The sequence below is a fragment of the Bradyrhizobium sp. cf659 genome, assembly GCF_900113725.1.
GTDB lineage: Bacteria > Pseudomonadota > Alphaproteobacteria > Rhizobiales > Xanthobacteraceae > Bradyrhizobium.
On record NZ_FOQJ01000010.1, the window covers coordinates 111,285 to 168,955 of the forward strand.

Here is a 57,671-nt window from a genome sequence, read left to right on the forward strand (position 1 = left end):
CATCTCGTCGGGCATTTGCGTGCGCGTGAACGCGAGCAATTGCCGCCCGAACGATTGGCCCTGATGGCTGGGTGCGACGAAGAGCTGGTCGAGATAGAGCTTTGGCAGATGCAGCGCCAGCATCGCGGCAATCGTGCCGCCATCGTCGGCGACGAACAGGCTCCAGCCGTCCTCGATCTCGCGCCGGATGCGCGCCCGCAGGTTCGCGAGCAGGAAATTGCTCGCCTCGGCAAGCCCGGTCGAGACCCAGCTCTCCATCCAGACGCGGGCGATCTCGTCATATTCGTCCGCGCTTGCAGGGCGAATGACGAGATGCGACATCGGAAGTCAGGCCCTGTGGCCGCGCACGGATTGCCGTGTCCGCACCTTGCCGGCCGACAGGCACACCACCTCGGAAATCTGGAGCAGCTGCCGCGCCAGCGGGCTGGTCTTGCGCCAGACCATGCCGATGGTGCGCGAGGGCTGCGGGTCGCGAAAGCGCGTCAGCGAGACCGAGGCCGATCGCGTCTCCACCGGCACCGCCATCTCCGGGATCAAGGTGACGCCGATGCCGGCGCTGACCATCTGGACCAGCGTCGACAGCGAATTCGCATCCAGCATCTCGCGCGGCGGCGCCGATTGCATGTTGCAGAACGACAGCGCCTGGTCGCGGAAGCAGTGTCCTTCCTCGAGCAGCAGGAGCCGCATCTCCCGCATCATCTCCCGCGAGGGTGCGGGCGTTCCCTCATCCGCGCCCGGCCGTACCAGCAGGAATTTTTCCTCGAACAGGGCGACCTCGGTGAGCGAGGATTCGGACACCGGCAGCGCGACGATGGCGGTGTCGAGCCGGCCTTCGACCAGTTCCTGGATCAGCCGCGGCGTCATCGTCTCGCGCACGCGGATGTCGAGTTCCGGATGCATGCGCGTGAGATTCTTGGTGATCTTGGGCAGCAGGTAGGGCGCGATCGTCGGGATCATGCCGATGCGCAGGCGGCCGGCGAAGCGGTCCTGCGACGCCCGTGCGAAATCGCCGAGCTCGTCGACCGAGCGCAGGATGTCACGGACGCGCGGCGCGAGCTCTTCGCCGAACCGCGTCAGCGCGACCTGCCGGGCGGTACGCTCCAGCAGCAGGCCGCCGAGCGCCTCCTCCAGTTCCTTGATCTGCATCGAGAGGGCCGGCTGCGAGATCGAGCTCGCCTCCGCCGCGCGCCCGAAATGCCCGTGACGCGCCAGCGCGTCGAAATACCGGAGCTGGCGCATCGTCACGTTGACCATCAGAAAATCCTATCGCAGCGATCACTAAAGTCAACTTCCCCTGATGGAATGCGGGGCTTAGAGTGGTTCTACCTGGTCAAAGGCGCGAGTTCGACGCCACCAGAGGAGGTATTCATGGACGACTCTTCAAAGTGCCCGTTTTCGGGTGGAAAACGTGCGCCGGCAAACCGCGACTGGTGGCCGACCCAGCTCAGCATCGAGATGCTGCACAAGAATTCCGGCCTGTCCGACCCGATGGGCAAGGAATTCGACTACGCCAAGGAATTCAAGACCCTCGACCTGAACGCGGTCATCAAGGACCTGACCGCCTTGATGACGGACTCGCAGGAGTGGTGGCCCGCCGACTTCGGTCATTATGGCGGCCTGATGATCCGCATGGCCTGGCACAGCGCGGGCACCTACCGCATCAACGACGGGCGCGGTGGCGCCGGCGCCGGTCAGCAGCGCTTCGCGCCGCTCAACAGCTGGCCTGACAACGCCAACCTCGACAAGGCGCGCCGGCTGCTCTGGCCGATCAAGCAGAAATACGGCCGCAAGATCTCCTGGGCCGATTTGATGGTGCTCGCCGGCAACGTCGCGCTGGAGTCGATGGGCTTCAAGACCTTTGGTTTCGCCGGCGGCCGCGCCGACGTGTGGGAGCCGGAAGAGCTCTATTGGGGTCCGGAAGGCACCTGGCTGGGCGATGAGCGCTACAGCGGCGAGCGCCAGCTCGCCGAGCCGCTCGGCGCGGTGCAGATGGGCCTCATCTACGTCAATCCGGAAGGCCCGAACGGCAAGCCGGACCCGATCGCCGCGGCCAAGGACATCCGCGAAACCTTCTTCCGCATGGCGATGAACGACGAGGAAACCGTCGCGCTGATCGCCGGCGGTCATACCTTCGGCAAGACCCATGGTGCGGGCGATCCGTCGCTGGTCGGACCGGAGCCGGAAGCGGGTGCGCTCGAGGAGCAGGGCCTCGGCTGGAAGAGCAAGCACGCTTCGGGCCTGGCGGGCGATTCCATCACCAGCGGTCTCGAGGTGACATGGACGACGACGCCGACGAAGTGGAGCAACAACTTCTTCGAGAACCTGTTCAAGTACGAATGGGAGCTGACGAAGAGCCCGGGCGGTGCGAACCAGTGGACGGCCAAGGGCGCCGACGCGATCATTCCGGATGCCTTCGACAAGTCGAAGAAGCATCGGCCGACCATGCTCACCACCGACCTCTCGCTGCGCCTCGATCCGGCCTATGAGAAGATCTCGCGGCGCTTCCTGGAGAACCCGGATCAGTTCGCGGACGCCTTTGCCCGTGCCTGGTTCAAGCTCACCCATCGCGACATGGGTCCGATCCAGCGCTATCTCGGCCCGCTGGTGCCGAAGGAGACGCTGATCTGGCAGGATCCGATCCCGGCCGTGAATCACGAGCTGGTCAGCGATCAGGACATCGCTGCGCTGAAGACGAAGATCCTGGCCTCGGGCCTCTCGGTGCCGGAGCTGGTCTCGACGGCGTGGGCGTCGGCATCGACGTTCCGCGGCTCGGACAAGCGCGGCGGCGCCAACGGCGCGCGCATCCGACTTGCTCCGCAGAAGGACTGGGAGGTGAACCAGCCGGCTCAGCTCTCGAAGGTCCTCGGCAAGCTCGAAGCGATCCAGAAGGAGTTCAACGCCTCGGCCGGCGCGAAGAAGGTCTCGCTCGCCGACCTGATCGTCCTCGGCGGCACCGCCGCGGTCGAGAAGGCTGCGAAGGACGCCGGCGTCGACGTCAAGGTCGCGTTCACGCCGGGCCGCATGGATGCCTCGCAGGAGCAGACCGACGCGGCGTCCTTCGCGCCGCTGGAGCCGCGGGTCGATGGCTTCCGCAACTACGTCAGCAAGAAGCATCAGTTCCTGCAGCAGGAAGAAGCGCTCGTCGATCGCGCGCAGCTTCTGAAGCTCACCGGACCTGAGTTGACCGTGCTGGTCGGTGGTCTGCGCGTGCTCGGTGCCAATGCGAACGGTTCGAAGCACGGCGTCCTCACCGCGAAGGCGGGAACGCTGAGCAACGACTTCTTCGTCAACCTGCTCGACATGAGCGCGCAGTGGACGCCGGCGGCCGACGGCACCTATGAGGCTCGCGACCGCAAGACCAACGCGGTGAAGTGGACCGGCACGCGCGCCGATCTGATCTTCGGCGCGCACTCGCAGCTCCGCGCCTACGCCGAGGTCTATGCCACGTCGGACTCCAAGGAGCAGTTCGTCAAGGACTTCGCCAAGGCCTGGACCAAGGTGATGAACCTCGACCGGTTCGACATCGCGGCGTGAGGTGCTCGACCTCTCCCGCTTGCGGGAGAGGTCGCGCATATCGCCCGAACAAGCGGCAAACAAAAAGGGCGGCCTTTCGGCCGCCCTTCGTGTTTCTGATGGTACGAGAACTACTCGCCGGCCGCTTCGCGCGGGGCCTTCTCGCCCTCGGCGGCCTTGTCCTTGGCCTCGAGGTCCTCGCCGGTGGTCTGGTCGACCACCTTCATCGACAGCCGGGTCTTGCCGCGGTCGTCGAAGCCGAGCAGCTTGACCTTGACCTTGTCGCCTTCCTTGACGACGTCGGAGGTCTTCTGCACGCGCGCCGAAGCGAGCTGGCTGATGTGGACGAGGCCGTCCTTGGAGCCGAAGAAGTTCACGAAGGCGCCGAACTCCATCACCTTGACGACGGTGCCGTCATAGATCTGGCCGACTTCCGGCTCGGATGCGATCGACTTGATCCACTTGATCGCGGCCTTCATCGCCTCGCCGTCGCTGGAGGCGACCTTCACGGTGCCGTCGTCCTCGATGTTGACCTTGGCGCCGGTCTTCTCGACGATCTCGCGGATCACCTTGCCGCCGGTGCCGATCACTTCGCGGATCTTGTCGGTCGGGATCTTGAAGGTCTCGATGCGCGGCGCGTATTCGCCGAGCTCGGCGCGGGCGTTGGTGAGCGCCTTGGCCATCTCGCCGAGGATGTGGATACGCCCATCCTTGGCCTGGCCGAGCGCGACCTTCATGATCTCCTCGGTGATGCCCTCGATCTTGATGTCCATCTGGAGCGAGGTGATGCCCGATTCCGTGCCGGCGACCTTGAAGTCCATGTCGCCGAGATGATCCTCGTCACCGAGGATGTCGGAGAGAACCGCAAAGCGCTTGTCTTCGAGGATCAGGCCCATCGCGATGCCCGCGGTCGGCCGCTTCAACGGCACGCCGGCGTCCATCAGCGCGAGCGAAGCGCCGCAGACCGAAGCCATCGACGAGGAGCCGTTGGATTCGGTGATCTCGGAGACCACGCGGATCGTGTACGGGAACTCGTGATGCGGCGGCAGCACCGGGTGGATCGCGCGCCAGGCGAGCTTGCCGTGGCCGATCTCGCGGCGCTTGGTGCCGCCGAGGCGGCCGGTCTCACCGACCGAGTAGGGAGGGAAGTTGTAGTGCAGCAGGAACGTCTCTTTGTACGTTCCCGACAGCGCGTCGATGTACTGTTCGTCCTCGCCGGTGCCGAGCGTGGTCACGACCATCGCCTGGGTCTCGCCGCGGGTGAACAGCGCCGAGCCGTGAGCGCGCGGCAGCACGCCGACTTCGGCGATGATGTTGCGCACGGTCTTGGAGTCGCGGCCGTCGATGCGCTTTCCGGTGTCGAGGATGTTCCAGCGAACGATCTTGGCCTCGAGCTCCTTGAACACGCCGGCGATGCGCAGCTTGTCGTATTTCGGCTCCTGCCCTTCGGGGAAATAATGGGCGATCACCTTTTCCTTGACCTTGCCGACCGCGGCGTAGCGATCCTGCTTGACCGGAATGGCGTAGGCGGCGCGCAGTTCCTGCTCGACGAGGCCGAGCATTTCCTTCTCGAGCGCGGCATTGTCGATGACGGTGACTTCGCGCGGCTCCTTGGCGGCCTTCTCGGCGAGCTCGATGATCGCGTTGATCACCGGCTGGAAGTGGCGGTGACCGAACATCACCGCGCCGAGCATGATGTCTTCGTTCAGTTCCTTGGCTTCCGATTCCACCATCAGCACGGCGTCGGCCGTGCCGGCGACGACGAGGTCGAGCTGGGTGTCGACCATCTCGTCGAGCGTCGGGTTGAGCACGTATTCGTCATTGACGAAGCCGACGCGCGCGGCGCCGATCGGACCCTTGAAGGGAGCGCCGGACAGGGTCAGCGCAGCGGACGATGCCACCAGCGCGACGATATCAGGGTCGTTCTCCATGTCGTGCGACAGCACGGTGGCGATCACCTGGGTCTCGTTGCGCCAGCCATCGACGAACAGCGGGCGGATCGGACGGTCGATCAGGCGGGAGACCAGCGTCTCCTTCTCGGTCGGACGGCCCTCGCGCTTGAAATAGCCGCCGGGAATGCGGCCCGCAGCGTAGGTCTTCTCCTGGTAGTCGACGGTCAGCGGCAGGAAGTCGACGCCTTCGCGCGGCGCCTTGGCCGCGACGACGGTGGCGAGCACCACGGTCTCGCCATAGGTGGCGACGACGGCGCCGTCGGCTTGGCGGGCGATTTTGCCGGTTTCGAGCTTGAGAGGGCGTCCGCCCCAGTCGATCTCGACTGAATGCTTATTGAACATAGAGGTCTTCTTTCATGGGTTCTCGAAACAAGGGCCGCTTCGAAAAACAAAAACCATGCGCAAGATTGCGGGACGCTGATCGGAGCGGATGATCAGCGTCCTGCGATCCTGCCATGGTTTTTGGATTTCGGATGGCGTCCATCCTTTCGGGTCATACGGGCGCCTTGCCCGTTGTGCCCAGCCGCCGGATTGCTGCTGGACTGTCAGTCGGCACGAACGCGAACACCGAACCGCGGTCCTCGCTGATCATACCCGGATGCTGGCCGTCAACGGCTCGCACCCGACGCGCACGCAGCCTCGATCAAAAACCTTTAAACAAACGCTTTCGTTCGAAACCACGCGAAAACGCGCGCCAGTGGCGCGCGCAGGAACACTTAACGACGAATGTTGTGCTTCTCGAGCAGCGCCTTGTACCGCGCCTCGTCCCTCTTCTTGAGGTAGTCGAGGAGCGAGCGACGGGTCGAGACCAGCTTCAAGAGGCCGCGACGCGAATGGTTGTCCTTCACGTGGGTCTTGAAATGGCTGGTGAGGTTGTTGATGCGTTCCGACAGGATCGCGACCTGAACCTCGGGCGAGCCGGTATCGCCGGCCTTGGTGGCATTCGTCTTGATGACTTCCGCTTTGCGTTCTGCGGCAATCGACATCGTCAATTTCTCTCGTTGCGACCGGGGCTGGCAGTCAGGCCGGTCAGGTTGAACACACGCTTGGGGATGATTTCGCCATTGCCGACTTCGGCAAGCGCCAAAAGGCGGCCTGCCACCGTGACATAGACTGTGCCGCTACAAGTGGGCGCATCCCGTCCGCGCAACAAAACGGCCTGGCCCCGATGGAGCCTTGCCGCATCAGCCCGAGTGACGGCCAGTGCCGGGATGTCGTCCAGCGCGGTCTCAACGGGCAAAAGCGCGTCGGCGAGGCTACCCTCGCCGGACGCGGCTCTATCGCACAAAGCCTCCAACTGATCCAGCGGAATCATGTCGTTTTCACCAAATGGGCCGACCAGCGTCCGCCGCAGCGCGCAGATATGGCCGTAAGTGCCCAGAATCCGGCCCATGTCGCGGGCGAGGGCGCGGACATAGGTGCCCTTGCCGCACTCGGCCTCGAACACGGCCCGGTCATTATCCGGTTGATTCAAAAGGGTTAATTGGTGAATCTCGACCGGGCGGGGAGCCAGTTCCACGATCTCGCCGTCGCGGGCAAGGTCATAGGCGCGCTCGCCCTGGACCTTGATCGCGGAATAGCGCGGCGGGATCTGCTCGATCACCCCGGTGAAGCGGGGCAAGAGCGCCAGGATGGCCTCCCGGGTCGGGCGCTGGTCGGAGGTCGCGGTGACCCGACCCTCGATGTCGTCGGTGTCGCGCTCCTCGCCCCAGCACACGGTGAACTGGTAGCGCTTGCGGCCGTCCATGACGAAGGGAACCGTCTTGGTGGCTTCGCCGAGCGCAATCGGCAGGCCGCCGGACGCGAGCGGATCGAGCGTGCCGGCGTGGCCGGCGCGCTTGGCATTGAACAGGCGCTTGAGCACCGCGACGGCCTGCGTCGAGGTCATGCCGATCGGCTTGTCGAGCACGACCCAGCCGTGGACGTCGCGGCGGTCGCGGCGAGGCTGGTTGCCCTTCTGCTGCTTGGCGCGGGGATCGTTGTTGACGCGGCGCGGCTCCTGGTGCGGCTGAGAATCGCCGCTCATGTCCGCAAAATTATTTTTCTGCACGTCGCGCTGATCGGCCTCTTCACCGCCGATCGTGCCGTGAGCCGGGTCCATCGTCATTGCTCTTCTTCCCGATCCGAATCCGGATCCTGTTCCAGGTCCTTCTGCACCGCAGGTGTTCGCAAAAGCTTCTCGATCCGTTCCGCTTCGTCGAATCGCTCGTCGACACGGAAGCGAAGGTCAGGTGCAAATTTCAGGTTAACGCGCCGCGCGACTTCGCCGCGCAGGAATTTCTTGTTGCGCTCGAGCGCAGCGATGACGACCTCGGTGTCGCGGCCACCGAGCGGCATCACGTAGATTGTCGCGAGCTTCAGGTCGGGCGACATCCGCACCTCCGGCACGGTGATGATGTGACCTTCGAGGTCCGCATCATGCACATTGCCTTGCGCCAGAATCTCGGCCATCGCATGGCGAACCTGTTCGCCGACGCGCAACTGGCGTTGCGAGCCTCCGCCTGGCGCGGAACTCTTCTTTTGATGGTGGCGGGGCATGGTCTGGAAATCACCTCGTCGTGCCCGTGTTTGGGACACGTGCATTGTCATTTGTCCTGTTGAAACGAAGCGGCGTGGATGGCCGGAAAAAATCCGGCCATCTCACTCCCGCTATATCAGTTCAAAAAGATCCGGGCGCTTCGGTAAGATTTGGACTTACAGGGAGCGCTGGATCGTCTCCACGCGATAACACTCGATCACGTCACCGGCACGCATGTCGTGATAGTTCTCGAAGGCCATGCCGCATTCCTGGCCGGACTGGACTTCCTTCACTTCGTCCTTGAAGCGCTTCAGCGTCGACAGCTTGCCTTCGTGCACGACGACGTTGTCGCGGATCAGGCGCACATTGGCGCCGCGTTCCACGGTGCCGTCGGTGACGCGGCAGCCGGCGACCTTGCCGACCTTGGAGATGTTGAAGATCTCCAGGATCGCGGCGTTGCCGAGCATGGTTTCGCGCAAGGTCGGCGCGAGCAGACCGCTCATCGCCTTCTTCACGTCGTCCACGAGGTCGTAGATGATGTTGTAGTAGCGGATCTCGATGCCGTTGCGCTTGGCGGCCGCAGCGGCCTCCTTGTTGGCACGAACCGAGAAGCCGATGATCGCGGCGTTGAAGCCTTCCGCGAGCGTCACGTCCGACTCCGAAATACCGCCGACGCCGGCATGCAGGATGCGGGCGGCGACTTCGTCGGTGCCGAGCTTCTCCAGCGAGCCGAGGATCGCTTCCAGCGAGCCCTGCACGTCGGCCTTGATGATCAGCGGGAATTCCTTGCGGCCCGCCGTCTTCAGCTGCGACATCATCTGCTCGAGCGAGCCGCGCATGCCGGAGATCGAGGCTGCCGCGTTCTCGCGCTTCTGGTGCGCGCGGTAGCTCGTGACCTGGCGGGCACGGGCTTCGTTCTCGACGACGGCGAGGCGATCGCCGGCTTCCGGCGGACCGTTGAAGCCGAGCACCTCGACCGGCACCGACGGACCTGCTTCCTGCACCGTCTCGCCCTGATCCGAGATCAGCGCGCGGACGCGGCCCATCTCGGCGCCGGCAACGATGATGTCGCCGACACGGAGCGTGCCGCGCTGGACCAGCACGGTCGCGACCGGACCACGGCCGCGGTCGAGCTTGGCCTCGATCACGGTGCCTTCGGCCGGGCGTTCCGAATTGGTCTTCAGGTCGAGGATGTCGGCCTGGAGCGCGATCATCTCGAGCAGCTTGTCGAGATTGGTCTTGTTCTTGGCGGACACCTCGACGTCGACGACGTCGCCGCCGAAGGATTCCACCTGCACTTCGTGCTGGAGCAGCTCGGTGCGCACGCGCTCGGGCTTGGCATCGGGCTTGTCGATCTTGTTGATGGCAACGATGATCGGCACCCGCGCCGCCTTGGCGTGGTTGATGGCTTCGACGGTCTGCGGCATCACGCCGTCATCGGCCGCGACCACCAGCACGACGATGTCGGTGACCTTGGCGCCGCGGGCGCGCATCGCGGTGAACGCGGCGTGGCCGGGCGTGTCGATGAAGGTGATCTTCTTGCCGCTTTCGGGCGACACCACCTGATAGGCGCCGATATGCTGGGTGATGCCGCCGGCTTCGCCGGAGACGACGTTGGCGTGACGGAGCGCGTCGAGCAGCGAGGTCTTGCCGTGGTCGACGTGACCCATCACGGTCACCACAGGCGAACGCGTCTCGGTGTCGGTGGAATCGTCGACCTGGTCGAACAGACCCTCTTCGACGTCCGACGCGGCGACGCGCTTGACGGTGTGACCGAGCTCTTCGGCGATCAGCTGTGCGGTGTCGGCGTCGATCACGTCGGTGATCTTGTGCATCGCGCCCTGCTTCATCAGCATGCGGATGACGTCGACCGCGCGCTCGGCCATGCGATTGGCGAGCTCCTGGATCGTGATCGCTTCCGGAATGACCACCTCGCGGATGAGCTTTTCCTTCGGCTCGTTCGAGGCATGGCCCTTCAGGCGCTGGGTGCGGCGGCGGAACGAGGCGATCGAGCGCTCGCGCACCTCGTCGGCGTTGAGCGCGGTGACGACGGTGAGGCGGCCGCGCTCTTTCTGCGGGCCGGGCTTGTGAGTGGTCTTGGGCGGGGGCGCGGGACGCGCGGCGCCGCCGGGACCGCGACGGATCTGGCGCGGCGCCTCGTCCTCATCCGGTTCGGCTGCAACTGCGGGGCCGCGACCGGCCGGTGCACCCGGACGCTGTGCGGTCGTCGTTGCAGGACGCGCCGTCGTTGTTCCCGGGCGGGTCGTCGTGGTTCCGGGCCGGGCCACGGGGGCGCCGGGCCGCGGCGCAGGCGCGGCCGGTGCCGCGGTTGCGGGACGCGCGGCCGATGCCGGCTGCTCGCCTTCGCCGAAACGCTTCTTGGCCTCGGTCTCGGCCTTCCGCTTGGCTTCGTCCTCGTGGCGATGGCGCTCGTCCTCGGCCTTGCGGCGGGCTTCGGCGGCTTCGCGCTCGGCGCGTTCGGCGGCCTCGCGGACCGCGCGGCGCTGGGCCTCTTCCTCGGCCTGGCGGCGTTCCTCGACTTCGCGCAGCTTGGCATCGGCCAGCGCGCTGGCACGGGCCGAACGCTCGTCCTCGGTCAGGGTGCGCAGGACCACGCCGGAACCGGCGTTGCGCGGCTGGGCGGGCGGAGCGGGGCGCGACGGAGCGGGCGCGGCCGGTGCCGGCTTTGCAACAACCGTGGGAGCCTGCGGCTCGGGGCTGCCGTCGATACGGCGCTTGCCGCGCTTCTCGACCACGACCTGCTTGCTGCGGCCATGGCTGAAGCTCTGGCGCACAGTGCCCGTTTCGACGCGCGGCTTGAGCGATAGCGTCTTGCTCGGAACGCTCAGCTTCTTGTCGTCAGGGGTCTTGGTATCAACCATTCAGCAGTCCTAATCCTGATCTTGTTGTCGTTGTGCGTTGCCGCACCGCCATATCGGTTCGTCGTTGTCTCTCAGAAATCCTGGCCGGGCATTTCGGCAGTCTTGTCATCGTCCGCCATCCGGTATCGGACCAGCATCTGGCTACGTGACAGGAATGACCTGCTCGCCGGGCCCGCGAGCAGGGCAGCATGTATCACATTTGACCGGGTCAGTGCCAAATCCAATTCTATCGATTTCAGTACCGTCACGACGGGAATTTGCGGCTTGGCGCCGCGATTCCCGGCATTTTGACGCGCCAGCATGTCCAATTTGCGGATTCCGTCCGCGGCCCCGTCGCTGGCGTGGATCAGGACCTCGACCGTGCCTTCGCGCAGGGCGCTCTCGACCTTGCCGAAGCCGGCCACGATCTGGCCCGCCTTGGCGGCGATCCCAAGGGCTTCCGTCACGCTCCGGACCAGGAGCGCCTCGATGTCGGCGGGAAGCGTCTGAGGGGTGCGCAGCTCGCGCTTGAAGGCCTTGCTAAATTGGTGACGCCGCACGGCTTCCGCAACCACCTCGCGCGAGGCGGTGATCCACATGCCGCGTCCGGGCAGCTTGCGCTTGAGATCGGGAACTATGTGCCCTTCCGGCGAGACGACGAAACGGATCAGCTCGTCGATCGGCCGGACCTCGCGGCTGACCGCGCACATCCGCATGGTCGCGGACCTTTCGGTCCGCGGCCCATGGTCGAGATCGTGGTCAGTATCTGCGAGCATCCGAGGGACATTCTCCTTCGCCCTTAAGCCGGCTGATCTTCGGTCGCCTCAGCCTCTTCAGCGGGCTTGGCGAGATCGGCCTCGGTGATCCAGCCGGCCTTGACGCGGGCCTGCATGATTATCGCTTCGGCATCGTCACGGGAGATGTCGATACCGTCGAGCGCACCCGGATATTTGGTGGATTCGCCACCTTCCTTGCGCTCGGTCCAGCCGACCAGATCGTCGGTGGCGCAGCCGGCGAGGTCGTCGACGGTCTTGATGTCGTTCTCGCCGAACTTCACCAGCATCTTCGAGGTGACGCCGGGCACGTCCTTGAGAGCGTCCTCGACGCCGAGTTCCACGCGCTTGGCCTCGAGCTCGGCTTCCTGCTGCTCGAGATATTCGCGGGCGCGGTTCTGGAGCTCCTGCGCGGTCTCCTCGTCAAAACCCTCGATGCCGGCGAGCTCCTTGATGTCGACCATCGCGAGTTCTTCGACCGAGGTGAAGCCTTCGGACGCCAGCAGCTGGCCGACCACCTCGTCGACGTTGAGCGATTCCATGAAGACGCGGGTGGAGTTCTCGAAGTCGGCCTGACGGCGCTCCGATTCCTCCTGCTCGGTCAGGATGTCGATATCCCATCCGGTGAGCTGCGAGGCCAGACGCACGTTCTGGCCGCGGCGGCCGATCGCCAGCGAGAGCTGGTTGTTGGTATCGGGCACGACGACCTCGATGCGCTCGCGGTCTTCGTCGATGACGACCTTGGAGACTTCGGCCGGCGCCAGCGCGTTGACCACGAAGGTCGCGATGTCGGGCGACCAGGGAATGATGTCGATCTTCTCGCCCTGCAATTCGTTCACCACCGCCTGCACGCGCGAGCCGCGCATGCCGACGCAGGCGCCGACCGGATCGACCGAGGAATCGCGGGAAATCACGCCGATTTTCGCGCGCGAGCCGGGATCGCGGGCAACCGCCTTGATCTCGACGATGCCGTCGTAGATCTCGGGCACTTCCTGCGCGAACAGCTTCGCCATGAACTGCGGATGGGTGCGGGAAAGGAAGATCTGCGGGCCGCGGGTCTCGCGGCGGACGTCGAAGATATAGGCGCGGACGCGGTCGCCGTTGCGGAAGACTTCGCGCGGCAGCATCTCGTCGCGGCGGATGATGGCCTCGCCACGGCCGAGATCGACGATCACGCTGCCATATTCGACGCGCTTGACGACGCCATTGACGATGTCGCCGATGCGGTCCTTGAACTCCTGATACTGCCGGTCGCGCTCGGCCTCGCGCACCTTCTGCACGATCACCTGCTTGGCCGACTGCGCGGCGATGCGGCCATATTCCAGCGGCGGCAGGGTGTCGGCGATGGTGTCGCCGACCTGGGCGCCGGGATTGGCGCGCTGCGCATCCACCAGCGAAATCTGGTTGGAGTGGTTTTCGACCTTCTCGACCACCAGCATGTGGCGCGACAGCCGCAGCTCGCCCTTCTTCGGGTCGATCTCGGCGTGAACGTCAGTCTCGCTGCCGTAGCGGGCCCGCGCCGCCTTGGCGATGGCGTCCTCCATCGCGGCGATGACGATGCCGCGGTCGATCGATTTCTCGCGCGCGACGGCATCGGCGATCTGGAGCAATTCAAGTCGATTGGCGCTGACTGCCATGGCTAGTCTCCTTCGTCAGGCTCGATCTCGCCGCGCCGCGCGCGTTCGGCGGCCAGGCGATGCTTCTTCGTATTGGTCGGTGCCGGCTTCTTCGTCGGCTTGGTGTTCTTGGTGGTTTTTTCGCTGATTTTCGCGTGAGGCGCAGCCGGCGGCTCCAGGCCGAGATTGCGGCGCAGCTCGCGCGCCGCGGCCTTGCCACGGCGCATCGATTCCGCGATCAGCTCATCGGTCAGCACCAGCCGGGCCTCGCTGATATCCTCCATCGTCAGGAGAACGTCGCGTTCCTCGCCCGCCTTGACGTCGTCGCGATGCAGATGCACGCGGTCGCCTTCGACAGGGCCGATCATGCCGCGGAACCGCTTCCGCCCCTCATGGGCGACCGCCATCTCGACCTTCACCAGATGCCCGGCATAGCGCTCGAAATCGGAACGCCGCACCAGGGGGCGATCGATCCCCGGCGAGGAGATTTCCAGCCGATAGGCGCGATCGATAGGGTCGGCGACGTCGAGCACGGGCGACAGCGCCCGCGAGATCGCCTCGCAATCCTCGATCTGCATCGAGCCGTCCGGGCGCTCGGCCATGATCTGCACGGTGCAGCCGGCCTCGCCCGAGATGCGGATCCGCACCAGGCGGTAGCCCATGCCCTGGAGCACGGGCGCTGCCACCGCGGACACCCGTGCCGCGACGCCCGGCTCGACCACGAGCCTCGGCTCGGCCAGCAACTCGGCATCCGTGGAACCAGCGGTCGGTTCGGTCATATCCAGGGTCAAGGCGCTCGATGGTTAAGGCTTGGTTACGATTTCAAAGCCCGCTTCGGAACTTTCCCGACAGCTCGCCGGGCCGCATCTTCCGCCAAGCCGCGCTCAGGTAATAAAAAAGAGCGGGTCCTTTCGGGCCCACTCTCACTACGCGGATCGTATGAGAAGATGAATTGGCGCTGATATAGCCCTTTCCACCCTCCCGGACAAGGCCCATCGCAGGGCAGGCGAGGCTTTTTGCGCCCTTCCGGCGGCCCCCCGCGCAACGCTTCCTTCATCAACGGGGCCTAAATTGCCTGATTGTGGGGCGGCTTGGACCAAGGGCGCACCCGCGGCGTGCCCCGTACGAGTTTGCGTTTTCATGACCGTTGCCACGTCGCTCATTCCCGGACTGGACGATATCGTCAAACGCGGCGACCCCCGGCGCCGTGGCGAGATCGCACGCGCCATCGCCGAACTGTTCTTCCAGGATCCCGCCAGGCTCCGTCCCGAGCTCATCGATCTCTTCGACGATCTCTTGATCGATCTCGTCCCGCATGCCGAGCTCGCCTCGCGCGTCGATCTCGCCGAACGCTTCTCGCGCCTGAACAACGCGCCGCGGCATCTGGTGAACCAACTTGCCCGCGAAAACGAGATCATGGTGGCGGGCCCCGTGCTGCGCCGCTCGCCCGTGCTCGACGAAGCTGCCCTGGTCGAGATCGCGCGGCTGAAGGGCCAGGGTCATCTGCTGGCGATGACGGAGCGCCCCGCTCTGTCGCCTGTCGTCACCGACGTGCTGATCGAGCGCGGCGATCGCGACGTGGTGCGTCGCGCCGCGGGCAATGCCGGCGCCGTGTTCTCACCTCGCAGCTATTCCGAGCTGATCAAGCGTGCCGCGCAGGACGGCGTGCTGACGCTCAAGATCGGCCAGCGCAACGATCTTTCGGGCGAGCACCTGAAAGAGCTGCTCGACGGCACGCTCGACGTCATCCGCCGCCGTCTCTCCAGCGTGGTCAATCCCGTGCGCCAGATCGAGATCAAGCGCGCCATGGCGGCCATCGAGGAGGCCGCGCTGCCGCCCGGGCCGCGGCGCGACTTCTCGGGGGCACAGCGCACGGTGCTCACCTTGCATCGCGAGGGCCATCTCGGCGAGAGCGCGCTGCTCGGCTTTGCCAAGGCAAACAAATACGAGGAATCGATCGCCTCGCTCTCGGCGATGTCCGGCGTCCGCCTCTCGATCCTCGACCGCCTGATCGCGGGCGACCGCTACGATCCGATTCTGATCCTGGGGCGCGTGCTGAACCTCGGCTGGCCCACGGTGCGCGCACTCATCCTGCTCTGGTACAGTCCGCATCGCATGCCGGCCGATGCCGACATCGAGGCCGCCCGCATGAACTTCACGCGCCTGATGCCGACGACGGCGGAACGCGTCGTGAATTTCTGGCGCAACCGGCAGACGATCTGAGATTCTCTTGCTGGTCATTCCGGGGCGCGCAGAGCGCGAACCCGGAATCTCGAGGTTCCGGGTTCGCGCTCTGCGCGCCCCGGAACGACAATCATTGTCTTCTGAACCGCAAGTAAGCCGCCTTGCGGCCCTCGCGCGCGGCCTTCCGGCCGTAGCGCGTCATCGTGTAGCCGTCCCATGGCTGCCGGAAATCGTCGGCACGCTCCGCAAGCCATTTGAAATCCGCCGAGCGCGCCAGATGCGACAGCGTCCAGGCGCAGTAATCGTCGATGTCGCAGACGAAGCGGAATTCGCCGCCGACCTTCAGCACGCGCGCCATTGCAGCGATGGTCCTGTCCTGGACGAAGCGCCGCTTCCAGTGCCGCCGCTTCGGCCAGGGATCCGGATGGATCAGGTCGATCCGCGACAGCGAGGCTGGCGGCAGCCAGGCCAGGAGCTCGGCGGCATCGCCGGCGAACAGGCGGATGTTGGCGATGTTGCCGGCCTCGATCTGCGCCAGGATCTTCGCCATGCCGTTGACATAGGGCTCGCAGCCGATGAAGCCGGTCGTGGCGAAGTTCTGCGCCTCGGCCGCAAGATGCTCGCCGCCGCCGAAGCCGATCTCGAGCCGCACTTCGCTCGCCGCGGGATCGAAGATCTCGCTGGCCTTCGCCGGCGCCTCGCCCGTGATGTCGAGCGCAAGATGCGGCAACAGATGATCGATCAGCTCGGCCTGGTGCTGCCTGAGCTTGTGGCCCTTGCGGCGCCCGAAAAAGGCGCGCTCGCTGTCATCGCGATCCGGATCTGACTTGCGTTCGCTCATCGCAGCGTCTGATACAGGCGATAGAGCAGTCGCGCGCGCGGTTCGAGCGACGAGACATAGAGCTGCTCATAATGGGTGTGTGCGCCCTTGCCGTCGACGCCGAGCCCGTCGAGCGTGCCGGTGTGGGGCGCGGTGAAATTGCCATCCGAGCCGCCGCCCGTGTAGGTGTCGATCAGTTCGAAGCCGATCTCCGTGGCGAGCGTCTTGGCATGCTCGTACAGCGAGGCACCCGCATTGCCCTTCTCGTAGGGCGGACGATTGAGCTCGCCGGTGACCTTGACGGTGACGCCGTCCGTCTTTGACGTCAGGGCGAGGATCTTGCCGACGAATTCGTCCGCATCGGTGAAGCTCGGTACGCGCAGATCGATTTCGGCATAAGCCTCTTCCGGCGTCACGTTGGGGCGCGTGCCGCCGCGCACCACACCGACATTCACGGAGACGCCGCGCGCCGGGTCGTTCATCCCTTCCAGCGTCAGGATGACATTGGCGAGCTCGCGGACGGCACTGCGACCGTCTTCGGGCCGCGAGCCGGCATGCGCCGGCACGCCCTTGATGAACACCTGGAAGCGTCCGACGCCCTTGCGCCCGGTGACGATCTTGCCGCCGTCGCGCGCCGGCTCCGTCACCAGCACGTATTTGGCCTTGCGCCCTTCCGTCTCGATGAGCGCACGCGAGGTGGGGCTGCCGATCTCCTCGTCGGAGGTGAACATGTGGGTGATGCCGAGTGGCGAACGCTCGGCCGTGGCGCAAAGCGCGCGAAACGCGTGATGGGCGATGTAGGCGCCGCCCTTCATGTCGTAGATGCCGGGACCGAACGCGCTGTCACCTTCGACCTTGAACGGCAGACGCTCGATGAATCCCAGGGGGTGAACGGTATCGAGGTGGCTCAGCACCAGGATGCCGGGCTGGTCCTGGCCCCAGGCCGAGCGTGCCAGCAGATGATCGCCGCAGCCGTCGACGCCGGCGACGCGCTCGAGCGTGACGGGCAGATCGCGATGATGATCCGCGACCAGCGACACCAGCCTGTTGACCTGATCAGGCGCCTCTGTCGGCGTCTCGATCTCCACCCAGCGTCGGATGCCGTCGAGAATAGTTTGGGTATCGAACCAATTGGAGCTCGCCATGGGCGCATCTATGCCTTTGAATCGCATCATTTGAGAGGGCGCGCATCAGGACGCGGCCGCAAATGACGACATAGGCCAGATTTGGCGCAGCCTCAAATCGATTGAGCTGGCGCGTCAGCGCTTGTCGGGACCTTCGCGTGCCGCGATCTGCTCGACGAGATCGACGATCGAGCGGCGCATCTTCGAATCGGTGATTCGGGTGAACGCCTTGGTCAAGGCGAGTCCTTCGGAGGTCGCGAGGAAGTCCGAGACGTAGGAGGGCGAGGCGCCTTCCGCGAAGCCGTTCGGGCCGGCCACGCCGCTCGGTCCGCCCTCGAACAGGAACGACACCGGCACCTGGAGAATCTCGGCAATCTGCTGGATTCGGCTCGCGCCGACCCGGTTCGTGCCCTTCTCGTATTTCTGAATCTGCTGGAAAGTCAGGCCCAAAGCTTCACCGAGCTTTTCCTGGCTCATGCCCAACATGATGCGGCGCATACGCACGCGGCTGCCGACATATTTGTCAACAGGGTTGGGCGCTTTCGACATTTCCTCAGCCTCCAAACACCACCGTCAGCGCAATCGATAGAAATGCCTCAGGTGCCAGCATCATAAAAATCAGACCCTCTTATTGGGAAACATTGCGGAGAAATTTAGCAATGCCCACTGTCTTTTGCAGCCGGCGCAGAATGAGGAACCCGCGTGCAGTCTGTCAACCGTGGGACCACGGTTGTCAAAGGATTCCGGCCGCTTCGGCGTTGACGGCGGGATCAGGGGTGCCGTTTGGTCACGCGTCGGCGGACCGCGAGAAGCACGGCCACCGCGACGAGCACGGCCGCAGGCACGTCGCCGACCCGCGCATAGATCGTCGGCGGGATCGCGGCGGGCAGGCTTGCATCCAAAATGCCTTCGACGCCGAGACCGAGGCTGGCGATGGTTCGTCCCACCGGATCGATCACCGCGGAGATGCCGGTATTGGCGGAGCGGACCAGCGGCAATCCAAGTTCGATCGCGCGCATCCGCGCCTGCTCCAGATGCTGATAGGGGCCGGTCGAGATGCCGAACCAGCCGTCATTGGTGAGGTTCACGATCCAGCCCGGACGTTCGTTGCGACCGGCAACCTCGCCGGGAAAAATTGCTTCGTAGCAGATCAGCGGCAGCGCGGACGGCGCGCCGGCGACCGGCAGTGCATGCCGCACGGTGCCGGCGATAAAACCGCCGCGCACACGCGTTAGCTGCTCGAAGCCGAGCTTCTCCATCAGGCCCTGGTAGGGAAGAAATTCTCCGAACGGCACCAGATGCAGCTTGTCGTAGACCGCGAGCACGCTGCCGTCGTGATCGATCACGTAGATCGAATTATAGGCACGCGTGATCGGCGTTCCCCGCGGCAGATCGGGCGCGCGGACCGAACCCGTGATCAGCACCGTGCCCTTCGGCAGAAGCTCGGCGATCTCTGCCATCGCGTCGGCTTCGCGGGTCAGGAAGAACGGAAAGGCGGATTCCGGCCAGATCAGGATGGTGGCATCGCGCACGCCGGTCGATTGCGGTCCGGAGGCGCGGTCCGACAGCGCCAGGTATTTCTTCATCACCTCCGCCTTGGCGGCGTAGTTGAATTTCGCGTCCTGCTGGAGGTTCGGTTGCATCAGGCGCAGCTTGGCGCCCGCGACCATCGTGGTCGGATGCAGCGACAGGCGGATCGCGCCGAAGATGCTCATGACAACCAGAAGCGCGACCGCCGCGGCCGGCGCGCGCCAGGCCACGCGGCGATCGGGCGTGCGGTCGATCAGCGTCGCGGGGCTCGCAAAGATCGCGACCGTCAGGAATGTCATCCCCCACAGGCCGATCAGCGACGCCGTCTGCGCCAGCGGCAACGGCTCGGACAGCGCATAGCCGAACGCGTTCCAGGGAAAGCCGGTCAGCGCGTGACCGCGCAGCCATTCGGCGATGGTGAGGCTCGCCGCGAGCGCAAGCACGCGCGTGGCGTTCTTGGTCCAGAGCAGGCGGGCCAGCGCAAAGCCGGTCGCCGTGAAGATGGACAGATAGGCCGGCAGGCCCAGCACGGCGAACGGCGTCAGCCAGGCGAACACATCGGCGTCGACGAAGAAGGCGTAGCCGATCCAGTACAGGCCGGGCACGAAATAGCCGAGCCCGAACCAGTAGCCGGTCAGCGCCGCGGCAGGGATGCCGCGATATCGTCCAGCGCCGGCGCCGTCGATCAGCCAGACCAGCACCGGGAAAGTAATGAACAGCACCGGGAAGGCGTTGAACGGCGCCAGCGCCAGCACCGACAGTGCGCCGGCGGCCATGGCGAGGAGGGCGCGCTTCCATCCCCAGGTGAGGATGATGGCAAGAGCAATCTGACGGAGACGCTGGAATGCGCTCACTGTGGGCCGGTCCCGTCGCTTGGCGGCGGGGTCGGCGTGTCACTGGCCGGCGGTTGACCGCTCTCCGGCGCGGCTTCGCGGCGCCGGCTCTCGCGCTGGGTGCGCGGCGCGGGGCGTTCCTTTCGCGTCGAGATGCGCAGCCGCTTGACGCGGCGCGGATCGGCATCGAGCACCTCGACCTCGTAATTGCCGGGGCCCGAGATCACCTCGCCGCGCACCGGCAGGCGCCCGACGAAGCTGACGAGATAGCCGCCCAGCGTCTCGACTTCCTCGCCGGCCTCGCCGGTGACGAAATCCGCACCGATCACCGTGCGGACGTCGTCGAGGCTGGCGCGGGCGTCGGCGATGAAGGCGTTGTCCGGAAGGCGCACGATCGAGGGCGGCTCGTCGCTGTCGTGCTCGTCGTCGATCTCGCCGACGATCTGCTCGACGATGTCCTCGAGCGAGACCAGCCCGTCGCTGCCGCCATATTCGTCAACCACCAGTGCCAGGTGGATGCGCGTGGCCTGCATCTGCGCGAGCAGGTCGATCGCCCGCATCGACGGCGGCACGTAGAGCAGCTTGCGGATGATGCGCGCGTCCTCGAGCGGCATCGCGAGATCGACGGTACGAAGGTCGAGGCCGGCCGGCAGCGGCTTCTTGCGCTTGGTCTTGGTGGCCTCCGACACACGCGCACGCGCGGTCATGAACGCGAGCAAATCGCGGATGTGGACGATGCCGACGGGATCGTCGAGCGTCTCGTTGTAGACGACGAGGCGCGAATGGCCGGCGCTTTCGAAGCGGTCCATCAGCTCGCCGAGCGATATGTCGCGCTTCACCGCGATGATGTCGGCGCGATGCACCATGACGTCGGCGATGCGGCGCTCGTGCAGACCGAGGATGTTGCGCAGCATGGTGCGCTCAACCGCCGAGAAGCCGGTGTCGTCGGGCGTCGTGGCGTCGAGCACGACCTGGAGATCGTCGCGCACCGATCCCGCCTTCCAGCCGAACAGCGTGCGGATCGCGCGCAGCAGCCAGCCCTCGGCGGTCGGACGCATGACCTCGCCTGATGTCACCACAACCGGCAAGTTGGGCGTGTTGCGGGGATTGTCGTGGATCGGGTCGGAATCCGGCATCTCAGTGCGTCCCCGGGCGGTCGGCATAGGGATCGGGAATGCCGAGATGGGCGAGGATCTGCGTCTCCAGCGCTTCCATCTCCTCCGCGTCGTCGTCGTTCTCGTGGTCGTAGCCGATCAGGTGCAGGAAACCGTGCACGGCGAGATGGCTCAGATGGTGGTCGAACGGCTTCTTTTCCTCGTCCGCCTCGCGCCGCATGGTCTCGTAGGCGATCGCGATGTCGCCGAGCATGCGCGGCGCATCGCCTGGCTTCCATTCGCCCTCGGGCTGGAGTGCGGGAAACGACAGCACGTTGGTCGGCTTGTCGATGCCGCGCCAGTTGCTGTTGAGCGTGCGGATACCGGCATCGTCGGTCAGCATCACCGCCACTTCCGCCTCCGCGACGTCTTCGTCGACACTCTCGGCGGCAGCCGCGACCGCGCGCTGGATCACGGCTTCGGAATCGGGTTCGCGCTGCCAGCAATCGGCGACGACGAGGACCTCGGTCATGGGAAGGTTGGGGTGTGACATTGTCTTTGTTCGGAACGAAAAGGCGCTTGCGTCCGCGCCCATATGGTCCGGCTGTTGTCCCGTCAGGATTTACCGGTCGCCGGCCGCTGCGGCGACCCTTCATAGGCGGCGACGATCCGCGCCACGAGCTCGTGGCGGATCACGTCCTCGGCTTTGAAATGAACTTGTGCAATGCCTTCGACACCGTCCAGCAGGCGGGTTGCCTCGGCGAGGCCCGAGGTCTGGCCGTTCGGCAGGTCGATCTGCGAGGGGTCGCCGGTCACGATCATGCGGCTGTTCTCGCCGAGACGGGTCAGGAACATCTTCATCTGCATCGACGTGGTGTTCTGCGCCTCGTCCAGGATGATGGCGGCGTTGGTCAGCGTGCGGCCGCGCATGAAGGCGAGCGGCGCGATCTCGATCTCGCCGGTCTGGAGCGCCCGCTCGACGATGCGCGCGTCCATGAGGTCGTAGAGCGCGTCGTAGATCGGGCGCAGATAGGGATCGACCTTCTCGCGGAGATCGCCGGGCAGGAAGCCGAGGCGCTCGCCGGCTTCCACCGCCGGGCGCGACAGGATGATCTTGTCGACCTCCTTGCGCTCGAACAGTTGCGCGGCATGCGCGACCGCGAGCCAGGTCTTGCCGGTGCCGGCCGGACCGATGCCGAACACCAGCTCGTGGCGCTTCAGGGCGCGGATGTAGGAGTCCTGTGCGGCGGTGCGCGCGCGCACCGGGCGTTTGCGCAGATTGATGCTGTCGAAGGTCGACTTGGCCGACTTGGCGTCGAACTCGAACAGCGAGCCCTGCGCGATCACGGCGCGGATCGCGCCTTCGACTTCGCCCTGGTCGAGATCCTGCCCCTTCACCGCCTGGGCGTAGAGCACCTCCAGCACGCGGCGCGCGGCATCGCAGCCGTCGCGCGTGCCGCCGATGGTGATGTGGTTGCCCTTGGAATCGACGATGACGCCGAGCCGTCGCTCGATCTGCGCGAGGTGCTGGCCGTAGGGGCCGACCAGTGCGGATGCGGCGCGGTTGTCGTCGAAGTCGATGACGACCTGGGTCTCGGGCGGAACTTGCATGTCGCGGTCAAATTTGCGGCTGGGAGCGATAGAAGACGAATCCGATGCGCTTTTTGGCAAGGGTTCAGGCTCCAGTGGCGATGGATGATAAAGCGGGCTCGCGCGCAACGCGCGCTGTGGCGATCTCGCCGAGGAAGCTGTAGCGCTCGAGGCTGTCGATCCGCACCGGCAGGATTTGTCCGATGATGTCGGGCGGGGCCATCACATGCGCGGGCTGGAGGAAGGCGGTGCGGCCGACGATCTGGCCGTCCTTGCGCGCCGGACGCTCGAACAGCACGTCGACGGTTGAGCCAATCGCGGCCTTGTTAAAGGCCGATTGCTGGCTGTCGATCAGTTCCTGGAGCCGCTCCAATCGCTGGTCCATCTCGGCGGGGGACACCGTCTCCTGCATGTCCGCGGCCGGCGTTCCCGGCCGGGCGGAGTATTTGAACGAATAAGCCGCAGCGTAGCCGATTTGCGTGACAAGCGCGAGGGTGGCGAGAAAATCTTGCTCGCTTTCCCCCGGGAAGCCCACGATAAAATCTGATGAAAAAGCAATGTCTTGGCGCGCGGCCCGGAAACGGTCGATGACACGCCGATAATCATCGGCGGTATGTTTGCGGTTCATGGCCGCCAGAATCCGGTCCGAGCCCGACTGCACCGGCAGGTGCACGAACGGCATCAAGGCCTCGAGATCACGATGGGCCGCAATCAGACTGTCATCGACGTCGCGCGGATGGCTGGTCGAATAGCGCAGCCGCGCGATGCCGGGAATCCCTGCCAGATGTTCGAGCAGCCGGCCGAGCGGCCAGGTTTTTCCGTCCGGTCCCTCGCCATGATAGGCGTTGACGTTCTGCCCGATCAGCGTGAGCTCGCGCACGCCGTTCTCGGCGAGCCGCTTCACGTCGTCGACGATCCTTGCCACCGGGCGCGACACCTCGGCGCCGCGCGTATAGGGCACGACGCAGAAGGTGCAGAACTTGTCGCAGCCTTCCTGCACCGTGACGAAGGCGGAAATGCCGCGCGCGCGGATCGCGTCGGGCTTCGGCTGGGCAAGGAAGCCGAACTTGTCGGCGGCGGGAAATTCGGTCTCGATCGCGCGGCCTTCGTTGCCGGCCCGTTTCAGCAGCTCCGGCAGGTGATGATAGCTCTGCGGGCCGACCACGACGTCGACCACCGGCGCCCGGCGCACGATCTCCTCGCCCTCGGCCTGCGCCACGCAGCCTGCGACCGCGATCTGCATCGCGCGGCCCCCGCGGGCGGCCTCGTCCTTGGCGACGCGCAGCCGGCCGAGCTCGGAATAGACCTTCTCGGAGGCTTTCTCGCGGATATGGCAGGTGTTGAGGATGACGAGGTCGGCGTCCTCTGCGCTGGCCGTCTCCACGAATCCTTCCGGAGCCAGCGTGTCCACCATGCGCTGGGCATCGTAGACGTTCATCTGGCAGCCATATGATTTGATGTGCAGCTTGCGCGGCGGCGTCATGGAACCCGAAAATGGAGGTGGAGGACGGCCTTCAGATATAGGCTGGAGGGGGGAAAATCCAGCGAATGGAGCCTCACGAAGGGCATTCGGGTCGCCGCCAAATGGGGGTAAACCCGGAACTGGCTTCAAAATCGACCGGAATGGGCCTCGCTTCGCGTGGATTTCACGCTACACGCGAGGAGTGGCGAGCCATTCTCGCCAAAACGCCTCCTGCGCGTCGACCGAGGCCGGGATCACATCGGGCCCAGAAGTGAAGATTTCGACGAGGTCGGCCATGCGCGCATGGACGCCTTTCTTCATCCGATATGCCTTGAGCCCCGCGCCCATGTCCCTCGCCATTCCGGACGGATACACGTTGAGGCTGGCGCCGTAGCAGAGAACGGGATGAGGCCCTCGGGCTCGAGCTGACGGCGGATCAGGCACAGCGCCTCGAAGAAATCGGGGGCCGCGGCTTCGATCGTCTTTCCGCGGTAAGCGCAGGTCAGCTTGCAGACGGGACCGATTTCGTACTCCGTGAACACGGCTCTTTCGTCGTCACCGGCGCCGATCAGAGCGATGTCGTGTTGCCCGTCCATGGTCTCGACACGCGCTTATGACTGAAGCTCGGGCAAATCCAGCCTTCGCCGGACCAGCTCCGGCAGTTGCCGCATATCGTCGAACGTCAATCCGGCTCCGGCCGCACGCAGCCGTTCGGCGTGACCTGGTGGGCAATGGCTGCCGCCGTGAAAGCCCAGCACGGTCATCCCGGCGGCGTGTGCGCCGGTCACGCCGGGGACGCTGTCTTCGATCACGACGCACCGCTCCGGCGCGACTTTCATCTGTTCGGCGGCAAACAGGAACAGATCGGGCGCGGGCTTGCCGCGTGCGACCTGGCTCGCGGAAAAGATGTTCGGGGCGAGCAGGTCGTAGAGCCCGGCGCACGTCAGGCCGTGATGGATCTTGTCCGGCGTGCCGCTCGATGCGACGCATTTCGGCAGATCGATTGCGGCAATCGCCGCGGCCACATGGATGATCGGCTGCAAATCGCTGGCGTAGAATTGCAGCGTGGCCGCATTCACCTGGCTCTCGAGATCGTCGGGGAGACTGCGGCCGATTTCCTGCTCGACCATCCGCCGCGCGTCCTTCTCGGATACGCCGAGAAAGCGGACCAGCACCTGCTCCGAGGTGATCGGATAGCCGTGGCGGCTCAGCACATCCGCATGCGCGCGACAGGAGATCACCTCGCTGTCCACGAGCACGCCATCGCAATCGAAAATGATGAGGTCGACGGGCACTTAGCTTGTGGGCTTGTCGTCGTCGAGCGGAACGCAATAGAGCTCGAGCCGGTGATCGACCAGCTTGTAGCCGAGCTTGCGGGCGATCTCCGCCTGCAGCTTCTCGATCTCTTCGGAGGTGAACTCGATCACCTTGCCGTCGCGCAGATTGATGAGATGGTCGTGATGGCTGTCGCGCATCGTCTCGTAGCGCGCGCGTCCCTCGCGAAAGTCATGGCGTTCGATGATGCCGGCATCCTCGAACAGCTTGACGGTGCGATACACGGTCGAGATCGAGATCTTGTCGTCGACGGCGACACAGCGCCGGTACAATTCCTCGACGTCGGGATGATCGACCGCCTCCGCGAGCACGCGGGCGATGACGCGGCGCTGCTCGGTCATGCGCATGCCGGTGGCGGCACAGCGCGCCTCGATGCCGGACGACTTGGATGCAGAAGAAGGTTTCAGTGCGGTCATGATCTGTCTGCCTGACGGGGCGCTTTCTGCCATCAATGTTACGACAAGTCACGCCGCATCAGAAGGGCGTTCAATTGTTCCCCGTTCGGCTGCTTATAGTAGCGTTCGCGGCGTCCGACCACCATGAATCCGCACCCCGCATAGAGCCGCCGTGCCGGCTGGTTGTTTTCCTCGACCTCGAGAAATATCGTGCGCACGCCGCGTCCGGCGAGGTGGCCGAGATGGGTCATCAGCAGCGTGCGGGAGAGGCCGCGGCCGCGATGGGCCTGGTCGACCGCGATCGACAGGATCTCCGCTTCGTCCGCGCCGATCCGCGACACCGCAAAGCCGATGGTCTTGCGACCGAGGCGCAGCCGATGCACCAGCGTGTTGCGCTCGCTCATCATGCTCTCGAACTCGCCTTCGCCCCAGCCGTGCGCAAAGGAGGCGCCGTGAAGCTGCGCGAGCCGCGCGGCATCGCGCGCGGAAGCCGGCTCGACGGCGGCCGTGCCGCCGCGCCACCATTCCGACAACCAGCTCATCATGAGGTTGCGGCTTGAGCCGCGAGCGGGGGCTGCGTTGCCGGTTTTGCATCGGGTGCGCGCAGATAGAATGGCCGCGCCGGATTTGTCTCGGGATCGGCGGCAGCGCCAAGCCATGCGACCCAGCCGATGTCGGGCGCGGGCTGCGCATCCACCGCGACCGGCTGCGGTGCATCCTTCGGCCAGCGATCAGCGAGAATGTTGGCGGCATTGCCGACCAGATGCGGTGCGCCGAATTGCGAGGCCGCGATCGCCTCGTCGATGGGAGCAACGCCCGGCCGCACCAGCTGGCTACCGTCGCCGGCGACAATCTGGAAGTAGACGTGATCGTGCCGCGCATCGATCGCGGAGATCACCGGCGCCGATTTGCTCTGGCCGACGACGGTGGCGGCATAGGCCGATAACGTCGTCAGCCCGACGGCCGGCCGCTTGGCCGCGAGTGCAAGGCCGCGCGCCGCCGAAATGCCGACGCGGAGGCCCGTGAAACTTCCCGGGCCGACGGTGACGGCGATGCGGTCGAGTGCGGTGAAGGCGAGATTGGCCGATTGCATGACGCGCGCGATCATCGGCATCAGCGCCTCGGCGTGGCCGCGCTTCATGAGAAGCTGCTCCTGCGCAAGGAGCTCGCCGGCGTCGGTATCGAGCACGGCGGCCGCGCACGCTTCCAGCGCGGTATCGATGGCAAGGATCAGCATGGAAAAGCGGTTGGCGGTTGGCGAACAGCGAATAGTCTAGCCGATTGGAATCCTATTCGCCATTCGCTACTCACCTACCGCTCACATCGGCCGGACTTCGACCACGTCGGGTACGAAGTGCTTGAGCAGGTTCTGGATGCCGTGCTGCAGCGTCGCGGTCGATGACGGGCAGCCGGAGCAGGCGCCCTTCATGTTGAGATAGACGATACCGTCCTTGAAGCCGCGGAAGGTGATGTCGCCGCCGTCATTGGCGACCGCCGGACGCACCCGGGTCTCGATCAGGTCCTTGATCATGTCGACCGTCTCGGCATCGGCCTCGTCGAAGAACTCGTCCTCGTCGTCGAGATCGGCATCGCTTTGCGCGGCGCCGCCGGCGAGTAGCGGCGCGCCGGACATGTAGTGCTCCATGATGGCACCGAGGATCGCGGGCTTGAGCTGCTGCCATTCACCGTTCGCCTTGGTCACGGTGATGAAGTCCGATCCATAGAACACGCCGGTGACGCCGGGCACCTCGAACAGCTTCTCGGCGAGCGGCGAACGCGCCGCGGCTTCGCGGCTCGCAAATTCCATCGGGCTGCCGTCGACCACGACGCGGCCAGGAATGAATTTCAGCGTGGCGGGATTGGGGGTGGCTTCGGTTTGAATGAACATGGTTTTCTCCAGACGTCGCCGGTTCAAGGCCGGCGCGTGGCCTATCCACTAGCAGATGGCGACGGCGAACGCACGATCAAGGGGTGAGATGGCCGTTCCGTTGTTATATCAGCGGGTTACCCTCCCCTCCAGGGGAGGGTCAGAGGCGGCCTATGACAGCGAATCCACGCTTTGGTCGCTCAGCGCGCCGGAAACGATCGTCACGGGAACGGGGAACGTGCCCAGCGCATGCGTGAGCAGCGAGACCAGTGGCCCGGGGCCTTCCGCGCCGGGATTGGCGGCAAGCACCAGCATGGCGATGTCGGGGTCCTCGTCGATCACCGCGAGCAGCTGTTCCATCGACGCACCTTCGCGGATCACCCGTTCCGGCGTGATCGCGGCAATGCCGTTGGCGCGGCCGGCGGCGCGGTCGAGCGCGGCTTCCGCCGCTTCATGCGCCTCGGCGCGCATGATGTCGGCCACACCAAGCCATTCCTGGGTCTGCTGCTCGGGCTCGATGATGCGCAGCATCACCACGCCGCCGCCGGCGCGGATCGCCCAGCGGCTGGCGTAATAGACCGCGCGGTCCCATTCGGCGGTGTCGTCGACGATGACGAGGCATTTGGGCTTGTGACCCGGCTCGAAGCAAAGTCGCTTGCTGGTCATGCATGTCCCGGAATGTGCACGGCCGACATGCTGCCACACTCCCGCAACGTTTGGGAGAGGGAAGCGGCCGACGCCAGCGCGCCGGCCGCGGTTTGCGGATGCGATGATCAGCGCCGGCGGATGAAGCCGACGATGTCCTTCGAGAGGTTCATGGTCTCCTCGGCGATGGCGCGGGCCCGGTCAGAACCCTCGTTCAGGATCGCGTCGATATGGCCGGGGTCGGCGACGAGGCGCTTCATCTCGCCGGCGATCGGCGCGAGCTTGGTGACGCACAGCTCCGCCAGCGCATTCTTGAAGCTGGAGAACTGTCCGCCGCCGAAATCCCTGACCACGTCGGCCTTGGAGCGGTCGGAGAGCGCCGCGAAGATGCCGACGAGATTGTCGGCCTCGGGGCGGGCTTCCAGGCCCTTCTCCTCGGTCGGCAGCGGCTCCGGATCGGTCTTCGCCTTGCGGATCTTCTGCGCGATGGTGTCGGCGTCGTCGGTGAGGTTGATGCGCGAATTGTCCGAGGCATCCGACTTCGACATCTTCTTGGTGCCGTCGCGCAAGCTCATCACGCGCGTCGCCGGGCCCGTGATGAAGGGTTCCGGCAGCGGGAAGAACAGGCCGTCATTGGTGCCTTGGGCGCGAATCGAGTCACCGAAGTCGTTGTTGAACTTCTGCGCGATGTCGCGCGAGAGCTCGAGATGCTGCTTCTGGTCCTCGCCGACCGGCACGTGCGTGGCGCGGTACAGCAGGATGTCGGCCGCCATCAGCACGGGATAGTCGAACAGCCCGACCGAGGCATTCTCGCGATCCTTGCCGGCCTTTTCCTTGAACTGGGTCATGCGGCCGAGCCAGCCCATGCGCGCGACGCAGTTGAAGATCCAGGCGAGCTCGGCGTGTCCCGAGACCTGGCTCTGGTTGAACACGATGTGCTTGTTCGGATCGATGCCGCTCGCGATGAACGCCGCGGTCACCTCGCGGGTGTTGCGCGCGAGCTCGAGCGGGCCGCCCCAGACGTCCACGCCTTGCGTGATCGCGTGCATGTCGACGACGCAATAGATGCAGTTGTGGGTTTCCTGCATCTTCACGAAGTTGACGATCGCGCCGAGGTAATTGCCGAGATGCAGATTGCCCGTCGGCTGGACGCCCGAAAAGACCCGTTCAACGAATGGCATGGCAAGCTTTTCCTAGAAGGTACCGGCCGTCGTTTCCAACAGCGGCGCTGCCCCGTCAAGGGCAATTCGATAATCCTGCGCGCCGAGGTCGGGCTAGGCGGGCCGCCTCAAGGCGGCAGCCGCCTCGCGCCAGGAGGCCGCGCCGAGGGTTTGCAGGAGCAGGCCGTAGACGGCGATTCCGGCCGCGATCTGCACGCCCAGCACGATGAATTTGATGAGGCCATGCGCTTCGGCAGGCACCAGACCCGCGGTCAGCCAGAGCAGGGCGCCCATGGCGGAAGCGGCGAGCACGATCCGCGGCAGCCGCTTGCGGGCGCTCGCATCGACCGAGAAGCCGAATTCGCGCGTGCCCTTGCGCAGCAGCGAGAGCGCGCTGCTCCAGGCGCCGGCCGCGATGCTCGCCGCGATCCCGCTTGCACCGAAGAAATGGCCGAGGAGAACCGCAAGCGCGATCGCGACCACAAATCCCTTGGCCGTCGCCAGCAGCGGCGTCATCGTGTCGCTGCGGGCATAGAAGGCCGGCGACAGCGCCTTGATCAGCACATGAGCCGGCAGGCCCAGCGCCAGCCACATCAGCGCGCGCGCGGTAGCCGCGCTATCATCGGCGCCGAAGGCGCCATGCTCGAACAGCAGCCGCACGATCGGCTCGGCCAGCACGATCAGGCCGAGCGTTGCCGGCAGTGCGAGCCCGGTCGCAAGTTCCAGCGCGCGCGATTGCGCATGCGCCACCGCGTCGCGGTCGCCGCCGGTGACGGCGCGTGTGAGCTCCGGCACCAGCACCGTGCCCATGGCGACGCCGACGATGCCGAGCGGCAGCTCGATCAGGCGGTTGGCGAAATAGAGCCAGGAGACGGCAGAGGGCGTGGCCGAAGCGATGATCGCACCGGCCACCATCAGCCATTGCGGGCCCGAGCTTGCGATCATGCCGGGGATGGCCTTGGCGAAGAAGCCGCGCATCTCCTTGTCGAAGTTGACGCGCAACGGCGTGGCGAGGCGGCCGCTGCGCTGTGACAGCAGCATGGCGAGTTGCAGAAGACCAGCGATGCCGACGGTCGCCGCCAGTATCCACGCGGCGGAGGTTGCATCGGCATGCCAGCCGAGCAGCACCGCAATCGCGGCGATCAGGGCGATGTTGAACAGCAGCGGCGAGAACGCCGTGAGGGCAAAACGTCCTTGCGCGTTGAGCAGCCCCATCAGCACCGTGACGGGGCCGGCGAACGCGAGATAGGGCAGCATCAGCCGCGCGTTCTGGACGGCGAGATCGAGGGTGCCGCTACCGAGGAATCCCGGTGCGATCACCGTGATGATCAGCGGCATCAGCAGCGCAATGACGACCGAGATCGCGATCAGGGCCGCGCTGACCGTGCCGAGCACGCGTCCCGCAAAGGCGGATGCGGCCGCCTCGCCATCGCGGTCGCGGACGCGCAGCCAGGCCGGGACCAGTGCCGCGTTCAGTGCCCCTTCGCTGAGCAGCCGGCGCACCACGTTGACGAGCTGGAAGGCCGCCAGAAACGCATCCGCCACCGCGCCGGTGCCGAGCAGGGCGGCAATCATGGAATCGCGCGCAAAGCCGAGCAGCCGCGAGGCCAGTGTTCCCGTCGATACGGTCAGGAAGGAGCGGATCATTGCGTCTGCATAATACCGTGGCTTGCCCGCAAAGGCCGGGTCGTGATAGGCCGCGAGGCAGATTTCAGGCCGACAGGAAGCGGATTTTTCCGGCAATCGCAATCCGGCAACAGGATCAAGGTGAATGGCTGACGTGAAATATGACGTTCTCGGGATTGGCAACGCGCTGTTCGACGTCCTGGTCAGGACCGACGAGGCTTTTCTCGCCAAGCACGGCATGACCAAGGGCAGCATGTCCCTGATCGACGAGGCGCGGGCCGCCGCCATCTACCAGGACATGGGCCCGGCGACGGAAGTCTCGGGCGGCTCGGCCGCCAACACCATCGTCGGCATCGGCAGCCTCGGTGCGCGTGCCGCCTATGTCGGCAAGGTCAAGGACGACCAGATCGGCAAGCTCTACGTCCACGACATCCGCGCTGCCGGCGTCGCCTTCAACACGCCCGCCGCGAAGGACGGCCCCGCCACCGGGTGCTCGTACATCCTGGTCACGGGCGATGGCGAGCGCACCATGAACACCTATCTCGGCGCGGCGCAGGATTTGTCGCCGGCCGACATCGACCCCGCCGAGATCGCGAGCGCCGGGATCGTCTATCTCGAGGGCTATCTCTGGGACCCCAAGAACGCCAAGGAGGCCTTCGTCAAGGCGGCCAAGATCGCCCATGACGCCAGGCGCAAGGTGGCGCTGACGCTGTCGGATTCCTTCTGCGTCGATCGCTATCGCGACGAATTCCTGTCCTTGATGCGCAACGGCACCGTCGACATCGTCTTTGCCAACGAATCCGAGCTGCATTCTCTCTACACGACCTCGGACTTCGACACGGCGCTGAAGCAGCTGCGCAACGACGTCAATCTCGGCGTGGTCACCCGCAGCGAGAAGGGCTGCATGGTCGTCTCGGCGGAAGACGCCGTCGCCGCGCCGGCTTCCCCGGTCAAGCAAGTGGTCGACACGACAGGCGCCGGTGATCTCTTCGCCGCCGGCTTCCTCTATGGCCTGGCGCGCAACCTGCCGTACAAGCAGTGCGGCGAGATCGGCGCACTCGCGGCGGCCGAAGTGATCCAGCACATCGGCGCGCGTCCGCAAGTGTCGCTGAAGGAATTGGCCGGGCAGCGCGGGCTGACGGCGTAAGGCTCGCCTCTCCCCGTCATTGCGAGCGCAGCAATCCAGAATGTTTCTGCGGTGGCAGACTGGATTGCTTCGCTACGCTCGCAATGACGATGGGGAGGCACGCTCGTGCCTCATCCTCCGCTGTCATCGCCCGGCTTGACCGGGCGATCCAGTACTCCGAGACATCAGTGGTTGGTCGAGAAGCTGCGGCGTACTGGATTCCCCGCTTTCGCGGGGAATGACAGTTGTCGCGTGGTGAGAACAGCGTCCCTCACGCCGCCTTCTGCCCGCTGCCCGCATCGAGCCCGGCATAGACCCCGCGCTCAAATCCTGCGAACGCCTCCAGGCACTTTCCGTCCGCGAACGGCAACACCTGCATCAGGATCACGCCGGTGACGTCGCGCGCAGGGTCGATCCAGTAATAGGTGTTGGCGAGGCCCGCCCAGGCGAGACTGCCTGCGCTGCGCCCCTCGGCCGTCTTGGCGGTGTTGATGAGGAAGCTGAGGCCCCACTTCTTCGCCTGCTCCGGATAGAGATCGACGTCGTTGGTGTACATCGGCGCCACCGAAGTCATCTTGGTGACGTTGAGATCGCCGATGTGGTTCTGTCCCATCGTCGCGACCGTTTCGGCCTTCAGCACCTGGTTGCCGTTGCCGCGGCCCTTGTTGAGGATCATCTGCGTGAACTTGATGTAGTCGGCCGCGGTTGCATAGAGGCCGCCGCCGCCCATGCAAAATTCCGGCGCCTGCTCGAGCTCGAACGGGATCGATCCGAGCTGGCCGTCTTCGCCGCGTGCATGCATGCCGACGAGGCGCTTGCGCATGTCGTCGGTGATCTTGAAGCCGGTGTCGCCCATGCCGAGCGGGGCGAACAGATTGTCGCGCAAATACGCGTCCAACCGCTTGCCGCTGACGGCTTCCACCGCCTTGCCGACGAAATCGATATTGATGCCGTATTCCCAGCGCGTGCCGGGATCGGAGGCGATCGGCGTCTTCAGCGCGGCGTTCTGGCAGGTGATGATACCCGGCGTTCCGGTCTTCTCCAGATAGACGCCCATATCGCCGTTCCACATGTCGTAGCAGAAGCCGGCGGTGTGGGTCATGAGCTGGCGCAGCGTGATCGGTCCCTTGGCCGGCCGCAATTTCGGCTCGCCCTTGGCGTCAAAGCCTTCGAGCACCTGCGGCTTGGCGAGGTCGGGCAGCACGTCACCGATCGGCGCGTCCAGCGACAGCTTGCCCTGCTCGACCAGTTGCATTGCGCCCGCTGATGTCACCGCCTTCGTCATCGAGGCGATCCAGAACACGCTGTCCGTTGTCATCGCGTCGGGCTTGGACAGATCGCGCTTGCCGAACGCGCCCTGATAGAGCACGTCGTTACCGCTGGCGGCGATGGCGACGACACCGGGAATCTCCTTGGCGTCGCTTGTCTTACGCAGAATCTCGTCGATCTGGGCTTGGCTTCGCATACGCGTTTCCTCCGGTTTGATTATTGTTGGAAGTGATCGATTGTCCTCCTGCGTGCCCCGCGCGGCAAGCGCGTCCCGATGCCTCCGCCGGTCGCGATGTCGTGACTTGACGGCCCGCGCCCCGCGCAGGACGACAAGGCGGCTCAACTGCAACACTCCGTTACAATCTGCGGTGGATGACCGCGACAAACCGTGACCGTGGATGGGCTCAGGCGATATGTTTCGCGTGTTTGAAGCACCTGAAACATTTTGTGCGTTGCGGCGTTCGGCAACGGGCCCAATCAGCCGCGAACGTTATGACTTGATACAATTTTTGGCGGCCGGCACCGGCCGCGAGGGGGACCTCTGATGATTTCAACCTGGAGCGAATGGAAGCGCTATCCCCGTCCCGGACGGGGCGACAATCTCGAGGCGCCGATCTCGCCCGGCATTTACGAGGTCCGCATTGCCGGCAGCGGCGCGCTCTACTCCTTCGGTGCGGTTGACAATCTGGCGCAGGCGCTGGCGCTGCTGCCGGTCGGCTCGAAGTCGTGGTTTGGCCGCCGCGACACCTCGGGCGCTCCCGACCTCGAATACCGGACCTGCGCGACCTCCTCGAAGTCCGACGCCAAGGCCGCCGCCGAGCGCATGATCGGCCGGCGCGAGACCTATATGAGCGGCGCGGCCTGAACAACGACGAGACCAGGTTGACCTGCTGCAGCGGTCACGATGCCCCACCTCTCCCCGCCGGGAGAGGTAAGGGATCGTCGCTGCGAGTTTAGCTCCCATCTGATGTGCGTTGCGGGGCGGTGCATTGTGCGCCGTCTGTCCCTATATTCCGGGCCGATCCGAACGCTCCGAGGAGTAACGCCATGACCCCGACCGCCGCCGCACGCGCCCAGCATGCCACCACCGTCCTGCGCGACCGGTTGAAGGACCCCTCGCTGCTGAAGGAGGCTTGCTACATCGACGGCGCCTGGGTCGGCACGCCGGTCTTCGCCGTCAATAATCCCGCCACGGGCGTCGAGCTCGCAAAAGTTCCGCAGCTTGGCGCGGACGATACGACCAAGGCGGTCGAAGCCGCCGAGCGCGCCTTTCCCGCCTGGGCCAAGCTCACTGCCAAGCAGCGCTCCAACATCTTGCGCAAATGGTTCGATCTGATCGTCGCCAACCGCGAGGACCTCGCGCTGATCCTCACCTCCGAGCAAGGCAAGCCGCTCTCCGAGGCGCTCGGCGAGGTCGACATCGGCGCGGCCTACATCGAGTTCTTCGCCGAGGAAGCGCGCCGCGTCTACGGCGAGACCATCCCGACCCAGCGGCCCGATGCGCGGCTGCTCGCGATCAAGCAGCCGATCGGCGTCTGCGGCGCGATCACGCCGTGGAATTTCCCGAACTCGATGATCACGCGCAAGGTCTCGCCGGCGCTTGCGGCCGGCTGCACCGTGGTGCTCAAGCCCGCCAACGAAACGCCGCTGTCGGCGCTCGCGCTCGCAGCTCTTGCGGAAAAGGCCGGCGTGCCCAAGGGCGTGTTCAACATCATCACCGGCGATGCGCCGCCGATCGGCAAGGTGCTGTGCGAGCATCCTGCGGTCCGCTTCGTCGGCTTCACCGGCTCGACTGCCGTCGGCAAGATTCTCTACCAGCAGGCCTCCGTCGGCGTGAAGCGGCTCGGCCTCGAGCTCGGCGGCAACGCGCCCTTCGTGGTGTTCGACGACGCCGATATCGATGCCGCGGTCGAAGGCGCCATCGTCTCGAAATATCGCAACATGGGTCAGACCTGCGTCTGCGCCAACCGCCTCTACGCCCAGGACAAGATCTACGACGAGTTCGTGCAGAAGCTGTCGAAGAAGGTCGCGGCGATGAAGATTGGCGACGGCACCGAGAGCGGCGTGACGCAGGGCCCGCTGATCAACATGAAGGCGGTCGACAAGGTCGAGCGCCACATTGCCGACGCCGTGAAGCGCGGCGCCAAGGTCGTCACCGGCGGCAAGCGCAGCGAGCTCGGGCGCTCCTTCTTCGAGCCGACCGTGCTTGCCGACGTCAAGCCGGACTCGCTGGTGGCTCAGGAAGAGACGTTTGGCCCGCTCGCGCCGGTGATCCGCTTCAAGGACGAGGCCGACGTCATCGCGATGTGCAACGCCTCGCCGTTCGGCCTGGCCTCCTACTTCTACTCTCGCGATCTCGGCCGCGTCTGGCGCGTCGCCGAAGCGTTGGAGTCCGGCATGGTCGGCGTCAACACCGGCCTCATCACCACCGAAGTCGCGCCCTTCGGCGGCGTCAAGGAGAGCGGCCTGGGGCGCGAAGGCTCGCGTCACGGCATGGAAGAATATGTCGAGATCAAATACGTGATGATGGCGGGAGTGTAGGCGCCGTCATTGCCATGCCGACACGATAAGAACGAGTCGATCACGTCATAAGAACGAGTCGGTCGGCCGCGCCCAGAGCTGACCGAAGCGGCCTTGGAGTTTGTCGGTCTCGGTCTGACCTGGCGGTCAGCTCGGCCGAAGGCGCGTCGCCTTAGAAGTCCGACACTTTTCCAACACTGAGTCCTGTGAAGCGATCTGGCCGGTAAGGCCTTGGATCCACGATTGGCACCGCGCCGGTTAAGATGTCGGCGATCAGGTGGCCCGCCCCTGGACCGATGCCAAAGCCATGGCCGCTGAAGCCCGCAGCCAGTATCAAGCCGGGGAAACGCGACACTTCGCCAATGACTGGCACGCCATCAGGCGTCGAATCGATGTAGCCCGCCCATGCAGCCGTGATCTTCGTGTCCCTCAGCGCTGGTAGTAGCTCGAGGGCGCGTCGATGAGTGAGTTCGATCGTGCTTTGATCCGGCGCCGGATCGAGGATACGAACGCGCTCCATCGGGGTCGGGCCATCGAGGCGCCAACGGCGTAGCGTTTCATGTCCCGACCTCGCGCCTTCAAGGCCGCCGGGGAGCAGGCTGCGCCAGCGCCGCAAGAACATCGGCAGGAATTGAGGGGCAAAGCGGAGCTGCTGCGCAGTCGGATCGATGCGGCCGCGGCCGCTGATGGCGAGCGTATATCCACCATCGCTGCGTTTCGTGATTGAAACGGCGGAGGTGTGGAGCGCGTCCGGTAGGCCTTTTGCATTGCCCGAGACGGACAGGATGGACGATCGGATCGAAGCGAGCGGAAGGCGGATGCCGGCCTGATGGCAGAAGGACGAGGACCATGCGCCGCCGGCCAATATGGCGACACGCGTGCGAATTGCGCCGCGCTCGGTCACGACTGCGCTCACGCGGCCGCCCTCGGTCTCCAGCCCGCGAGCCGCACACATCTCGTGCACGGTGCCCCCGCGCCTGAGGATCGCCCGCGCCACCGCCGGCGCTGCATTGGCGGGATCGGCGGTGCCGTCGGTCGGCGAGAAGACGCCGCCCTTCCAGGCGCGCCCCGTCGCCACGCCGCGCTGCTTCGCCTCAGTCGAATCGAGCATGTGAGTGGTCACGCCAGCCGTTCGAGCGAAGTCGCGCCAGCGCGCCCAGCCCTCGAGTTCGGTCTCGTCGTTGCTGAGATACAGAAGGCCGCAGCGAGAGAAGCCTGTGCTCTCGCCGCTTTCAGCGCCAAAACGCTCCCACAAGTCCAGGCTCTTGGTCGCGATCGGCAGCTCGCGGGCATCGCGGTTCTGCTGGCGGCACCAGCCCCAGTTGCGGCTGGACTGCTCGGCTCCGATCCGCCCCTTCTCCACCAGCGTGACGCTAAGCCCTCGCAGGGTGAGATAGTACGCGGCGAAGACCCCGATGATGCCGCCTCCGATGACCACCACATCGGCGCTGGGAGGAAGGTCCTGCGAGGTCTCGATATGGCTGAGTGGCGCGGGCATCCTGGCTTCCTAGATTTCGCTGCTCGCAGCGTAAGTCGCCCGTCGGCGCGGACGGCGCTGGATTTGATGGCGGTCCAGCATTTTATGCTGTATCCTCGCTGTGCCACAAAACTGCGTCCTGCTCGCGCGATATGACGCCAGTGATGGGCTATGGATGCAGGATAAGTGAGCTTTCGGCTCTTTGTGCCAAATTTTCTGCTGTGCCTTCTGGCGCGTGCTCAACGGAGAGACACCAATGAAGCTGGATCGGATCGACATCAAGATCCTCCACGAGCTCCAAAAGAACGGCCGCATCACCAATGTCGAGCTCGCTGAACTGGTCAATCTGTCACCCAGTCCATGTCTCATGCGTGTGAAGAGATTGCAGACCGAGGGCTACATCGAGGGTTACGCGGCCCAGATCAACGTGCGCAAGCTGGGACAGACGTTGACCGTGTTCACCGAAGTTACGTTGAAGAATCACCGACAAATCGACTTTGCTCGTTTCCTGGGGGCGGTCGACAAGGTCGACCAGCTGATCGAATGCCATCTCGTTTCGGGAGGTTACGACTACATGCTGAAGTTCGTCACCGCCAGTATCGGCGAATATCAGACGATCATGGAACGCCTGACGGACATGGACATCGGCATCGACAAATATTTCAGCTTCGTCGTCCTCAAGTCGCCGATCGTGCGCTCGCAGATGCCGCTCACCAGCCTGTTTCCGGCTTGATTGCCAGCTGCACCAGCCGCTCCTACCGGTGACTATAGGCGCGCAGCTCTTCGGCATTCTGTTCCAGATTGTCGAGCCAGTCGGGATCGAGCTTGGGCACCGAGGAGAACAGCAGCCGCGTGTAGGGGTGCTGCGGGGCCGTCAGCCCGGTCGAGGCGATCTGCTCGACCTTCCGGCCGCGATACATCACGATGATCTCGTCGCAGATCGCCTCGACGACCGACAGGTCGTGGCTGATGAAGACATAGGAGATGCCGAGCTCGCGCTGCAATTCCTTGAGGAGTTCGACCACCGCGGCCGCCACGACCGTATCGAGAGCCGACGTGATCTCGTCGCACAGGATGAGCATGGGTTCGGCGGCGAGTGCGCGGGCAAAGTTCACCCGCTGCTTCTGGCCGCCTGACAGCTCTCCCGGCAATCGATGGCGCACGGATTTGGGGAGACGGACGAGATCGAGAAGTTCGCTGACGCGCGCATCGCGCGCCTTGCCCCTCATGCCGTGGTAGAAGGTGAGGGGACGCCTCAGGATGTCGTCCACCGACTTTGCCGGATTAAGCGCGGTGTCCGCATGCTGGAACACGATCTGGATCTGGCGCAGCTCGTTGCGGGTGCGGTTGCGGCCGGCCTTCCCCAATTCGCGCCCGTTGAAGATGATGTCGCCCGCATGAGCCGGCAGGATGCCGGCAATCGCCCGGGCAAGCGTTGACTTGCCGCACCCGGACTCGCCGATGATGCCGAGATTTCGTCCCGGATCCAGCTTGAGGCTGACGGCCTGGACGGCGTTGATCAGCGGCTGTCCATCGCGCGAGCGAGGTCCGTAGCCGACCGTCAGATTGTCGACCTCAAGCAAGGGGGGCTTCGTCGCACTCTCGTCGTCGGGCGCCCGCTGCTGAGTCTTCGGCCTGAATGCGGCCAGCAGCTGCCTCGTATAGGGGTGCTGAGCGTTCTCGAGGATATCATCGGTCGTCCCCGTTTCCTGGACCGTGCCGTCCTTGAGGACGACGATCCTGTCGGCGATCTGGGCGACCACGGCCAGATCGTGCGAGACGTAGACGCCGGCGATGTTGTGCTGGGCCGTGACGGACTTGAACGCACGCAGCACCTCGACTTGCGTCGTGACATCGAGCGCGGTGGTGGGCTCGTCGAAGATGACGACCTTCGGCTGGCCGATCAAGGCCATCGCGGCGGCGAGGCGCTGCAGCTGGCCGCCCGAGACCTGGTGCGGGTATCGGTTGCCGATCGTCTCGGGCTCCGGCAGCGACAGGGCCTTGAACAGCGAAAGCGCTTTCGCTTGCGCCTCGGCAGGCGACATGAGCCTGTGGATCCGCGCCACCTCGATGACCTGATCCATGATGGTGAGTGCGGGGTTGAAGGCGGCCGCCGCGCTCTGCGGCACGTAGGCGACGCTCGTGCCGCGAATGCGGGCGCGCTCCGTTTCCGAAAGCTTCACCATGTCGACGCCGGCCAGGCGCACCTCGCCGCCGGTGATCGCACAGCCTTGCCGGGCGTAGCCCATCAGCGTCATGGCAATGGTGGTCTTGCCCGAGCCGCTCTCGCCGATGAGGGCGACGATCTCGCCTTCGGCGATGTCGAGGCTGACATCCTTGATGATCTCGACCCGCCTGCCCGCGTCGGTCGTTGCCTCAACCCTGAGATTGCGGATCTCGACGAGGTTTCCCGTCATTCGATGCCCCGGTCGCGGATCCTGCGCGGCAGGTTGTCGATCAGAAGGTTGACGCTGATGGTGAGACTGGCGATGGCGAGCGAGGGGAAAATCACCGCCGGTGCGCCAAAGGGCAGGCCCGCAATGTTCTCGCGAACCAGCGCTCCCCAGTCGGCGTAGGGCGGTTGCACGCCGAGCCCGAGAAAGGACAGGCCGGAGAGCAGCAGCACGATGAAGACGAAGCGCAGGCCGAGATCGGCAAGCACGGGACCGAGGATGTTGGGAAGAATCTCCGAGGCGATGAGGTAGGGCAGGCGTTCGCCCCTGATACGGGCGACCACCATGAAGTCCATCGTGTTGACATTGACTGCGAGAGCCCGCGCGAAGCGATAGGCGCCCGGCGTGTAGATCACGGACAACGTTCCGATCAGCGCGGGGATCGACGAGCCGACCGCGGCGACCACGACGAGGCCGAACAGCTTGCTGGGTATCGAGTTGAGCGCATCGAGAAAGCGGCTCAGCATGCTGTCGAGCCACCCTCCGGCGACGGCCGCGGTCATGCCGAGCGCGACGCCGCTGAAGCAGGCGATGGAGACGGCGGCGAGCGAGATGCCGAGCGTGTAGCGCGCGCCCATCAGGATGCGCGAAAAGATGTCCCGGCCGAGATAGTCCGAACCGAACCACAGATCCCGGCTCATGGGTCCGAAATAATCGGCATCGACGATTTCGCCGACGGAATGCGGGATGATCTGCGGAGCGAAAATGGCGACGCAGCCCCAGAGAAGGATGATGCCGAGCGCCGACAGGCCTATGAGGTTGAAGCGATAGCCCAACCGCATGCCCAGCCGCCCTGACGAGGTCGGGTTCGTCATCGGAGCCTCGGATTGGACAGGACGGCGATGATGTCGGCAACGGTGATCAGCGCCAGATAACCCAGGCAGAAGATCATCGCGCATGTCTGGATCAGCGGCAGGTCACGGGTCGAAACGGCATCGACCATCAGCTTTGCGACGCCCGGATAGTTGAAGATGGTCTCCACGATGATCACGCCGCCGAGCAGATAAGACAGTGAGAGCGCGACCGCATTGACGATGGGACCGAGCGCATTGGGCAGTGCATGCCGCAGCACGATCCGGGGGCGCGAGGCGCCCTTGAGCAGCGCCATCTCGACATAGGGCGTGTTCAATGTCTCGACCACGGCGGCGCGGGTCATGCGGATCATCTGCGCCGAAACGCCGAATGTGAGCGTCATGACCGGCATCGCGTAGATCCGCACCAGGTCATGGAACGATTTGACCTCGTTGGTGAGGGAGAGGGCCGGCAGCCATTTGAGGTAGACCGCGAAGAGCAGCACCGCCAGCGTTGCGATCATGAACTCCGGCACCGAGATGATGCCGATGGTTCCGACGGTCACGATGCGGTCGTACAGCGTGCCGCGCCACATCGCGGAGGTGATGCCAAGCGTCAGCGCAAGGGGGACCGCGATCGCGGCGGTCAATCCCGCAAGCTTCATCGTGTTGACGAACCGTCCGCTTATCAGATTGGCGACCGGGACGTTGTTTGCATAAGACTTGCCGAAATCACCCTGGAACAGGCCGGCCATCCATTTCAGGAATCGAATGATCGCGGGGTCGTCGAGGTGCATCGCCTTGCGCAGGCCCTCGACGGCTTCCGGTGTCGCGGACTGCCCGAGCAGGATCGTGGCGGTATCGCCGGGCAGGAGCGCGGTCGCAAAGAAGACGGCGAAGGAAACGATCACGAGCGTGATCAAGGCGATGAGAAGCCGTCTGACCACAAGCGACGAAACCTGCTTTTTCACATTCGCGCTCCCACGCAACGCCGGTCATTTTCGTCAGCCCCGGCTCCGTGTCTGGACCCGCAGCAGTGACCTCGCTGCGCGCCGGTCAGGAGGTAAGCCAGACGTACTCGGCGAAAGCGTAGCCCATCATGCCGCCGAGCGGATTGGGCTCCAGTCCCTTCAGCTTGGCAGTGATGGCGTCCACGTTGGAGATGTAGGCCGGAATGATGGTGCCGGCCTGCTCCGACACCAGGACCTGCATCTCATTGTAGATCTCGCGGCGCTTGGCCTGATCGAGCGAGCCGCGGGCCTCGACCAGCAGCTTGTCGAATTTCTCCGAGACGAAGCGGCTCTCGTTCCATGGCGCGTCCGACTTGTAGAGCAGGGAGAACAGGATGTCGGGCGTCGGACGCGGGTTGATGTTGCCGAAATGGATCGGCGCCTTCAGCCAGTAATTGCTCCAGTAGCCGTCGGAGGGCACACGCTTCATGTCGAGCTTCATGCCGATCTGCGCGGCCGAGGCCTGGATGATCATGGCCATGTCGATGGCAGAACCGGGCGCCTCTGACGTGATGACCTCGATGGTCTGACCGAGGACGCCGGCCTTCTGGAAATGGAACTTGGCCTTGTCCGGGTCGAACGTTTTGGGCTTGAGGGCGGCGTTGTGGTAGACATTGGCGGGCGACACGGGCTGGTCGTTGCCGACGACGCCGAAGCCGCGCAGCGCCGATTTGACGATCTGCTCGCGGTTGACGACGTATTTCATGCCTTCCACGAAATCCCGGTTGTTGCCGGGCGCCATGTCCATGCGGATGTTCAGGTCGGTGTAGGTGCCCGACGTGGTCGTGGACAGCGCGAAGCCCTCCTTGCCGTCGAGCAGGCGCACCGACCGTGGGTTGATCGAGGCACCGAGGTGAATGTCTCCGGACAGCAGGGCATTGATGCGGGCGTTTTCATCGGGGATGGCGAAGAACTCGAATGAATCGACGTTCGGCCCGCCCTTGAAGTAGTTCGTATTCCGCACGCCGATCGAGCGCTCGCCGGGGGTGAACTGCTTGCACTTGAAGGCGCCGGTGCCGTTGCCCGAGGAGAAATCGGTGGTGCCGTCGGCAACGATCATGAAGTGATGCATGGACAGGATCGTCGGCAGGTCCGCGTTCGAGCTTGCCAGCGTGACCTCGACGGTCGTCTTGTCGACGGCCTTGAAGTCGGTCATCTGGGACGCGATCGCCGCGACCTTCGATCCGGTGGCCTTGTCCAGATGGCGCTTCAGCGAAAAGATGACGTCGTCGGCGCTGAGCTCCTTGCCGCTGTGGAAGGTGACGCCCTTCTTCAGCTTGATCGTCCAGGTCTTGGCATCGCCGCTCTCGATCGACTCGGCGAGTTCCATCCGGGGCACGCCGCTCTGGTCGAGAAATGTCAGGCGGTTGTAGAAGGAGCAGCAGCGAACATAGTCGGTCGAAAGCGAGGCTTTGGCGGGATCCAGCGTGTCGGCGGTCGATGAGGACCAGGCCGCAGCTTTCAGGGCGCCGCCTTTCACGGGTGTCGCCGCCACTGCTTCCGACGCGCGGCCGAAGACCGTGCTGGCTGCAGCCAGGGCCATGCCATTGGCGAGCATCAGCTTCAGCAGGTCGCGGCGTGAAGCCCCGCGCCGAATAGCGTTCTCGATCGTGGCATCGTCCGAAGAAGACCAGTTCGTCGTATCGCTCATGTCAATCCCCTCGCTGGCTACGGCTGCGGCTCGTGTTGCGGTGAGCGGCAGATTGTTCTGCCGCGCCGTTGTGGTGGAGGCTGGAGAGCGGTCCGTCGTAACGACGATTGCCGCATCTCCACTCAGGACTGCATTCTTTCCCGCGATCGAAGTCTCGCAGGATAGTCCCGCGGCTTTGGCCGAAAAAACCGCGGGCCACGGCACAAAATTGCGAAGATGTCTCTGTTTCTAGTATTTCGGACCTGCGTCCAGCCGGCTCATTGTGCATGCCTACTAATGTTGCAGCGCGGCGCGAACTTCGGCATCGGCCAGCGTATCGTCGAGCATTCTGGCGGTGCGCTCGATGATGGCATCGATATCGGACTCGGAGCAGCAGAGCGGCGGGGCATAGCCCAACACGCCGGTCGGGAAAGCGCGGATGACGAGGCCGTGCTTCCAGGCGCGCTCGAAGATGCGCTTTGCCGGTTCGGCCGCGGCAGGAAGCGGCGTCTTGCGCCGCTTGTCGGTGACGAGTTCGACCGCGGCCAGCATGCCGCGGCCGCGCACGTCTCCGACGAGGGGGTGATCCTTCAACGACTGAAGGCCCGCCATCAGACGCGCGCCCGCCTTCGTGCCATTCGCAAGCAGGCCGTTTTCGTAGAGGCGCAGTACTTCCAGGGCCACTGCGGCACTGACCGGATGCGCGGAGTAGGTGTAGCCATGGCCGACGGCGCTGGAGCCCGCCGCATCGGCAATCGCGTCGTAGACGTGATCCGACATGAAGACCGCGCCCATCGGGACGTATCCGGAGGTCAACCCCTTGGCGACAGTCATGAGGTCGGGGACGATCTCGTCCTCGCTGCATGCGAACAGCGGTCCGGTCCTGCCGAAGCCGGTGATGACCTCGTCAGCGACGAAAAGGATGCCATGCGCCTGGCACCGCGCGCGCATCGCCTTCATCCAGCCTTTCGGCGGCACGAGCACGCCGCCCGAGCCTTGGATCGGTTCGGCATAGAACGCGGCGACGCGGTGCGGGCCTCCGATCTGCTCGATTTTCGCATCGAGCGCGGCAAGCGAGGCCGCGATGATGGCGTCGTCGTCCTCGCCGGCCGGATTGCGATAGACATAGTGCGAGGGGATCGTGTGCTGCCAGCTGAGTGGCACGCCGAACCCGGCGTGGAAGGCGGGTAGGGCCGTCAGCCCGGCGCCGACGGTCGAAGATCCATGATAGCCCTGTTCGACCGAGATGAAATGTTCGCGCTGCGGCTCACCCCGCGCGTGCCAATAGTAACGGATGAAGCGGACCGTGCTGTCGACGGCATCCGAACCACCCAGCGTGAAATAGACATGGTTGAGGTCGCCGGGCGCGCGCTGCGCCAACTCGGCCGCAAGCCGGATCGCGGGTTCCGAGCCGAGGCTGAAATAGCCCGTCGCGTAGGGAAGCTCCTGCATCTGCCGGGCGGCGGCCGCAACGATGCTCTCGTGCCCGTAGCCGGCATTGACGCACCAGAGCCCGGCAAAGCCGTCGACGAGCTGATGTCCGGAAGCGTCCGTCACGGTAGCTCCCTTCGCCGACTTCAGCACCCTGACGCCGGACGCTTCGTGCCCTCGATACGACGCGACCGGGTGGATGAGATGGGCCCGATCGAGCTCGATGAGAGAATTGCTGAGCATCAAGGTCTCCGCTTATCCGAAAGCCTGGCTGGCGAGGGCGAATGTGGTGGGTGATGTGCCGGCGGATCGCACGGTGGCGGGACGCTGCATGGCAATGCCTTCGTCGACCCGGACGAGACCCTTGTCGATGAGCCAGGGCCCCAATCGAGACGCCTCGGCGGTGTCCACGCGAACGAAGCGTCCTTCGCGCCCGGCCATGAAATAGGCGAGCAGCGACTGCGCGTCGTCCGCATTTGCGGCCACGACAGGACCGATTACCTCACCTCGGCCGAAAGCGCGCAGCGCCGCGAAGCCGGCGACGCTTCGGCCGTTATCGAGCACGGCGAGACGGCCGGCCTTCGCAAGGGTGCGGAGCAGGTCCTCCCGATCGGCGCCATAGGCGCTTCTGTCGAGTTCGATGATCTCGCGGATGTCGCGCGGCTCTGCCGGCCGGACATTGGCAGGCGGCATGACGCGCACGACCGGGCCCTGATGCTGGACGATGGTTCCGGTCCGGCAAAAGCCGAGCTTCTGATAGAGCGGCAGGCCCTCGCTGGTTGCAACGAGCCTCAGCGTGCGCGATCCCGCCAATGCGATGGCGGCCTCCATGAGCTGGCGGCCCAATCCGCGCCCGCGGGCGGCTTCATCGACGATGACCATGTTGATGGTCGCGAGATCCTGCTTGTAGGGCGTCATCAGGACCGTTCCGAGCACGGTCGTGGTGTCGGCATCCAGCGCGACGAGGCCCGTGCTGAGGCCGAGCGCCAGTTGCCAGTCCTCGAGGCGGTGCGGCCAGTTGGCTTGGCGCGATAGGCGCAACGCACCGTCGAGATGTTCGGGGCGGAAGGTGGTGAGCGAGATGGTGCTCTCTGTCATTGACTCGTGTTCCTGTCGCCCGCCAGTCTCGTCTCTTGGCGACGTGCAGATCGTCTGAAGGCCACGGTGCGAACGATATCTTCCACCGCAGCCGGCGGAAAAGCCGCATCTTATGCCGCGCGGCTGTTCTATTGTCGTGGCGCTGATATCGCGCGCACCAGGACAGGGATGATGAGCCAGTTTCGCCCGAAATACGTGACCTTCGACTGCTACGGCACGCTGACGAATTTCCAGATGGCGGAAGCGGCGCAGGATCTCTATCGCGCGCATCTCCCCGAGGCGCAGATGGCCGCGCTCGTGCGGGATTTCGCGGCGTATCGGCTCGACGAGATTCTCGGCGACTGGAAACCCTATGCCGACGTGATCCACAATGCGCTGGCGCGCGCGTGCAAGCGCAATGACGTCGCCTTCAAGCCCGAGCATGCGCAGATGGTCTATGAACGCGTGCCGAGCTGGGGGCCGCATCCCGACGTTCCGGCCGGCCTTGCCAAGGTCGCGAAGGAGATTCCGCTCGTCATCCTCTCGAACGCCATGAATGCGCAGCTGCCGTCCAACGTGGCCAAGCTCGGCGCGCCGTTTCACGCTGCGCTCACGGCTGAACAGGCCCAGTCCTACAAGCCCCGCATGAAGGGCTTCGAGTTCATGTTCGATACGCTTGGCTGCGGTCCCGAGGACGTGGTGCACTGCTCCTCGTCCTTCCGCTACGACCTGATGACGGCGCACGACCTCGGCATCAAGAACAAGGTGTGGGTCAATCGGGGGCACGAGCCCGCCAATCCCTATTATGGCTATGTCGAGATCAAGGACATCGGCGGCCTGCCGGGCGTGTTCGGACTCTGAGCCGGCAGGATTTGCGGTGAAATACGTTTCCTACTGGCACGATACCGCACCACGCTTTTCCGGCGGCGCCGAAGGTCCCGTCGAGGGGCACTATGACGTTGCGGTGATCGGTGGCGGCTTCACGGGCCTGGGGGCTGCGCGCCAACTCGCGAAGGCGGGCACGAAAGTTGTCGTTCTCGAAGCAGACCGGGTGATCGGCGGCGCATCGGGTCGGAACGGCGGCCATCTCAACAATGGTCTCGCCCACAGCTATCTCGCCGCCAAGGCAGAGCTCGGCCAGGAGCGGGCCGTCGCGCTTTACCGTGCGCTCGACGCCTCGATCGACACGCTCGAGGCGCTGATTGCGGAGGAGGGCATCGCGTGCGATTTCCGCCGCGCCGGCAAGCTGAAGCTCGCCTCCAAGCCGAACCATTTCGACGCCATCGCCCGGAACTTCGATGCGGTCCACCGTGAGGTGGATCCAGAGACAGCGCTGCTGTCCCCCAAGGATCTGAGCGCTGAGATCGGCTCGCCCTTCTTTGGCGCGATGCTCTCGAAGAAGAGCGCGATGATGCATATGGGACGCTACGGCGTCGGGCTGGCCGAGGCGGCCAAGCGCCGCGGCGCGGTCATCTTCGAGAACGCACCGGTCACGTCGCAGGCGCGCGAAGGATCGCGCCATCGCCTGACGACGTCGCGCGGCAGCGTCACCGCCGATCAGGTGCTGCTGGCGACGGGCGCCTACACCACGCCCAATTTCGGTTACTTCCGGCGACGCCTCGTCGCCGTCGGCAGCTTCATCATCGCGACCCGGCCGCTGGACGCGGCCGAGATCGCGGCGACCATGCCCGGCAATCGCACCTGCGTCACGTCAATGAATGTCGGCAATTATTTTCGGCTGGCTCCCGACAATCGCCTGATCTTTGGCGGGCGCGCGCGCTTCTCGGCGACGTCGGACCAGCGTTCCGACGCCAGGAGCGGCACCATCCTCGTCGACGGCCTCACCCGCATCTTCCCACAGCTCGCCGGCATAGAGATCGACTATTGCTGGGGTGGACTCGTCGACATGACCAGCGATCGCTTTCCGCGCGCCGGCTATCAGGACGGGCTCTGGTATGCGATGGGCTATTCGGGCCATGGCGCGCAGCTCTCGACCCATCTCGGCATGACCATCGCCGACGCGATGCTCGGACGAGAAGATCAAAACCCGATGAAGGGCCTCGACTGGCCCGCCGTACCCGGCCATTTCGGCAAGCCATGGTTCCTGCCGCTGGTCGGAATGTACTACAAGATGCTTGATCGCGTGCAGTAGTGCGAAGCCGGCAAGAGCGCGGTCAGGCGCTCTTGCCGCCCTGTCGTCGCTCAGCCCAATCCGCCGATATGGAAGGTCTTCATTTCGAGGTATTCCTCGATCCCGACCTGTGCCCCTTCGCGTCCCACGCCGGATTGCTTGACGCCCCCGAAGGGCGCGACTTCCGTCGACACCATGCCGGTGTTGAGGCCGACCATGCCGGCCTCAATCGCCTCGGCCACGCGCCAGGACCGTTTCAGGTTTGACGTGTAGAAATAGGCGGCAAGCCCAAAGGGCGTCGCATTTGCGATCGCAATCGCCTCTTCGTCGGTCTCGAAACGGAACAGAGGTGCGACCGGACCAAAGGTTTCCTCGTGCGCCAGCACCATGTCGGTGGTCGCGTCGGTCAGGACGAGCGGCGCGGTAAACTGCGCACCCTTGGGCAGCGCGGCCGGTCGGGTCGCGATGCGCGCGCCCTTGGACAGGGCGTCGGCGACATGACGGTTGATCTTGCTGATCGCGGCCTCGTTGATCATCGGTCCGATCGCGACACCCGGCTCGAGGCCCGATCCGACCTTCATGGCGTTGACACGGGCGACAAGCTTCTCTGCGAAGGCGTCATAGACGCCGGCCTGCACCAGGATCCGATTGGCGCAAACGCAGGTCTGCCCGCCATTGCGGAACTTTGACGCGATCGCACCCTCGATCGCGAGATCGAGATCGGCATCGTCAAAGACGATGAAGGGCGCGTTGCCGCCGAGCTCCAGGCTGACGCGCTTGACGCTGTCCGCGGCGCCGCGCATCAGCAGAGATCCGACGCGTGTCGAGCCTGTGAACGAGATCTTGCGCACCATCTCGTTAGCCATGATCTCGGCGCCGATCTCGGTCGGCAGGCCCGTGACGATGTTGATGACGCCCGCGGGAATTCCGGCCCGCTCGGCCAAAACCGCAAGCGCCAGTGCCGAATAAGGCGTGAAGTCGGACGGCTTGATCACGACGGTGCACCCCGCAGCAAGCGCGGGAGCGACCTTGCGCGTGATCATCGCGTTCGGGAAATTCCATGGCGTGATGATGCCGCACACGCCCACCGGCTCCTTGAAAACGACGATGCGCCGATCAGCCGTCGGCGAGGGGATCGTCGTGCCGCCGATGCGTCGGGCCTCCTCCGCGAACCATTTGACGAAGGAGGCGCCGTAGCGGATTTCGCCCTTGGCTTCTTCCAATGGCTTGCCCTGTTCGAGCGTCAGAATGCGCGCCAGATCGTCGAGATGCGCGATCATGAGGCTGTGCCAGGTCTCCAGAAGCGCGGCGCGCTCGGCGTTGGTTTTCGCACGCCACGCGGGGTACGCCTCGGCGGCAGCGGCAATGGCGGCCCGAGTGTCGTCCCGCTCCATGTCGGGTACCGTGCCAAGAACGATCTGCGTCGCAGGTTCGATCACGTCGATCGTCTTGCCCGAGCGTGCCCCCGCCCACTGGCCACCGATCAAGCCCTGTTGGCGGAAAAGCTCTTTGTCGCTGAGGTTCTGCATATTTGATCCTTGTCTAATCGGAGAACGGGAGGAACAAAATTGATGGAGCGATGCCTGGGCTCATGACACCGTGACGTAGATCTTGCGGACGGTCTCGATGGTCTTCCAAACGCCCGTAAAGCCGGGCTTCATGACGAAGCTGTCGCCGGCGCGGAACGTGATCGGATCGCCGCCATCCGGCGTGATCTCGATTGTGCCGGCCAGGATGTGACAGAACTCGAAGGTCTCTCCCTTGATCGAGCGTGTCTCGCCTGGCGTTGCTTCCCACACGCCGGTGTGCACGAGCTCACCCTTGGCCTCATCCTGCGCCCATGTTTTGAAATGGGGCGCGCCGGCAATGAGCCGCTCCGGCATCGGGCCGGATTCTTTCGGGGCGAAAGCCGGGTTGGGATCAATCCGTTTCAGCAGCAATTCGGGCTCCTCTCAGTAACCACGGGTTCGATCCACGAGCCCGACGAGGTCGAGGCCCGCTTCATATCGCTTGATGTTGTCGATGACGGCGCGAGCGGCGGTGTCCGCCTGGGTTACACCTGCCACATGCGGGGTCAGCAGCACTTTCGGGTGGGCCCACAATGCATGATCGCCGGGCAGCGGCTCCGGTTCAGCAACGTCGATGACCGCACCGGCGAGCTGACCCGCATCGAGAGCAGTGAGGAGCGCATGGGAATCGAGCTGCGCGCCGCGCCCCGCGTGGACGAGGCCCGCACCTTTCGGCAATTGCGCAAAAACTTCGCGGTTCAGGATCCCGCGCGTGGCGTCGGTGAGAGGCAGCAGGCAGACGAGGATGTCGGTCTCGCCGAGCATCTGGCTGAGACCGGCATTGCCGCTATATGTTGCTACGCCTTCGATCATCTTGGCCGACCGGCTCCAGCCGCTCAAGCGGAAGCCGAAGGGTCTCAGGCTTTCCAGAACGGCGCGGCCGAGCACGCCAAGTCCGAGCAGCCCGACCCGCCGGTCGGCAGCCTGCTTCTGGGGCAGAGGCCGCCACTCGCGATTCCGCTGCAGGTCGAGATAGGCAGGGACGTTGCGGTGAAGCGCCAGCACCGCGAGGGTGACGTATTCCTGCATCATCCGGATGATGCCGTCCTCCACCATCCGGACCACCTTCACCCCGGGTGGGATCGCCGTCAGCGGAAATTGATCGATGCCCGCTCCGACCGAAAACAGGATTTCGAGGTTACGATATTGTTCCAGTGCCTCGGGGACGGACCAGGTGATGATATGACGTATGTCGGCTGGGGAGGCCGTGCCCGGACCGATAGCGAAGGGCATGTGTGGGAGCTCGCGAGCGAACGCCTCACGGAAAACGGCCCCGCGCTGTAGGTCGGAATTGAAGAGAAAGGTCATTGTCGAATTCGGACGCGCGGGGGAATGGCGAGCTTGCCGGATTGAGCCATGCTATCGGAGCCGGAATTTCGCCCGGTGCCGAATGCCATTGCGATTTGGTGGATTGTTCCGCGCGATGGTCATTTTGAAATGCATTCTGCGGCGGCGTATGGTTTATGCTGGTCTCGCCCGGGCCGCTGGAGTGCGCCCGGAGTGATATCATTCGATTGATATCGGGCTCATCGAGAGGGAGCCATGGAAAGGCGCATCTCCAGTTCGTTTACGGTCGATACTTTTGAGGCACGTGCGGCCGATATCGATACGGTCGAGCTGGACTGGCTTCACGCGCTCTCGATTGGCGTCGGCTGGCCGCATCGCGCCGAGGACTGGCAGTTTCTGCGTGAAGTTGGCCACGGCATCGTGGCCCACGATGAAATCGGACGGGTACTCGGATCGGCCATGTGGTTTCCCCATGGCTTGGACTTTGCCACCGTCGCCATGGTCATCACTTCTCCGCGTCTTCAGGCGCTTGGCACCGCGCAGTGGCTGATGAAACGCGTTCTGTCCGAATGCAAGGGACGCAATCTGCGCCTCAATGCGACGCGTGCCGCGCGCAAGCTCTATCTGTCGCTCGGCTTTCGCCTTGAGAGGACGGTGTTCCAATGTCAGGCCGAAGCGCAGCGGCCCGATGAGATGCCGCGTCTTCCCGAGGACGCCGAACTGCGCCGCCTGGACCAGGTCGATGTTGCGGCCATCGTCGAACTCGATGCACAGGGGTTTGGTGCGTGCCGCACGGAGCTGCTCGCAGCTCTCCTCCAGCAATCCATTGGCTTTGGCCTCTACCGGCGTGACCGCCTCGAGGCCTTTGCGCTCTGCCGTCCGTTTGGGCGAGGGCATGTGATCGGTCCTGTGGTGGCTTCGAACGACAGAGACGCGATCGCAGTGGTGGCGCCGCATGTGACGGCCCATGATGGAGAGTTCCTGAGGCTTGATACGCATCTTGCCGACGGGGAATTCTCCTCCTTCATCGCTCGGTCGGGCCTGGCTGTCTTCGACACCGTTACGACGATGTCGTTGGGAGGACACTTCCGCGATCCCAATGAGCGTTCTGGAGACGGGCCCGTAACCTATGCGCTGGCAAGCCAGGCCCTCGGTTGAAGGCATGTCGCGCCGCGACCAGTCCTCCCGCGACGAGCTCCTCGTCTGGATTCCAAATGAGCGCGGCATCCGCGGCATTCCTAGATGGCTGCGCAATTGGGGGCGATCGCGAAGATGGCCCGTCCGGTGATCTTGCCATTCCGCAGCTCATCGACCGCGCGCATGGCATCGCCAAGCGCGTAGCTATGAGTCACGAGCGCGCGGAGGCCAACAGAGGCATCGTCGAACCAGTCGACGTAGGTTGCGACGTCGCGATCGCCTTGCGTATCGCCACCGAAGCATCCCTTGATCGTGATTCCGTGCAGCTGGATGAACCGTAGATCAAGCTCCGCCGGCCGGTGCGCAACGCCGACCACGACGACAGTGCCGCCTGGGCCGAACCCCGCCCGGCCCTTGCGCACGATCGCGAGCGCATCCGAGAAAGTCGGGGGCGCGGCGACGCAATCGATCACGTGATCGACGCCGCTCGCCCCCTTGGCGTCGGCCCATTGGGCCATGGTCTCGACGAGGCCCGCCCGCGCCGTGTTGATGAGCTGCGTGGCACCGAGTTGATGTGCGAGCGCGAGCTTGTCCTCGTTCAGGTCGATCGCAAAGATCTCGCTCGCCCCCATGGCACGTGCGGCGACAATGGCCGCGCCGCCGACGCCGCCGGTGCCGATGACCGCAACCGTGTCGCCAGGCTTGATCCGCGCGCTGTTCATGACAGCGCCCGCGCCCGTCACGACGGCGCAGCCGAGCACCGAGAGGGCCGGATGGCTGGAAGAGGTCGGGTAGAGATAAGCCTCGTCCGCGACCGTCCGCTCCGCCCAGGTGAAGATATCCGGCGTCGCCACGGTCCGGCCGTCGACCGTCAGCGTCACCGGCTCGACCCGGCGCGAGCCGAGATATTCCCGCCGCGGCAGCCAGGACATGATGACGGTATCACCACGCTTGACCGCGCTCACATGCGGACCGGTTTCGGTCACGATGCCCAGGGCCTCGTGGCCGAGCAGGCGACCGGGCGCGCCGTCCGGTGTGCGCGCGAGCTGGTCCAGCTGGTTCAGCTGGCTGTGGCAGATACCGCTTGCGATCACCTCGACCAACGCCTGATGTCCCACCGGTGCGGGAACGATGATATTGGTCAGAACCGGCGCATTGCTGCCGGGGTAGCCGACGATGGCCTGCGTCACTCTGCTATCCTCTCGATCGACATGATTGCGGTGTGACTTGCAGCTATCCGGCAGTCTGCCGCTCCGACGTGCGCAGCGTGGGGTAGCGCGCCGCCAATTGCTCGAAGAGCTCCCGCACCAGCCCGGCATCTTCTTCGTGCCGACCCGCCTTGAGGCGGGCGTCGAGCGCATCGAACAGCTGGTGCTTGACGAAGAATCGCCATGCGATCGGCAGACGTGCCAGGATGTCGGTGAGTTCGCGATAGCGGGCCTCGGTCCAGCGCGCCTCGAAGGCGGTGCGATAGCTGCCGAAATCGAACACGTCGTCTTGCCGTTCCGGCCGCGCCTTCTGCATCTCCTGGCGCAGCTTGCGCGTCCTGTCCTCATCGACGCGGTTGCCGTCGATGACGACGCCGTACAGCCGGCGTGAGGCCTCGACCGTGACGTAGCCCGAGAGAACGTCGATCAGTACGCGGCGCGGCTCGCGCAGGAGAGGATCACCAAATCCTCCGGCACCTGCGCCGACCAGGCGGATCCGGTCGCCGGGCCTGCAGGGCACCACGTCGGTATTGCCGAGCGCTTCGGTGTCCGGCCCGTCGGGATTCCTGGTGAAGATCGCGTTGGCACCGGCGCTGCCACCGAGGACGCCCCAGGAGGCGAAATAGGTGCGGTCGCGATTGCGTGCCGTGACGGTGGTGCCCGGCGTGAACACCTCGAACTCCATCGTGAGGCCGAGCCCGCCGCGATAGGTGCCGGCGCCGCCGGAGTCGGGCGCAAGGCAATAGCGCCGCACGCGGATCGGCACTTCCAGCTCGTTGATCTCGACCGGCGTGTTGCGCAGGAAGGCATTGTTGGCGCCCGAGCCGTCGCTGCCGTCGCCATTTGCCATGCCGCCTGCCCCGCCGCCGACCGGCCCGAGCGAGGCCATGACGCTGCGTCCGGCCTGGTCCATCGTCTTGACCGTGACGATTGCCATCCCGCCGGCCGAGCAGGCCGGCAGGCGCTCGGGTATCGCGCGGGAGAACACGCCGAAGGTCAGCATGTGCGTGATCTTGCAGGTCAGGCTGCGCATGCCGACGGCCGCCGGCGCCGTTGCGTTGACGACCGTGCCCTCGGGCAGGACGCAGCGAACGACGCGATCGAGCCCGGAATTGAGCAGTATGTCGCTGTTCAGCGTGTAGAGAACGTAGTGGAATCCGACCAGCGCGAGTGCGTGGCGCGGCATGCCGCCGGTCGGCATGTTCAGCGAGGAGGCGAGCTGCGGGTCACTGCCCGTATAGTCCATGACGGCCTGGCCGTTGTCGATCGTCAGCGTCAGCGCGACGCGCATCGGCTTGCCGTTCTCGCTGTCCTCGTCGGCATATTCCGCGAAGAAATACTCGCCGTCGGGGATTGTCTTCAGCACCGCCTCGGCCTGCTGCTCGGCGTAGTCCATCACCTGGTACATGCCGGCCCTGAAGTCGTCGATGCCGAAGCGCTCGATGATTTCCAGCACGCGCTTCTCGCCGTTTACGAGCATGGCGATCTGCGCTTGCAAATCGCCGCGATTCTGCGACGGCGCACGCACGTTCATCGCCATGATGTCGAGCAGGCCTTCGTCGAGCACGCCCTGATCGACGATCTTGCAGGGCGGAAAGCGGATGCCTTCCTGCTGGATCTCGGTCAGCCTGCGCGACAGCGACGCCGGGACCGCACCACCCATGTCGGTGTTGTGGATATGGCCGCCGACATAGCAGACGATCTCGCCGCGGTAGAAGATCGGCCTCCACATCAGGATATCGGGCGTATGCGTCGCCACGCTGCCGCTATAGGCGTCGTTGGTCATGCAGATGTCGCCGGGACGATACTCGCCGATCAGCCCCAGCACCGGACCGTAATCGAGGCCGATATACCACGTCGCGCCCAGCGTCTTCGGTGAGGCGAAGGCCAGCCCTTCCGGCGTGATCAGGGCGCAGGAGAAATCCTCCGTCTCCTTCACGAAGGTCGAATGCGCCGTGCGGATCAGCGTGTAGGCCATGCTTTCCGCGGCGGCCACGCAGTAATTGGCGAAGATCTGAAGAGCGGAACCACTGAGTGCCATAATCCGAATCCTTTAGGTCGCCGCGACGAGATTGATGATGTGAAGATTGCCCCAGCGGTCGACGTTCACCTCGAAGTCGGGGAGCACGCAGGTGGTGGTGTCGTCCTGCGCGATGATCGCGGGCCCCGTGAGGCGGTCGCCGGCGCGCAGCGTCTCGCGTCGATAGAGCGGCATCTGCCGCATCGCGCCGTCCATCCAGCACGGCACGGTGGCGGCGGGCTTCGCCGGCGCGGTCGCGTCCGGGATCGGCGTGAGCACCGGGCGCGGCGTGCGAACCTTGGCCACGACGCGCACCGCCACCACCTGGATGACGGCATTTTCGTCGCGGTAGCGATAGAGACGCTCATGGGCCTGATGGAAGGCGTCGCGCAGCGCGGCGATGTTCTTCGTGCGCATCGACTCCGCGTCGAACGCGGTCTCGATCTCGAAGGACTGGCCCCGGTAGCGCATCTCCGCGGTATAGGTCAGTTCCGGCACCGCGCCGGCGCCGACCTCGGCGCGCACCCAGCCGATCGCTTCCTGCTCCAGGGCCAGACGCGTGCGTTCGAGCGATTCCCAGCCGTCGTCTCCGAGCGTGCACCAGGCGACCGCGACGAAGTCGTTGCGCGTATCGGCAATCAGGCCGCCGAGCGCGCTCAGCACGCCGGGCGTCAAGGGCACGGTAATCCGTTCCATGTTGAGTGCGCGCGCGAGATGACAGGCGAGCATCGGACCTGCACCGCCGAAAGCCATCAGTGCGAATTCCCTGGGATCGATCCCGAAACGCGAGATCAGCCGGCTGATTCCCGAATACATGCCCGAGATCGAGACATTGATGATCGCCTCGGCAACGGCTTCGACCGACTCGCCAAGCCGCGCGGCGAGGGGAGCGATCGCCTCGCGCGCGGCGGCGACGTCGAGCCTGACCGAATCGTAGCCCAGCGCCGTCTGGCCGAGCACGCCGATGGCAGCGAAGGCATCGGTGATGGTGGGCTCGCGTCCTCCGCGCCCGTAGCAAGCCGGGCCCGGCGTCGAACCCGCGCTCTCCGGTCCAACCTTGAGCACGCCGAACGGATCCACGCGCGCGATCGAGCCGCCGCCGTCACCGATCGAGGTGACTGAGACGGACGGGATGTGGATCTGATGGTCGCCGATATATTCGCCTGTCGCGTATTGCGGTTCGCCTCCGACGATCAGCGCGACATCCGCGGTCGTTCCGCCGATATCCAGGCTCATGACGTTCTTCAGGTCGCAGAGCTGCGCGACCCAGGCCGCGCCGATTACGCCGGATGCAGTGCCCGACAGCACGATCTGGACGCAATCCGTCTTGCCGCGTTCGGCGCTCATCACGCCGCCGTTCGACTTGGTGACCTTCAGATCCGCGGTCACGCCGGAGCTGCGCAATGCTGCCTGCAGCGAGGTCAGGTAGTTCGAGACCACCGGCTGCACGTAGCCGCCGATCACCGCGGTGTTGGTGCGTTCATATTCGCGGATGATCGGCCACACCTCGCTTGCGCAGGAGACGAAGAGCTCGGGCGCAGCCTCGGCGATGATCGCCCGCACCTGTCGCTCGTGCTCGGGATTTCGGTAGGCATGCAGCAGCGAGATCACGACGCCCTCGCAGCCGGTTCGCTTCAGCCCCGCCACCGCTTCGCGCACGCTCGCCGCGTCGACGGGTTCGAGCTCCTTGCCCTCGGCGTCGAGCCGTCCGTCGATTCCGAAAGTGCGGTAGCGCGGCACGAGCGGCTCCGGCCGCGCCGACATCAGATGATACATGTCGGGGGTCTTCAGGCGCGCCAGCACCAGGACGTCCTCGAAATAGCGGTTGGTGATCAGCCCGAGGCGGATGCCCTTGCGCTGCACCACCGCGTTGACGCCGACCGTGGTGCCGTGGGTGAAATGCACGACCTCGGCTGGATCGATCCCGTAGCGCTCGCCGAGCATGCGCATGCCGTCGGCGACCTCGCGGCCCGGCGCGTCGGGGCGCGAGAACACCTTGAGGCTGCGCACGGTGCCGTTGCTTTCGTCGAGGACCGCGAAGTCGGTGAAGGATCCGCCGATATCGACGCCAATTCTCAAACCCATAGTCCAGGTGTCTCCCTGCATCGTGTCGAAACATGCCCGCGAGGCGGGCAACGCTTCAGCGGCGCTTCTCCATGTGGTCGCGCAGCTGGAAATAACTGCCGAGGATCGGCATGAACCATGTCTGTCCCCGATAGAGCGGATGGGACGGCAACGGCGTGCCGAAGGCGTCTGACGCGAGATCGTGCTCGCCCAGCAGGTGACGCGCCAGCCGGTGACCGAGCCAGGTCATTGTCGTGACGCCGCTACCGTTGCAGCCGGCGGCGTAGTAGCAGCCCAGCGGATCGCGCCCGAGATGCGGCAGCGCATCCAGCGTCACGGCAACCTTGCCACCCCAGCTATGGCTCACCTTGACGTCGCGCAGCTGCGGGAAGCGTTCCGTCATCTGCGCGAACAGGATCCTTGCGCTCGCCTTGCGGTCGAGAGGATAGAAGCGCGCGCGACCGCCGAACAGGAACCGCTGCCCGTCGGGCGAGTAGCGGTAGTAGGCGGTCACCCGGTTCGCCTCGGCCACGCCGCGATCCCCGGGGATGAGCGACCCCCGCAGCTCCGCGGG

The 57,671-nt window shown here is 65.1% G+C and carries 51 protein-coding genes (2 of these 51 cut by a window edge); 9 read left to right on the top strand and 42 right to left on the bottom strand.

The features are described from left to right. Positions 1-321, bottom strand: the 5' portion of a protein-coding gene (locus tag BM118_RS30975; protein WP_092190422.1) for a GNAT family N-acetyltransferase. 144 nt of this gene lie to the left of the window's left edge; the window shows 321 of its 465 coding nt (coding positions 1-321); it begins with the start codon at positions 319-321; its stop codon lies beyond the left edge, outside the window. Between the two features lie 6 nt (positions 322-327). Further along, positions 328-1,254 carry a hydrogen peroxide-inducible genes activator gene (locus BM118_RS30980; RefSeq protein ID WP_092190684.1) on the bottom strand — a complete coding sequence of 309 codons (927 nt, stop codon included), beginning with the start codon at positions 1,252-1,254 and terminating at the stop codon, positions 328-330. A gap of 114 nt (positions 1,255-1,368) precedes the next feature. Here BM118_RS30980 and katG point away from each other — a divergent pair, with 114 nt between their 5' ends. Then, positions 1,369-3,534 (top strand): catalase/peroxidase HPI, encoded by a 2,166-nt coding sequence (gene katG / locus BM118_RS30985; RefSeq protein ID WP_177234860.1) that lies wholly within the window; start codon positions 1,369-1,371, stop codon positions 3,532-3,534. 110 nt (positions 3,535-3,644) lie between these two features. Here the strand turns inward: katG and pnp are convergent, their stop codons facing one another. The 8 genes from pnp to rimP form a co-directional block, all read right to left on the bottom strand. After that, positions 3,645-5,807, bottom strand: coding sequence for a polyribonucleotide nucleotidyltransferase (gene pnp, locus BM118_RS30990; RefSeq protein ID WP_028172517.1), 2,163 nt, complete (start codon positions 5,805-5,807; stop codon positions 3,645-3,647). 374 nt (positions 5,808-6,181) lie between these two features. Next, entirely contained in the window at positions 6,182-6,451 is a 270-nt protein-coding gene (gene rpsO, locus BM118_RS30995; protein ID WP_011083602.1) for a 30S ribosomal protein S15, read from the bottom strand. Between the two features lie 2 nt (positions 6,452-6,453). Further along, entirely contained in the window at positions 6,454-7,572 is a 1,119-nt protein-coding gene (truB, locus tag BM118_RS31000) for a tRNA pseudouridine(55) synthase TruB (RefSeq protein ID WP_177234861.1), read from the bottom strand. Further along, on the bottom strand, positions 7,569-8,003 hold the full coding sequence (gene rbfA, locus BM118_RS31005; protein WP_092190424.1) for a 30S ribosome-binding factor RbfA: 435 nt from the start codon (positions 8,001-8,003) through the stop codon (positions 7,569-7,571). The genes truB and rbfA overlap by 4 nt, the downstream gene beginning before the upstream one ends. Before the next feature lie 156 nt (positions 8,004-8,159). Beyond that, on the bottom strand, positions 8,160-10,865 hold the full coding sequence (gene infB / locus BM118_RS31010; protein WP_092190425.1) for a translation initiation factor IF-2: 2,706 nt from the start codon (positions 10,863-10,865) through the stop codon (positions 8,160-8,162). 71 nt (positions 10,866-10,936) lie between these two features. Then, positions 10,937-11,620: an RNA-binding protein gene (locus tag BM118_RS31015; RefSeq protein WP_092190427.1), complete on the bottom strand. Its 684-nt coding sequence runs from the start codon at positions 11,618-11,620 to the stop codon at positions 10,937-10,939. 23 nt (positions 11,621-11,643) lie between these two features. Continuing rightward, complete coding sequence (gene nusA / locus BM118_RS31020) at positions 11,644-13,254, bottom strand: transcription termination factor NusA (protein ID WP_092190429.1); 1,611 nt, start codon at positions 13,252-13,254, stop codon at positions 11,644-11,646. 2 nt (positions 13,255-13,256) lie between these two features. Next, entirely contained in the window at positions 13,257-14,012 is a 756-nt protein-coding gene (rimP, locus tag BM118_RS31025) for a ribosome maturation factor RimP (RefSeq protein ID WP_092190688.1), read from the bottom strand. Positions 14,013-14,373: 361 nt separating this feature from the next. Here rimP and BM118_RS31030 point away from each other — a divergent pair, with 361 nt between their 5' ends. Then, complete coding sequence (locus BM118_RS31030) at positions 14,374-15,456, top strand: DUF2336 domain-containing protein (protein WP_092190431.1); 1,083 nt, start codon at positions 14,374-14,376, stop codon at positions 15,454-15,456. A 91-nt stretch (positions 15,457-15,547) separates the two neighbouring features. Here the strand turns inward: BM118_RS31030 and trmB are convergent, their stop codons facing one another. The 17 genes from trmB to murJ all read right to left on the bottom strand — a co-directional run bounded on the left by trmB (position 15,548) and on the right by murJ (position 30,919). Then, positions 15,548-16,258, bottom strand: a complete 711-nt coding sequence (trmB, locus tag BM118_RS31035) for a tRNA (guanosine(46)-N7)-methyltransferase TrmB (protein WP_092190433.1) — start codon at positions 16,256-16,258, stop codon at positions 15,548-15,550. Next, positions 16,255-17,412, bottom strand: coding sequence for a M20 family metallopeptidase (locus tag BM118_RS31040; RefSeq protein WP_092190436.1), 1,158 nt, complete (start codon positions 17,410-17,412; stop codon positions 16,255-16,257). The genes trmB and BM118_RS31040 overlap by 4 nt, the downstream gene beginning before the upstream one ends. An 84-nt stretch (positions 17,413-17,496) precedes the next feature. Then, positions 17,497-17,910: a helix-turn-helix domain-containing protein gene (locus BM118_RS31045; RefSeq protein ID WP_027546813.1), complete on the bottom strand. Its 414-nt coding sequence runs from the start codon at positions 17,908-17,910 to the stop codon at positions 17,497-17,499. A 221-nt stretch (positions 17,911-18,131) separates the two neighbouring features. Further along, entirely contained in the window at positions 18,132-19,745 is a 1,614-nt protein-coding gene (lnt, locus tag BM118_RS31050) for an apolipoprotein N-acyltransferase (RefSeq protein ID WP_092190437.1), read from the bottom strand. After that, a complete protein-coding gene (locus tag BM118_RS31055) occupies positions 19,742-20,860 on the bottom strand; it encodes a hemolysin family protein (protein WP_244550279.1) in 1,119 nt (372 codons plus the stop codon). Before BM118_RS31055 ends, lnt begins: the two co-directional genes overlap by 4 nt. Before the next feature lies 1 nt (position 20,861). Further along, complete coding sequence (ybeY, locus tag BM118_RS31060; RefSeq protein WP_235885657.1) at positions 20,862-21,350, bottom strand: rRNA maturation RNase YbeY; 489 nt, start codon at positions 21,348-21,350, stop codon at positions 20,862-20,864. Positions 21,351-21,433: 83 nt separating this feature from the next. Then, complete coding sequence (locus tag BM118_RS31065; RefSeq protein ID WP_092190441.1) at positions 21,434-22,429, bottom strand: PhoH family protein; 996 nt, start codon at positions 22,427-22,429, stop codon at positions 21,434-21,436. Between the two features lie 64 nt (positions 22,430-22,493). After that, complete coding sequence (gene miaB, locus BM118_RS31070; protein ID WP_092190443.1) at positions 22,494-23,891, bottom strand: tRNA (N6-isopentenyl adenosine(37)-C2)-methylthiotransferase MiaB; 1,398 nt, start codon at positions 23,889-23,891, stop codon at positions 22,494-22,496. Positions 23,892-24,059: 168 nt separating this feature from the next. Then, positions 24,060-24,218, bottom strand: a complete 159-nt coding sequence (locus BM118_RS41840; protein ID WP_177234862.1) for a hypothetical protein — start codon at positions 24,216-24,218, stop codon at positions 24,060-24,062. 263 nt (positions 24,219-24,481) lie between these two features. Further along, positions 24,482-25,165: an HAD family hydrolase gene (locus BM118_RS31080; protein WP_092190445.1), complete on the bottom strand. Its 684-nt coding sequence runs from the start codon at positions 25,163-25,165 to the stop codon at positions 24,482-24,484. Continuing rightward, positions 25,166-25,621 carry a Fur family transcriptional regulator gene (locus BM118_RS31085; RefSeq protein ID WP_027546806.1) on the bottom strand — a complete coding sequence of 152 codons (456 nt, stop codon included), beginning with the start codon at positions 25,619-25,621 and terminating at the stop codon, positions 25,166-25,168. 38 nt (positions 25,622-25,659) lie between these two features. Continuing rightward, complete coding sequence (gene rimI, locus BM118_RS31090; RefSeq protein WP_027546805.1) at positions 25,660-26,145, bottom strand: ribosomal protein S18-alanine N-acetyltransferase; 486 nt, start codon at positions 26,143-26,145, stop codon at positions 25,660-25,662. Further along, the gene (gene tsaB / locus BM118_RS31095; protein WP_092190447.1) at positions 26,142-26,837 is read right to left on the bottom strand and encodes a tRNA (adenosine(37)-N6)-threonylcarbamoyltransferase complex dimerization subunit type 1 TsaB; all 696 of its coding nucleotides are present in this window, start codon (positions 26,835-26,837) and stop codon (positions 26,142-26,144) included. Before tsaB ends, rimI begins: the two co-directional genes overlap by 4 nt. Positions 26,838-26,918: 81 nt before the next feature. After that, on the bottom strand, positions 26,919-27,488 hold the full coding sequence (locus tag BM118_RS31100; protein ID WP_092190449.1) for a NifU family protein: 570 nt from the start codon (positions 27,486-27,488) through the stop codon (positions 26,919-26,921). Between the two features lie 150 nt (positions 27,489-27,638). After that, positions 27,639-28,133, bottom strand: a complete 495-nt coding sequence (locus BM118_RS31105) for a universal stress protein (protein WP_177234863.1) — start codon at positions 28,131-28,133, stop codon at positions 27,639-27,641. Between the two features lie 107 nt (positions 28,134-28,240). Continuing rightward, positions 28,241-29,293 carry a tryptophan--tRNA ligase gene (gene trpS, locus BM118_RS31110; protein ID WP_092190453.1) on the bottom strand — a complete coding sequence of 351 codons (1,053 nt, stop codon included), beginning with the start codon at positions 29,291-29,293 and terminating at the stop codon, positions 28,241-28,243. A gap of 93 nt (positions 29,294-29,386) precedes the next feature. Further along, positions 29,387-30,919 (bottom strand): murein biosynthesis integral membrane protein MurJ, encoded by a 1,533-nt coding sequence (gene murJ / locus BM118_RS31115; protein WP_092190455.1) that lies wholly within the window; start codon positions 30,917-30,919, stop codon positions 29,387-29,389. Between the two features lie 124 nt (positions 30,920-31,043). Between murJ and BM118_RS31120 the strand changes: the two genes are divergently transcribed. Next, a complete protein-coding gene (locus BM118_RS31120) occupies positions 31,044-32,045 on the top strand; it encodes an adenosine kinase (protein WP_092190457.1) in 1,002 nt (333 codons plus the stop codon). A 250-nt stretch (positions 32,046-32,295) separates the two neighbouring features. Here BM118_RS31120 and BM118_RS31125 read toward each other — a convergent pair whose 3' ends face one another. Continuing rightward, positions 32,296-33,489, bottom strand: coding sequence for a serine hydrolase domain-containing protein (locus tag BM118_RS31125; RefSeq protein WP_177234864.1), 1,194 nt, complete (start codon positions 33,487-33,489; stop codon positions 32,296-32,298). 348 nt (positions 33,490-33,837) lie between these two features. On the opposite strand from BM118_RS31125, the gene BM118_RS31130 reads away from it, so the two are divergent. Then, entirely contained in the window at positions 33,838-34,158 is a 321-nt protein-coding gene (locus tag BM118_RS31130) for a hypothetical protein (protein ID WP_092190461.1), read from the top strand. Between the two features lie 182 nt (positions 34,159-34,340). Continuing rightward, positions 34,341-35,834 (top strand): NAD-dependent succinate-semialdehyde dehydrogenase, encoded by a 1,494-nt coding sequence (locus tag BM118_RS31135; protein ID WP_092190464.1) that lies wholly within the window; start codon positions 34,341-34,343, stop codon positions 35,832-35,834. 151 nt (positions 35,835-35,985) lie between these two features. Here BM118_RS31135 and BM118_RS31140 read toward each other — a convergent pair whose 3' ends face one another. After that, the gene (locus tag BM118_RS31140; protein WP_092190466.1) at positions 35,986-37,311 is read right to left on the bottom strand and encodes an NAD(P)/FAD-dependent oxidoreductase; all 1,326 of its coding nucleotides are present in this window, start codon (positions 37,309-37,311) and stop codon (positions 35,986-35,988) included. Between the two features lie 235 nt (positions 37,312-37,546). Between BM118_RS31140 and BM118_RS31145 the strand changes: the two genes are divergently transcribed. Then, on the top strand, positions 37,547-38,023 hold the full coding sequence (locus BM118_RS31145) for an Lrp/AsnC family transcriptional regulator (RefSeq protein ID WP_092190468.1): 477 nt from the start codon (positions 37,547-37,549) through the stop codon (positions 38,021-38,023). A gap of 22 nt (positions 38,024-38,045) precedes the next feature. Here BM118_RS31145 and BM118_RS31150 read toward each other — a convergent pair whose 3' ends face one another. From BM118_RS31150 to BM118_RS31175, 6 genes are all read right to left on the bottom strand, one after another. Then, positions 38,046-39,707, bottom strand: coding sequence for an ABC transporter ATP-binding protein (locus BM118_RS31150; RefSeq protein ID WP_092190470.1), 1,662 nt, complete (start codon positions 39,705-39,707; stop codon positions 38,046-38,048). Then, positions 39,704-40,558: an ABC transporter permease gene (locus BM118_RS31155; RefSeq protein WP_092190472.1), complete on the bottom strand. Its 855-nt coding sequence runs from the start codon at positions 40,556-40,558 to the stop codon at positions 39,704-39,706. The genes BM118_RS31150 and BM118_RS31155 overlap by 4 nt, the downstream gene beginning before the upstream one ends. Next, a complete protein-coding gene (locus BM118_RS31160) occupies positions 40,555-41,505 on the bottom strand; it encodes an ABC transporter permease (RefSeq protein WP_092190474.1) in 951 nt (316 codons plus the stop codon). Before BM118_RS31160 ends, BM118_RS31155 begins: the two co-directional genes overlap by 4 nt. Before the next feature lie 85 nt (positions 41,506-41,590). After that, positions 41,591-43,195 (bottom strand): ABC transporter substrate-binding protein, encoded by a 1,605-nt coding sequence (locus BM118_RS31165; RefSeq protein WP_092190477.1) that lies wholly within the window; start codon positions 43,193-43,195, stop codon positions 41,591-41,593. Positions 43,196-43,468: 273 nt separating this feature from the next. Beyond that, entirely contained in the window at positions 43,469-44,848 is a 1,380-nt protein-coding gene (locus tag BM118_RS31170) for an aspartate aminotransferase family protein (protein ID WP_092190479.1), read from the bottom strand. A 12-nt stretch (positions 44,849-44,860) separates the two neighbouring features. Continuing rightward, positions 44,861-45,703 carry a GNAT family N-acetyltransferase gene (locus tag BM118_RS31175; protein WP_092190481.1) on the bottom strand — a complete coding sequence of 281 codons (843 nt, stop codon included), beginning with the start codon at positions 45,701-45,703 and terminating at the stop codon, positions 44,861-44,863. Between the two features lie 171 nt (positions 45,704-45,874). Between BM118_RS31175 and BM118_RS31180 the strand changes: the two genes are divergently transcribed. Both BM118_RS31180 and BM118_RS31185 read left to right on the top strand, forming a co-directional pair. Further along, positions 45,875-46,543, top strand: a complete 669-nt coding sequence (locus BM118_RS31180; protein ID WP_092190690.1) for a haloacid dehalogenase type II — start codon at positions 45,875-45,877, stop codon at positions 46,541-46,543. Between the two features lie 16 nt (positions 46,544-46,559). Next, positions 46,560-47,834: an NAD(P)/FAD-dependent oxidoreductase gene (locus tag BM118_RS31185; protein ID WP_092190483.1), complete on the top strand. Its 1,275-nt coding sequence runs from the start codon at positions 46,560-46,562 to the stop codon at positions 47,832-47,834. Between the two features lie 50 nt (positions 47,835-47,884). Here the strand turns inward: BM118_RS31185 and BM118_RS31190 are convergent, their stop codons facing one another. From BM118_RS31190 to BM118_RS31200, 3 genes are all read right to left on the bottom strand, one after another. Further along, on the bottom strand, positions 47,885-49,342 hold the full coding sequence (locus BM118_RS31190; protein ID WP_092190485.1) for an NAD-dependent succinate-semialdehyde dehydrogenase: 1,458 nt from the start codon (positions 49,340-49,342) through the stop codon (positions 47,885-47,887). A 60-nt stretch (positions 49,343-49,402) separates the two neighbouring features. Then, positions 49,403-49,696 carry a cupin domain-containing protein gene (locus BM118_RS31195; RefSeq protein ID WP_177234877.1) on the bottom strand — a complete coding sequence of 98 codons (294 nt, stop codon included), beginning with the start codon at positions 49,694-49,696 and terminating at the stop codon, positions 49,403-49,405. A gap of 69 nt (positions 49,697-49,765) precedes the next feature. Continuing rightward, the gene (locus tag BM118_RS31200) at positions 49,766-50,689 is read right to left on the bottom strand and encodes a 2-hydroxyacid dehydrogenase (RefSeq protein WP_092190489.1); all 924 of its coding nucleotides are present in this window, start codon (positions 50,687-50,689) and stop codon (positions 49,766-49,768) included. Positions 50,690-50,923: 234 nt separating this feature from the next. On the opposite strand from BM118_RS31200, the gene BM118_RS31205 reads away from it, so the two are divergent. After that, entirely contained in the window at positions 50,924-51,826 is a 903-nt protein-coding gene (locus BM118_RS31205) for a GNAT family N-acetyltransferase (RefSeq protein ID WP_092190491.1), read from the top strand. 80 nt (positions 51,827-51,906) lie between these two features. Here the strand turns inward: BM118_RS31205 and BM118_RS31210 are convergent, their stop codons facing one another. The 4 genes in view from BM118_RS31210 to BM118_RS31225 are tightly spaced (at most 55 nt apart) and all read right to left on the bottom strand, a layout consistent with a single transcriptional unit that may run on beyond the window. Continuing rightward, positions 51,907-52,995 (bottom strand): zinc-binding dehydrogenase, encoded by a 1,089-nt coding sequence (locus BM118_RS31210; protein ID WP_177234865.1) that lies wholly within the window; start codon positions 52,993-52,995, stop codon positions 51,907-51,909. 43 nt (positions 52,996-53,038) lie between these two features. Beyond that, positions 53,039-55,054 carry a hydantoinase B/oxoprolinase family protein gene (locus BM118_RS31215; protein ID WP_092190495.1) on the bottom strand — a complete coding sequence of 672 codons (2,016 nt, stop codon included), beginning with the start codon at positions 55,052-55,054 and terminating at the stop codon, positions 53,039-53,041. Between the two features lie 12 nt (positions 55,055-55,066). Beyond that, complete coding sequence (locus tag BM118_RS31220; protein WP_092190497.1) at positions 55,067-57,118, bottom strand: hydantoinase/oxoprolinase family protein; 2,052 nt, start codon at positions 57,116-57,118, stop codon at positions 55,067-55,069. A 55-nt stretch (positions 57,119-57,173) separates the two neighbouring features. Further along, on the bottom strand, positions 57,174-57,671 hold the final stretch of the coding sequence (locus BM118_RS31225; RefSeq protein WP_092190499.1) for an NAD(P)/FAD-dependent oxidoreductase. Its footprint extends 834 nt past the window's final position; the window shows 498 of its 1,332 coding nt (coding positions 835-1,332); the start codon falls outside the window, past its right edge; it ends in the stop codon at positions 57,174-57,176.

Coding starts and splice junctions, on each gene's coding strand:
- BM118_RS31205 (WP_092190491.1), top strand. CDS start 50,924: ATGGAAAGGCGCATCTCCAGTTCGTTTACGGTCGATACTTTTGAGGCA.
- BM118_RS31200 (WP_092190489.1), bottom strand. CDS start 50,689: ATGACCTTTCTCTTCAATTCCGACCTACAGCGCGGGGCCGTTTTCCGT.
- pnp (WP_028172517.1), bottom strand. CDS start 5,807: ATGTTCAATAAGCATTCAGTCGAGATCGACTGGGGCGGACGCCCTCTC.
- BM118_RS31130 (WP_092190461.1), top strand. CDS start 33,838: ATGATTTCAACCTGGAGCGAATGGAAGCGCTATCCCCGTCCCGGACGG.
- BM118_RS31155 (WP_092190472.1), bottom strand. CDS start 40,558: ATGACGAACCCGACCTCGTCAGGGCGGCTGGGCATGCGGTTGGGCTAT.
- BM118_RS31195 (WP_177234877.1), bottom strand. CDS start 49,696: ATGCCGGAGCGGCTCATTGCCGGCGCGCCCCATTTCAAAACATGGGCG.
- murJ (WP_092190455.1), bottom strand. CDS start 30,919: ATGATCCGCTCCTTCCTGACCGTATCGACGGGAACACTGGCCTCGCGG.
- BM118_RS31125 (WP_177234864.1), bottom strand. CDS start 33,489: ATGCGAAGCCAAGCCCAGATCGACGAGATTCTGCGTAAGACAAGCGAC.
- tsaB (WP_092190447.1), bottom strand. CDS start 26,837: ATGCTGATCCTTGCCATCGATACCGCGCTGGAAGCGTGCGCGGCCGCC.
- BM118_RS31140 (WP_092190466.1), bottom strand. CDS start 37,311: ATGCCCGCGCCACTCAGCCATATCGAGACCTCGCAGGACCTTCCTCCC.
- BM118_RS31105 (WP_177234863.1), bottom strand. CDS start 28,133: ATGACCAGCAAGCGACTTTGCTTCGAGCCGGGTCACAAGCCCAAATGC.
- katG (WP_177234860.1), top strand. CDS start 1,369: ATGGACGACTCTTCAAAGTGCCCGTTTTCGGGTGGAAAACGTGCGCCG.
- nusA (WP_092190429.1), bottom strand. CDS start 13,254: ATGGCAGTCAGCGCCAATCGACTTGAATTGCTCCAGATCGCCGATGCC.
- truB (WP_177234861.1), bottom strand. CDS start 7,572: ATGACGATGGACCCGGCTCACGGCACGATCGGCGGTGAAGAGGCCGAT.
- BM118_RS31150 (WP_092190470.1), bottom strand. CDS start 39,707: ATGACGGGAAACCTCGTCGAGATCCGCAATCTCAGGGTTGAGGCAACG.
- infB (WP_092190425.1), bottom strand. CDS start 10,865: ATGGTTGATACCAAGACCCCTGACGACAAGAAGCTGAGCGTTCCGAGC.
- BM118_RS31045 (WP_027546813.1), bottom strand. CDS start 17,910: ATGTCGAAAGCGCCCAACCCTGTTGACAAATATGTCGGCAGCCGCGTG.
- rimP (WP_092190688.1), bottom strand. CDS start 14,012: ATGACCGAACCGACCGCTGGTTCCACGGATGCCGAGTTGCTGGCCGAG.
- BM118_RS31165 (WP_092190477.1), bottom strand. CDS start 43,195: ATGAGCGATACGACGAACTGGTCTTCTTCGGACGATGCCACGATCGAG.
- BM118_RS31215 (WP_092190495.1), bottom strand. CDS start 55,054: ATGGCACTCAGTGGTTCCGCTCTTCAGATCTTCGCCAATTACTGCGTG.
- BM118_RS31015 (WP_092190427.1), bottom strand. CDS start 11,620: ATGCTCGCAGATACTGACCACGATCTCGACCATGGGCCGCGGACCGAA.
- BM118_RS31145 (WP_092190468.1), top strand. CDS start 37,547: ATGAAGCTGGATCGGATCGACATCAAGATCCTCCACGAGCTCCAAAAG.
- miaB (WP_092190443.1), bottom strand. CDS start 23,891: ATGACGCCGCCGCGCAAGCTGCACATCAAATCATATGGCTGCCAGATG.
- BM118_RS31055 (WP_244550279.1), bottom strand. CDS start 20,860: ATGCCGGATTCCGACCCGATCCACGACAATCCCCGCAACACGCCCAAC.
- BM118_RS31120 (WP_092190457.1), top strand. CDS start 31,044: ATGGCTGACGTGAAATATGACGTTCTCGGGATTGGCAACGCGCTGTTC.
- trmB (WP_092190433.1), bottom strand. CDS start 16,258: ATGAGCGAACGCAAGTCAGATCCGGATCGCGATGACAGCGAGCGCGCC.
- BM118_RS31190 (WP_092190485.1), bottom strand. CDS start 49,342: ATGCAGAACCTCAGCGACAAAGAGCTTTTCCGCCAACAGGGCTTGATC.
- BM118_RS31135 (WP_092190464.1), top strand. CDS start 34,341: ATGACCCCGACCGCCGCCGCACGCGCCCAGCATGCCACCACCGTCCTG.
- BM118_RS31030 (WP_092190431.1), top strand. CDS start 14,374: ATGACCGTTGCCACGTCGCTCATTCCCGGACTGGACGATATCGTCAAA.
- BM118_RS31100 (WP_092190449.1), bottom strand. CDS start 27,488: ATGTTCATTCAAACCGAAGCCACCCCCAATCCCGCCACGCTGAAATTC.
- rpsO (WP_011083602.1), bottom strand. CDS start 6,451: ATGTCGATTGCCGCAGAACGCAAAGCGGAAGTCATCAAGACGAATGCC.
- BM118_RS31220 (WP_092190497.1), bottom strand. CDS start 57,118: ATGGGTTTGAGAATTGGCGTCGATATCGGCGGATCCTTCACCGACTTC.
- BM118_RS31170 (WP_092190479.1), bottom strand. CDS start 44,848: ATGCTCAGCAATTCTCTCATCGAGCTCGATCGGGCCCATCTCATCCAC.
- BM118_RS31065 (WP_092190441.1), bottom strand. CDS start 22,429: ATGCAAGTTCCGCCCGAGACCCAGGTCGTCATCGACTTCGACGACAAC.
- BM118_RS31180 (WP_092190690.1), top strand. CDS start 45,875: ATGAGCCAGTTTCGCCCGAAATACGTGACCTTCGACTGCTACGGCACG.
- ybeY (WP_235885657.1), bottom strand. CDS start 21,350: ATGACCGAGGTCCTCGTCGTCGCCGATTGCTGGCAGCGCGAACCCGAT.
- BM118_RS31040 (WP_092190436.1), bottom strand. CDS start 17,412: ATGATGCGATTCAAAGGCATAGATGCGCCCATGGCGAGCTCCAATTGG.
- BM118_RS41840 (WP_177234862.1), bottom strand. CDS start 24,218: ATGGGCGCGGGGCTCAAGGCATATCGGATGAAGAAAGGCGTCCATGCG.
- trpS (WP_092190453.1), bottom strand. CDS start 29,293: ATGCCATTCGTTGAACGGGTCTTTTCGGGCGTCCAGCCGACGGGCAAT.
- BM118_RS31175 (WP_092190481.1), bottom strand. CDS start 45,703: ATGACAGAGAGCACCATCTCGCTCACCACCTTCCGCCCCGAACATCTC.
- BM118_RS30980 (WP_092190684.1), bottom strand. CDS start 1,254: ATGGTCAACGTGACGATGCGCCAGCTCCGGTATTTCGACGCGCTGGCG.
- rbfA (WP_092190424.1), bottom strand. CDS start 8,003: ATGCCCCGCCACCATCAAAAGAAGAGTTCCGCGCCAGGCGGAGGCTCG.
- rimI (WP_027546805.1), bottom strand. CDS start 26,145: ATGATGAGCTGGTTGTCGGAATGGTGGCGCGGCGGCACGGCCGCCGTC.
- BM118_RS31085 (WP_027546806.1), bottom strand. CDS start 25,621: ATGACCGCACTGAAACCTTCTTCTGCATCCAAGTCGTCCGGCATCGAG.